Source organism: Candidatus Phycosocius spiralis, assembly GCF_030158815.1.
GTDB lineage: Bacteria > Pseudomonadota > Alphaproteobacteria > Caulobacterales > Aquidulcibacteraceae > Aquidulcibacter > Aquidulcibacter spiralis.
This window is the reverse complement of the sequence record NZ_BPFZ01000001.1, coordinates 288358-346028: the sequence shown is the minus strand read 5'-3', so window position 1 is coordinate 346028 and position 57671 is coordinate 288358. Positions and strand designations below refer to the sequence as shown.

The 57671-nt window shown below is 51.1% G+C and carries 56 protein-coding genes and 1 tRNA gene (2 of these 57 only partly in view); 43 read left to right on the top strand and 14 right to left on the bottom strand.

The genetic code is table 11. From position 1 onward, the window contains the following. Nucleotides 1–959, top strand: partial view of an ATP-dependent Clp protease ATP-binding subunit ClpA gene (clpA, locus tag PsB1_RS01655; protein WP_284358635.1) — the end only. Its footprint begins 1417 nt before the window's first position; 959 of the gene's 2376 nt are visible here — the last part of the coding sequence; the start codon falls outside the window, past its left edge; it ends in the stop codon at nt 957–959. A gap of 80 nt (nt 960–1039) precedes the next feature. Here clpA and PsB1_RS01650 read toward each other — a convergent pair whose 3' ends face one another. The 3 genes from PsB1_RS01650 to PsB1_RS01640 all read right to left on the bottom strand — a co-directional run bounded on the left by PsB1_RS01650 (nt 1040) and on the right by PsB1_RS01640 (nt 3372). Beyond that, entirely contained in the window at nt 1040–1555 is a 516-nt protein-coding gene (locus PsB1_RS01650; protein WP_284358654.1) for an HIT family protein, read from the bottom strand. Between the two features lie 310 nt (nt 1556–1865). Beyond that, complete coding sequence (locus tag PsB1_RS01645; RefSeq protein WP_284358634.1) at nt 1866–2084, bottom strand: YdeI/OmpD-associated family protein; 219 nt, start codon at nt 2082–2084, stop codon at nt 1866–1868. An 82-nt stretch (nt 2085–2166) separates the two neighbouring features. After that, entirely contained in the window at nt 2167–3372 is a 1206-nt protein-coding gene (locus tag PsB1_RS01640) for a GNAT family N-acetyltransferase (RefSeq protein WP_284358633.1), read from the bottom strand. 114 nt (nt 3373–3486) lie between these two features. Here PsB1_RS01640 and PsB1_RS01635 point away from each other — a divergent pair, with 114 nt between their 5' ends. Continuing rightward, nucleotides 3487–3957, top strand: a complete 471-nt coding sequence (locus PsB1_RS01635; RefSeq protein ID WP_284358632.1) for a DUF2721 domain-containing protein — start codon at nt 3487–3489, stop codon at nt 3955–3957. A gap of 23 nt (nt 3958–3980) precedes the next feature. On the opposite strand, the gene PsB1_RS01630 is transcribed toward PsB1_RS01635, so the two are convergent. The 7 genes from PsB1_RS01630 to PsB1_RS01600 all read right to left on the bottom strand — a co-directional run bounded on the left by PsB1_RS01630 (nt 3981) and on the right by PsB1_RS01600 (nt 10905). Further along, the gene (locus tag PsB1_RS01630; RefSeq protein WP_284358631.1) at nt 3981–4448 is read right to left on the bottom strand and encodes a RidA family protein; all 468 of its coding nucleotides are present in this window, start codon (nt 4446–4448) and stop codon (nt 3981–3983) included. Between the two features lie 14 nt (nt 4449–4462). Next, complete coding sequence (locus PsB1_RS01625) at nt 4463–4912, bottom strand: MaoC family dehydratase (RefSeq protein ID WP_284358630.1); 450 nt, start codon at nt 4910–4912, stop codon at nt 4463–4465. Nucleotides 4913–4980: 68 nt separating this feature from the next. Then, nucleotides 4981–5793 carry an indole-3-glycerol phosphate synthase TrpC gene (gene trpC / locus PsB1_RS01620; RefSeq protein ID WP_284358653.1) on the bottom strand — a complete coding sequence of 271 codons (813 nt, stop codon included), beginning with the start codon at nt 5791–5793 and terminating at the stop codon, nt 4981–4983. Beyond that, nucleotides 5790–6815: an anthranilate phosphoribosyltransferase gene (gene trpD, locus PsB1_RS01615; RefSeq protein WP_284358629.1), complete on the bottom strand. Its 1026-nt coding sequence runs from the start codon at nt 6813–6815 to the stop codon at nt 5790–5792. The genes trpC and trpD overlap by 4 nt, the downstream gene beginning before the upstream one ends. Beyond that, nucleotides 6812–7396, bottom strand: a complete 585-nt coding sequence (locus PsB1_RS01610) for an anthranilate synthase component II (RefSeq protein WP_284358628.1) — start codon at nt 7394–7396, stop codon at nt 6812–6814. The genes trpD and PsB1_RS01610 overlap by 4 nt, the downstream gene beginning before the upstream one ends. Beyond that, nucleotides 7393–8955 carry an anthranilate synthase component I gene (gene trpE, locus PsB1_RS01605; protein ID WP_284358627.1) on the bottom strand — a complete coding sequence of 521 codons (1563 nt, stop codon included), beginning with the start codon at nt 8953–8955 and terminating at the stop codon, nt 7393–7395. The genes PsB1_RS01610 and trpE overlap by 4 nt, the downstream gene beginning before the upstream one ends. A 6-nt stretch (nt 8956–8961) precedes the next feature. After that, the gene (locus PsB1_RS01600; RefSeq protein ID WP_284358626.1) at nt 8962–10905 is read right to left on the bottom strand and encodes a peptidylprolyl isomerase; all 1944 of its coding nucleotides are present in this window, start codon (nt 10903–10905) and stop codon (nt 8962–8964) included. 233 nt (nt 10906–11138) lie between these two features. Here PsB1_RS01600 and tpiA point away from each other — a divergent pair, with 233 nt between their 5' ends. The 5 genes from tpiA (at nt 11139) to PsB1_RS01575 (ending at nt 15946) form a co-directional block, all read left to right on the top strand. Next, nucleotides 11139–11882 carry a triose-phosphate isomerase gene (gene tpiA, locus PsB1_RS01595; protein ID WP_284358625.1) on the top strand — a complete coding sequence of 248 codons (744 nt, stop codon included), beginning with the start codon at nt 11139–11141 and terminating at the stop codon, nt 11880–11882. A 129-nt stretch (nt 11883–12011) separates the two neighbouring features. Beyond that, a complete protein-coding gene (locus tag PsB1_RS01590; RefSeq protein ID WP_284358624.1) occupies nt 12012–12932 on the top strand; it encodes a hypothetical protein in 921 nt (306 codons plus the stop codon). Nucleotides 12933–13007: 75 nt separating this feature from the next. Then, nucleotides 13008–13436 carry a preprotein translocase subunit SecG gene (gene secG, locus PsB1_RS01585; RefSeq protein WP_284358623.1) on the top strand — a complete coding sequence of 143 codons (429 nt, stop codon included), beginning with the start codon at nt 13008–13010 and terminating at the stop codon, nt 13434–13436. Nucleotides 13437–13556: 120 nt separating this feature from the next. After that, a complete protein-coding gene (pyrG, locus tag PsB1_RS01580) occupies nt 13557–15194 on the top strand; it encodes a CTP synthase (RefSeq protein WP_284358622.1) in 1638 nt (545 codons plus the stop codon). A 131-nt stretch (nt 15195–15325) separates the two neighbouring features. Then, nucleotides 15326–15946, top strand: coding sequence for a hypothetical protein (locus PsB1_RS01575; protein WP_284358621.1), 621 nt, complete (start codon nt 15326–15328; stop codon nt 15944–15946). Between the two features lie 417 nt (nt 15947–16363). On the opposite strand, the gene PsB1_RS01570 is transcribed toward PsB1_RS01575, so the two are convergent. Further along, nucleotides 16364–18574 carry a TonB-dependent receptor gene (locus PsB1_RS01570; protein ID WP_284358620.1) on the bottom strand — a complete coding sequence of 737 codons (2211 nt, stop codon included), beginning with the start codon at nt 18572–18574 and terminating at the stop codon, nt 16364–16366. 442 nt (nt 18575–19016) lie between these two features. On the opposite strand from PsB1_RS01570, the gene PsB1_RS01565 reads away from it, so the two are divergent. The 7 genes from PsB1_RS01565 (at nt 19017) to rplL (ending at nt 22485) form a co-directional block, all read left to right on the top strand. Further along, nucleotides 19017–19092: transfer RNA gene (locus PsB1_RS01565), tRNA-Trp, on the top strand. Between the two features lie 86 nt (nt 19093–19178). Continuing rightward, entirely contained in the window at nt 19179–19451 is a 273-nt protein-coding gene (gene secE / locus PsB1_RS01560) for a preprotein translocase subunit SecE (protein WP_284358619.1), read from the top strand. Between the two features lies 1 nt (nt 19452). Further along, nucleotides 19453–19992 (top strand): transcription termination/antitermination protein NusG, encoded by a 540-nt coding sequence (gene nusG / locus PsB1_RS01555; RefSeq protein WP_284358618.1) that lies wholly within the window; start codon nt 19453–19455, stop codon nt 19990–19992. A gap of 126 nt (nt 19993–20118) precedes the next feature. Beyond that, a complete protein-coding gene (rplK, locus tag PsB1_RS01550; RefSeq protein WP_284358617.1) occupies nt 20119–20547 on the top strand; it encodes a 50S ribosomal protein L11 in 429 nt (142 codons plus the stop codon). A 2-nt stretch (nt 20548–20549) separates the two neighbouring features. After that, nucleotides 20550–21254 carry a 50S ribosomal protein L1 gene (rplA, locus tag PsB1_RS01545; protein ID WP_284358616.1) on the top strand — a complete coding sequence of 235 codons (705 nt, stop codon included), beginning with the start codon at nt 20550–20552 and terminating at the stop codon, nt 21252–21254. Nucleotides 21255–21532: 278 nt separating this feature from the next. Further along, a complete protein-coding gene (rplJ, locus tag PsB1_RS01540) occupies nt 21533–22048 on the top strand; it encodes a 50S ribosomal protein L10 (protein ID WP_284358615.1) in 516 nt (171 codons plus the stop codon). A 50-nt stretch (nt 22049–22098) separates the two neighbouring features. After that, entirely contained in the window at nt 22099–22485 is a 387-nt protein-coding gene (gene rplL, locus PsB1_RS01535) for a 50S ribosomal protein L7/L12 (RefSeq protein WP_284358614.1), read from the top strand. A 91-nt stretch (nt 22486–22576) separates the two neighbouring features. On the opposite strand, the gene PsB1_RS01530 is transcribed toward rplL, so the two are convergent. After that, nucleotides 22577–22999 (bottom strand): type II toxin-antitoxin system VapC family toxin, encoded by a 423-nt coding sequence (locus tag PsB1_RS01530; RefSeq protein ID WP_284358613.1) that lies wholly within the window; start codon nt 22997–22999, stop codon nt 22577–22579. Nucleotides 23000–23424: 425 nt separating this feature from the next. Between PsB1_RS01530 and PsB1_RS01525 the strand changes: the two genes are divergently transcribed. The 6 genes from PsB1_RS01525 (at nt 23425) to PsB1_RS01500 (ending at nt 34852) form a co-directional block, all read left to right on the top strand. Beyond that, complete coding sequence (locus PsB1_RS01525) at nt 23425–23688, top strand: hypothetical protein (RefSeq protein WP_284358612.1); 264 nt, start codon at nt 23425–23427, stop codon at nt 23686–23688. Nucleotides 23689–23865: 177 nt separating this feature from the next. Next, on the top strand, nt 23866–27990 hold the full coding sequence (rpoB, locus tag PsB1_RS01520; protein WP_284358611.1) for a DNA-directed RNA polymerase subunit beta: 4125 nt from the start codon (nt 23866–23868) through the stop codon (nt 27988–27990). Between the two features lie 81 nt (nt 27991–28071). Beyond that, nucleotides 28072–32271 carry a DNA-directed RNA polymerase subunit beta' gene (rpoC, locus tag PsB1_RS01515; RefSeq protein ID WP_284358610.1) on the top strand — a complete coding sequence of 1400 codons (4200 nt, stop codon included), beginning with the start codon at nt 28072–28074 and terminating at the stop codon, nt 32269–32271. A gap of 158 nt (nt 32272–32429) precedes the next feature. Continuing rightward, entirely contained in the window at nt 32430–33299 is an 870-nt protein-coding gene (locus PsB1_RS01510) for a carbonic anhydrase (protein ID WP_284358609.1), read from the top strand. Between the two features lie 255 nt (nt 33300–33554). Then, the gene (locus tag PsB1_RS01505; RefSeq protein ID WP_284358608.1) at nt 33555–34142 is read left to right on the top strand and encodes a cell wall hydrolase; all 588 of its coding nucleotides are present in this window, start codon (nt 33555–33557) and stop codon (nt 34140–34142) included. A gap of 344 nt (nt 34143–34486) precedes the next feature. Next, entirely contained in the window at nt 34487–34852 is a 366-nt protein-coding gene (locus tag PsB1_RS01500; protein WP_284358607.1) for a hypothetical protein, read from the top strand. A gap of 556 nt (nt 34853–35408) precedes the next feature. Here PsB1_RS01500 and PsB1_RS01495 read toward each other — a convergent pair. Together PsB1_RS01495 and PsB1_RS01490 are read right to left on the bottom strand one after the other, a co-directional pair. Next, a complete protein-coding gene (locus PsB1_RS01495; protein ID WP_284358606.1) occupies nt 35409–36404 on the bottom strand; it encodes a hypothetical protein in 996 nt (331 codons plus the stop codon). Continuing rightward, nucleotides 36401–36721 (bottom strand): hypothetical protein, encoded by a 321-nt coding sequence (locus tag PsB1_RS01490; RefSeq protein ID WP_284358604.1) that lies wholly within the window; start codon nt 36719–36721, stop codon nt 36401–36403. Before PsB1_RS01490 ends, PsB1_RS01495 begins: the two co-directional genes overlap by 4 nt. A gap of 495 nt (nt 36722–37216) precedes the next feature. On the opposite strand from PsB1_RS01490, the gene PsB1_RS01485 reads away from it, so the two are divergent. The 23 genes from PsB1_RS01485 to lpxA form a co-directional block, all read left to right on the top strand. Then, nucleotides 37217–37507, top strand: a complete 291-nt coding sequence (locus PsB1_RS01485; RefSeq protein ID WP_284358603.1) for a type II toxin-antitoxin system RelE/ParE family toxin — start codon at nt 37217–37219, stop codon at nt 37505–37507. Between the two features lie 9 nt (nt 37508–37516). Next, a complete protein-coding gene (locus PsB1_RS01480) occupies nt 37517–37879 on the top strand; it encodes a HigA family addiction module antitoxin (RefSeq protein ID WP_284358602.1) in 363 nt (120 codons plus the stop codon). Beyond that, nucleotides 37876–38217 carry a GIY-YIG nuclease family protein gene (locus tag PsB1_RS01475; protein ID WP_284358601.1) on the top strand — a complete coding sequence of 114 codons (342 nt, stop codon included), beginning with the start codon at nt 37876–37878 and terminating at the stop codon, nt 38215–38217. Before PsB1_RS01480 ends, PsB1_RS01475 begins: the two co-directional genes overlap by 4 nt. Before the next feature lie 137 nt (nt 38218–38354). Then, nucleotides 38355–38561, top strand: a complete 207-nt coding sequence (locus tag PsB1_RS01470) for a hypothetical protein (protein ID WP_284358600.1) — start codon at nt 38355–38357, stop codon at nt 38559–38561. Further along, nucleotides 38562–38774 carry a DUF4357 domain-containing protein gene (locus tag PsB1_RS11885; protein ID WP_420887851.1) on the top strand — a complete coding sequence of 71 codons (213 nt, stop codon included), beginning with the start codon at nt 38562–38564 and terminating at the stop codon, nt 38772–38774. It begins immediately after the preceding gene. Between the two features lie 183 nt (nt 38775–38957). Then, complete coding sequence (locus tag PsB1_RS01465; RefSeq protein WP_284358599.1) at nt 38958–39389, top strand: MGMT family protein; 432 nt, start codon at nt 38958–38960, stop codon at nt 39387–39389. A gap of 91 nt (nt 39390–39480) precedes the next feature. Further along, nucleotides 39481–39768, top strand: coding sequence for a succinate dehydrogenase assembly factor 2 (locus PsB1_RS01460; RefSeq protein WP_284358598.1), 288 nt, complete (start codon nt 39481–39483; stop codon nt 39766–39768). A gap of 51 nt (nt 39769–39819) precedes the next feature. Next, complete coding sequence (trhA, locus tag PsB1_RS01455) at nt 39820–40473, top strand: PAQR family membrane homeostasis protein TrhA (RefSeq protein WP_284358597.1); 654 nt, start codon at nt 39820–39822, stop codon at nt 40471–40473. A 107-nt stretch (nt 40474–40580) separates the two neighbouring features. Next, nucleotides 40581–44048, top strand: coding sequence for a transcription-repair coupling factor (gene mfd, locus PsB1_RS01450; protein ID WP_284358596.1), 3468 nt, complete (start codon nt 40581–40583; stop codon nt 44046–44048). A gap of 113 nt (nt 44049–44161) precedes the next feature. After that, nucleotides 44162–44800, top strand: a complete 639-nt coding sequence (locus PsB1_RS01445) for a hypothetical protein (protein WP_284358595.1) — start codon at nt 44162–44164, stop codon at nt 44798–44800. 173 nt (nt 44801–44973) lie between these two features. Continuing rightward, a complete protein-coding gene (rpsB, locus tag PsB1_RS01440) occupies nt 44974–45804 on the top strand; it encodes a 30S ribosomal protein S2 (RefSeq protein ID WP_284358594.1) in 831 nt (276 codons plus the stop codon). Nucleotides 45805–45876: 72 nt separating this feature from the next. After that, nucleotides 45877–46800 (top strand): translation elongation factor Ts, encoded by a 924-nt coding sequence (gene tsf / locus PsB1_RS01435; protein WP_284358593.1) that lies wholly within the window; start codon nt 45877–45879, stop codon nt 46798–46800. 143 nt (nt 46801–46943) lie between these two features. Next, complete coding sequence (gene pyrH, locus PsB1_RS01430; RefSeq protein ID WP_284358592.1) at nt 46944–47681, top strand: UMP kinase; 738 nt, start codon at nt 46944–46946, stop codon at nt 47679–47681. 3 nt (nt 47682–47684) lie between these two features. Further along, nucleotides 47685–48242: a ribosome recycling factor gene (gene frr / locus PsB1_RS01425; protein ID WP_284358591.1), complete on the top strand. Its 558-nt coding sequence runs from the start codon at nt 47685–47687 to the stop codon at nt 48240–48242. Nucleotide 48243: 1 nt separating this feature from the next. Then, nucleotides 48244–49014 (top strand): isoprenyl transferase, encoded by a 771-nt coding sequence (locus tag PsB1_RS01420; protein ID WP_284358590.1) that lies wholly within the window; start codon nt 48244–48246, stop codon nt 49012–49014. 2 nt (nt 49015–49016) lie between these two features. Beyond that, nucleotides 49017–49868, top strand: coding sequence for a phosphatidate cytidylyltransferase (locus tag PsB1_RS01415; RefSeq protein WP_284358589.1), 852 nt, complete (start codon nt 49017–49019; stop codon nt 49866–49868). After that, nucleotides 49865–51073, top strand: a complete 1209-nt coding sequence (dxr, locus tag PsB1_RS01410) for a 1-deoxy-D-xylulose-5-phosphate reductoisomerase (protein WP_284358588.1) — start codon at nt 49865–49867, stop codon at nt 51071–51073. Before PsB1_RS01415 ends, dxr begins: the two co-directional genes overlap by 4 nt. A gap of 53 nt (nt 51074–51126) precedes the next feature. Beyond that, nucleotides 51127–52338 (top strand): M50 family metallopeptidase, encoded by a 1212-nt coding sequence (locus tag PsB1_RS01405; RefSeq protein ID WP_284358587.1) that lies wholly within the window; start codon nt 51127–51129, stop codon nt 52336–52338. Nucleotides 52339–52425: 87 nt separating this feature from the next. Next, entirely contained in the window at nt 52426–54861 is a 2436-nt protein-coding gene (gene bamA / locus PsB1_RS01400) for an outer membrane protein assembly factor BamA (protein WP_284358586.1), read from the top strand. Nucleotides 54862–54896: 35 nt separating this feature from the next. Further along, nucleotides 54897–55658 carry an OmpH family outer membrane protein gene (locus PsB1_RS01395; RefSeq protein WP_284358585.1) on the top strand — a complete coding sequence of 254 codons (762 nt, stop codon included), beginning with the start codon at nt 54897–54899 and terminating at the stop codon, nt 55656–55658. A 127-nt stretch (nt 55659–55785) separates the two neighbouring features. Further along, complete coding sequence (gene lpxD / locus PsB1_RS01390; RefSeq protein WP_284358584.1) at nt 55786–56826, top strand: UDP-3-O-(3-hydroxymyristoyl)glucosamine N-acyltransferase; 1041 nt, start codon at nt 55786–55788, stop codon at nt 56824–56826. Further along, a complete protein-coding gene (gene fabZ / locus PsB1_RS01385; protein ID WP_284358583.1) occupies nt 56823–57269 on the top strand; it encodes a 3-hydroxyacyl-ACP dehydratase FabZ in 447 nt (148 codons plus the stop codon). Before lpxD ends, fabZ begins: the two co-directional genes overlap by 4 nt. Further along, nucleotides 57266–57671, top strand: partial view of an acyl-ACP--UDP-N-acetylglucosamine O-acyltransferase gene (gene lpxA / locus PsB1_RS01380; protein ID WP_284358582.1) — the 5' portion only. The gene runs 389 nt beyond the window's last position; 406 of the gene's 795 nt are visible here — the first part of the coding sequence; its start codon is at nt 57266–57268; the stop codon falls past the right edge of the window. Before fabZ ends, lpxA begins: the two co-directional genes overlap by 4 nt.

The following is a 57671-nucleotide window of genomic DNA, read 5'->3' as shown; positions in this document are numbered from 1 at the left end:
AGGACACAGCCTTGGCGGCTTTGGCCGCTTCCATCAAGCTTGCACGTGCTGGCCTGCGCGATCCCAATAAGCCGATTGGTTCTTATCTATTCTCAGGTCCAACTGGGGTCGGTAAAACCGAAGCGGCCAAGCAATTGGCCAACACTTTGGGCGTGGAAATGATGCGCTTTGACATGTCTGAATATATGGAGCGGCATTCCGTTAGCCGTCTGATAGGGGCACCTCCTGGCTACGTCGGGTTTGATCAAGGCGGGCTTTTGACCGACGGAATTGATCAGCATCCCCATTGCGTCTTGTTACTCGATGAAATCGAAAAGGCTCATCCCGATCTCTATAATATCTTATTGCAAGTTATGGATCATGGTGCCTTAACCGATGCCAATGGCAAAAAAGTTGATTTTCGCAATGTTGTTTTGATCATGACCACGAATGCTGGGGCATCAGATGCTGCGAAGGACGGCATTGGCTTTGGTCGTGGTAAAAAGGATGATGAAGAAAGTGAAGCCGTTAAACGGCTCTTCACCCCTGAATTCCGTAATCGCTTGGATGCCGTCATTCGCTTTAAGGCGCTGACCCCTGAAATCGTAGCCAATGTTGTCGATAAATTTGTGCTCCAATTAGAAGCGCAATTGGCTGACCGTCAGGTTGAGATTGAATTGACCGATGCAGCACGCAGCTGGCTTGGCGCGCGCGGTTATGACCCGGCCATGGGTGCCCGCCCGCTCGGACGATTGATCCAAGAACATATCAAGAAGCCTTTGGCCGATGAGCTTTTGTTTGGAAAGCTCAAGAAGGGTGGATTGGTGCGGGTAGATGTCGCAGACGCTCAAGCTCAAGAGCTTACCTTTTATTTTGAACCTGCTTTGCCCAAACCTGGCAAGAAAGGCGCACATGGTGGAACTCAAGGTCCCAACAGTGTGGACGCGGTTGATGCGGACGCCGAAGAAGGCGAGAAGTAGATCAAATACTTAAAATCAAATAGTTAAAGATGTGCGCTTGGGGGCTTCTTTTAGGCGGGAATCTCATGTCCTATCTTGCTTCACAGGGATCGCACGGCCAACGTGATCGCGTCTGCATGCGCCTTTAGTTGAGCCTCGTCACCCCGGTGGGTTTGACCGTGACCCATAAGCGGTACGCCCTGCATCCGTGGAATGATATGAAAATGGAGATGGAAAACCGTTTGCCCACCCGCCTCGCCATTGAATTGAAAAATCGTCAGACCGTGAGCTTGGAATGCCTTTTGCACGCCGCGCGCCACTTTGTGAACCCTAAGCATGAAAGGTCCTAACGCGTCGCTTGGCAGGTCAAGAAGATTTGTGGCTGCCACTTTAGGAATAACAAGTGTATGACCTGGAGCTTGGGGGAAGATATCAAGAAACGCTAAAGCCACATCGTCTTCAAATACTGTGATACAGGGCATTTCGCCCTTAAGTATCTTCGCAAATATGTTTGTCGGGTCATAGGGTGCAGATAAGCTCATGATCGCGGCCTCGCTGAGTTTAGTTTGCCCGATACCACTTACACCAAAATCAAACCAAACAACCGCCCTGAGCACATGCAAGGGCGGTTCTGCAAGTCTTGCGTCGCATTATCATGAAGTCCGACCCACGCAAAACTTGGCTGCAAAGGCCAAATCCCTTACCGCGCTCAACACCACCACCAGCTAGGGCGAAGCGCTCAAACCTAAGCTACCCACCTAAGCCTTCGACAACACCATTAATGATCGATGAAAACCAAGCAAAGACACCCCATGTGGCTCTCATTCTCGCACGCAATGTGGGTGGTTGAGCAACAAGAGACTATCAGGGCACATGTGTGATGTGGATCTGTCAAAGATGAAACGACTTTTAGTGATGGGGAAAGATCTAGCGCCCAGCCAGTATATCAAGTGCTTCTTGAACGCGCATGAAGCGGTCATACTCTTGTTCAGCAGATTGTATCCAGCTTAAAATATCTAAGCGGTGGCTGGGTGCGAGCCAACTAAAGGTTCGATTGGCTAGATCGTCATGTACCAGTGCGGCGTGAAACGCCTGACAGGGCGGTGTTGAAGCTATTTCAATTCCCTTTTTTGTTTCGCTGCGCAAGCTTGGACTCGCTTTCATATATGTGTCTGATTTTAGACGCTAACACGACTTGGACTTTTGGGAAGCGCAAACAAATTCTGACTTATATCATGTCCATCTGATGGACGTTGTGCCGGAATGGCATGCGTTCAGCCAACCATTGACTATCGTCGGCTATGGCGGCGCGTTCTCGGGTCAAATAATCGCTGACCGCCGCGCGTAATAGAGGATCGCTAATCCAGCTGGCTTGCCAAGTTGACACCGGCACATAGCCTCTCGCTAATTTATGCCCGCCTTGCGCTCCAGCTTCAACGCGGGTTAGGCCGCGCGCAATGGCCTCATCAATGGCTTGATAATAGCATAATTCAAAATGGAGAAAAGGTCGATCTTCTAGTCGGCCCCACCATCGGCCATAGATAGCTTCAGAACCTAAAAAATTCAGTGCAGAGGCAATCCACCGATCGCCATCTTGGGCCATTATCAGTACCATTTTATCAGCCATCCTTTCAGCGAGCAGGGAAAAAAATCGGCGGTTTAGATAAGGATTTCCCCATTTACGCTCGCCAGTGTCTTGATAACAGGCAAAGAAATGATCCAGATGTTCTTCTTGGATTTGATCGCCCGTCAAACGCACGATCGTCAGCCCTTCTTGTGCTTTGGCCCGCTCTTTACGCAAGTTTTTGCGTTTGTCGGAGGAGAGCTCCGCAAGGAAATCGTCAAAAGAGCTATAATTTCGATTGAAGAAATGAAATTGCCGATCTTCTCGCAAGAGCCACCCAGCTGTTTCAAGGGCGATTAGATCTTCATCTTTAGGGAAATTGATTTGGATTGTCGCTAAACCACTTTGTTGCCCGATTTCTTCCAAAGCGCGGATCATTGCCCCACGCACCTGAGCTTGTGTTTCATTTGGTGCAATGAGGAAGCGACGCCCAGCCACAGGAGTAAACGGCACTGCACTGATCAGCTTGGGGTACCAATAACCTCCGGCGCGGTGCCAGGCTTCGGCAAAATTGTGGTCAAAAATATACTCACCTTGCGAATGGCTTTTCAGCCAGAGCGGCATGAGCCCAAGGATTTGATCGTTGCTATCTAGGCAGACCAAGTGCCGCCCTGACCAACCCGTACTGGTCGTGGCGCAACCGCACTCTTCAAGGGCTTGGACAAAATCCCATGACACAAACGGATCAAATGCCCGCTCTGGTGGGTTAGCTAAACGATCCCAATCCGCGCGCGCGATGTCAGCAAGTTTATCCATGCTAGAAAACTTCAACTCAAAACTTCCAAAGGGTGACGTTCCATCGTCGATCATGGGGGCCATCATTCATTTTGCTATGAGGGTATATTGATGAAAATAGCTGCTCTTTTGGAGCCTGAAACAGGTTGAACTATCGACCTGAAAGCTAGCAAAGGCTAGGCTATCTCCATGCAAACACCTTCATCCCATGACATAGTGCAGATAATTCAACTATCCATCGCGCCAGTGTTTCTAATCGCAGGGATCGGAACACTTCTCAATGTCCTCACTTCGCGTTTGGCGCGCGTTGTGGACCGCGGTCGGGTGATTGAACATATGCTTGCGGCCTCTTCAGATCAGCATGATCATGCCAATCGGCATTTGAATGAGTTGCGCATCCTCGATAAACGTATGACTTGGATCCATAATGCTATTATGCTGTCAACTTTAGCTATCTTGTTGGTTTGTTTGCTCATTGTGACTTTGTTTTCGGTTGAGTTGATTGCGATTGACCTGTCACGCATCGTTGCTATTTTGTTCATTGCCACCATGGCATCTTTGATAGGCGGTTTAACTTGTTTCTTGATTGAGATCTCTTATGCCCGAAAATCATTACGCGTTCGGGCTGAGTTGTTGGTTAGCAAATCCCCTAAATTCTGATTATGACCCTCACTCATCCCTAGTTAGAACGATGTGATCTGGAATATCCCATCAACTTCAACCGCAAACCCCATAGGTAGATTGGCCACCCCGACGGCTGAGCGTGCGTGTTTGCCTGCTTCCCCCAACACCTCAACCATGAGGTCCGAGCAGCCGTTCATGACTTGGGGAATGGAATCAAAATCAGCCATGACATTAACAAACCCATTTAATTTAATGACTTGGACCAATCGATCCAGATTGCCATCACATGCTACCTTGAGCTGTGCCAACAGATTGAGACCACAGACGCGCGCCGCAGCTTGACCTTGTTCCAGCGAAAGGTCACCCCCAAGCTTGCCCAATTGATCCCCAGTTGCTCCCCGTGAGACTTGACCTGAGATATGGATCATGTCCCCAATACGGATGAAGGGCACATAACTGGCAACAGGAGCGGGAGGATTGGGCAGCACAATACCCATTCGATTTATGCGGGCTTCAATCTCTGACACAGCTTATGCTCCAATCAGGCAAAAAGGATGGTGAGGGTTTCAGCTACACACGCAGGGCGTACTTCACCCTCAATTTCAATGGTGATTTCATTAGTCAGCATCACGCCACCAGATTTGGGTTCGACGCTCAGCAATTTTTGCACGGCGCGTACTTTCGCGCCCACTTTAACCATATTTGTAAAGCGAACTTTATTGAGGCCGTAATTAATTGCCCGTTTCACACCTTCAATCTTGAGAATGTCTTTGCTCAAGAAAGGTATCATCGACAATGTTAGGAAACCATGCGCAATCGGCCCCCCCATTTCAGCGGTTGCGCGGGGCACATCGACATGGATCCATTGATGATCGCCGGTTGCGTCTGCGAAAAGATTGACGCGGTCTTGACTAATAACCAACCAGTCAGAAGCCCCAATCATTTGGCCTGAAAGTTCGCCTATCGCGCTTAAATTGATTGCCTTGCTCATTTTGTGCTCTCCCAGAGTTGATTTTGCGCTTTGCTCTAACGTGGCGGCGACGCGGTGTCGAGGTGATGTTAAGCAGTCCTAACATGACATGAGGTTCCACATATTAGTTTACGCGTTGCCTCTTTAACATCACTTTGGCGCATCAAGCTTTCACCTACCAGAAAGGCACCCGCGCCAGCTGCCGTTAGGATGTTGATATCAGCTGACGAGTATATTCCGCTTTCAGCCACCAATAGCCTGTCCTTTGGCAGAAGTGGGGCCAGGCGGAGGGTTGTTGAGAGGTCGGTGACGAAGGTTTCAAGACTTCGATTATTGACCCCAATCATTCTTGCGTTGAGTTTGAGAGCACGCTCTATTTCGAATGCATTATGGGTTTCAACCAAAGCATCCATACCAAGCCCGGTTGCGGTGGCCAAGAGGTCAGCGGCCAAAGCATCCTCTACTGCAGCCATAATGATCAAAATGGCATCGGCACCATATGCCCGAGATTCATAGATTTGCCAGGTGTCGATCATGAAATCCTTACGCAAGCAGGGCAAGGCACAAGCCTGGCGGGCGGCGATCAGATAAGCCTCATGCCCTTGAAAGCTGGGTGCATCGGTTAGTACGGATAAACACGCAGCCCCGCCGGCCTCATAGGCTTGAGCTAAAGCGGCGGGGTCAAAATCGGCCCTAATCAATCCCTTGGAGGGGCTTGCTCTTTTAACTTCAGCAATCAATGCAGGCTGGGTTTTTGCCGCAACGTTAAGGGCATTATTAAATCCGCGTGGTGGGGTCTGTTCAGCGGTCAGCTGTTCTAAGTCCAAAAGCGACTTCATTGTTTTGCGTAAGGCTACTTCATCGCGTTTATAAGCCAAAATGCGCGAAAGCGTGTTCATTATGCGCGGTTCTTGGTTGTAAAGGAGATCAGTGCATCAAGCTTTGCAAGAGCATGGCCCTGATCCAAGCTAGTCCTAGCCATGTCATAGCCCACTTTAAGTTCACTAGTGGCACCTACAGCACAAAGGGCTGCGGCTGCGTTCAACAAAACAATGTCACGATAAGGCCCCACTTGACCCTTCAATAAATCAAGCAATTGAACCGCGTTTTCGTGGGCATTCCCGCCACGTAGCGCCGCAACCGGCACGGTCGCAAGACCCAAATCATTTGGATGAACTTCAAAGGTTTCGATGGCACCATCATTTAACGCTGTTACCAAACTGGCTCCAGATAAGGAAACCTCATCCAAACCGCCAGCACCATGCACGATCCATGCGCTCTGACTGCCCATTTCCCTCAAAGCCTCCGCCATGGGTAATGACATATGGGGGCTATAGACACCAATCAACTGGCGCTGAGCGCCCGCAGGGTTTGAAAGGGGGCCTAAAAGATTAAAAATGGTCTTAAAGCCTAATTCTTTCCGCGCACTACTTACATAAACCATGGCTGGGTGATGGACCTGTGCAAACAAAAAGGCGATACCAATCTCATTTAATGCTTGGGCGCAGGCGATGGGACTTAGCGCTAGATTAACGCCGAGCGCCTCAAGAACATCAGCCGCCCCTGATTGTGAGCTCATCGCCCGGTTGCCGTGCTTGGCCACCACCTGTCCGCCACCTGCTAGAACAAAAGCAACAGCCGTAGATATATTCAAACTATGCGCGCCATCGCCACCGGTTCCGCATACATCAATGCAGGGTCTATTGGCCTTGACTGGGGTCATAGCTGCTCGCATGGCGCGCGCACCGGCTGTAATTATGGCTTGATCCACAGTTTGGCGCTCTAGACCCATTAAGAAAGCGCCAATCTGGGCTGCGCTGGCTTCACCATTTAAGAGCGTGCGAAAGGCTGCCTCTAACTGGTTAGGTCTAAGTTTGCGGCCTTCATGCATGATGGCCAAAAGAGCCCGTAATGGATCGCTCATGATTTGGCAGCTCTTGCTCGGGTCAAAAAACGGTCAATAATGGCGTGACCCTGTTCTGAAGCAATGCTTTCAGGGTGAAATAATACACCATAAACCGGCTTTTCACGGTGGCTTATACCCATGATTTCGCCATCATCGGTCCAAGCGTCCTGTCTGAGAACTGGCGGCAAGCTTTCAGGTTCAATGGCAAGTGAGTGGTAGCGTGCTACCACAAATTGGTCAGGCAGGCCAGCAAATAGGCCAGTATTGGCATGATGTATGGTGGAGGTTTTGCCATGCATAATTGACTTCGCGCGAACGATTTTACCACCATAGGCTTGACCGATGGCTTGGTAGCCAAGGCATACGCCCATTAAGGGCAGATGATGTGGTGCTGCTTTGATCAGCGCTAAGCAGATTCCGGCTTCGTTGGGTGTACAGGGGCCGGGAGATAAAATTATGCCATCGCCAGCTTGAGCGAGCGCCTCTTCAACGCTGAGTACATCATTGCGCACCACCGTGGTTGAGGCACCTAATTCCTCTACATAATGCACAAGATTGTAAGTGAAGCTATCGTAATTATCGATTAAAAGGATTTTCATGTTTGGAAATCCCCTTGGTCATAACGCCCCGCATCTTCGGCCGCACGCAACAAGGCTTGCGCCTTGTGCACACATTCTTGGTGCTCATTGAAGGGAATGGAATCCAATACGACCCCGGCTCCAGCTTGCGCATGCAGGATTCCGTCTTTGAGAACTCCGGTACGCAACCCAATGCAAAGATCCATATCGCCGCCTGCTGAAAAATAGCCAATTCCACCCCCATAAACGCCGCGACCATGGGGTTCTAATTCGGCGATAATCTCCATAGCCCTAATCTTTGGTGCCCCTGAAACCGTACCCGCTGGAAATCCTGCTAAGAGAGCATCAAGTGCATCAAGGCCAGGTTTTAGGCAACCCTCAACATTGGAAACTATATGCATAACATGACTATAGCGCTCAATCTTAAAGTTTTCTGTTACTTGTACACCAGCTTGGTTGCGCCCCATATCGGCTTTATAGGTGCGTCGTTTGCTGCGTGAGACCCGTCCAACATCATTGCGTCCAAGATCAAGTAGCATCAGATGCTCTGCGCGCTCTTTGGGGTCGTTCAATAATTCTTCGGCCATGACTTGATCGAGTTCAAAGGTTTGCCCACGCGGTCTAGTTCCTGCAATCGGTCGCATGGTCACAATTCCATCGCGCAGTCGCACCAGAATTTCTGGGCTTGAGCCAATGAGTTCAAACCCGTCCATGCGCAATAAAAATAAAAAGGGTGACGGATTGGTACGCCGGAGCGATCGGTAAAGCGAAACGGCAGTACCCGCATAAGGCGCTGAGAACCGCTGACTTGGAACTACCTGAAATACATCACCTGCTCGGATATATTCTTTGGCCGTCTGCACCTTCTCCATAAAGGCTTCGGGTGTCATATTCGCAGTTGGCGAACCCAACGGACTTGGCTTTGCTTGAGGTGATGGGACTTTAAGGGGGCTTGGCCCATCTAAAATGTGCCAAGTTTTCTCCAAACGTTCGCGCCCTTTTTCATAGGCCGCCCTTGCATCAAGGCCATTATGGGGGCGTACCGGTGTCACCAAGTATAATTCTTGGCAGACTCCATCAAACACAATCACCAATCGGGGTCGAACCAGCATGGCTTCGGGAATGTCGATGGGATCAGGTTTGGTTGCCGGTATCCGTTCAACATGGCGCACCGTCTCATAGGCTAAATAGCCAAAAATGCCGGCTGCTGGTGGGGGAAGGTCAGCTGGAAAATCAAGAGCGCTTTGCGTCAACAATTGCCTTAGGGCGTCAATGGGTGCAGCTGTCAAGGTTTGATAAGCACCTATCCTACCGGCCTCGTCAACAGGCGCAATCGCCGCCCCATTGGTGCCTACCTTATAGATCAAATCGGGGTCGCAAGCTACAATGGAATAGCGTCCTCGTGTTTCTCCGCCTTCAACACTTTCAAACAAGCAAGAACCCAGTCGATCTGCCCCAAGCTTTGCTAAGGCCGAGACCGGTGTTTCAAGGTCATCGATCCGCTTGGCATATAGGGGTAGACCGCGACCTTGATCATAGGCTGCTTTGAAAGTTTCAAAACCTGGTATAATCTCAAGCACAATAATCTACGGTGTCTTGTTTGACACAGGCGCTGGTGGTTTGGTTTTTTCCGAGGTGGGTGTAGCATCGGCTGATTCACCCAGCGCCCGGCCAACCATTTTAGGATAGAGTTCAGCTTTCGCACGCTCGCGCGCCACGCGTTCGAGTGAAGCGATCACATCACGCTGGATACTGGCCTGAACGGCAGTTTCAGCCTCACGCATACGCCCTGGAACAGTTGCATCTTCATCACGAAGGATTTCATCTATGCGCACCAAAACAAATTCAACATTGTTTCCCGCTGGTGCGATGATGATGTCGCCTTTTTTGGCACTAAAGACTGCTTGCGAAAGGCTTGCACCACCTTGACCTCGCAACAAGGGCTCATTTTGCCGGGCTAGTGGAAGTTTAAACTTGGCAGCAACAGATTCTAATGAGGTTTTTTTCGCTTCATTTAATAGCTCATCGGCTTTAATTTGTGCACGCTGGCGCATATCACGGCGCATCCATTCAGACACTAACCCAACTCGTATGGCCTCAAAAGGGGGTGGGGCAGCTGGTGTAATTGTGTCGATACGCAAAGCCGCATATTTTTCGCCCGGGATTGAGACCAAATCTGTAGTATCGCCTTGTGCACCACTAAAACTATCGCGCAACAGACTGGGGGCTTCGACAAATTCTGGAACAGGTTGTCCAGTCAAGATTGAGCGACCATCAGCAACAAAGTCTTTGATTTTGACAATCTTAAAGCCCGATTTGGCGGCGGCGGCTTCAAGATTTCCACCCTGAGAAAGGACTTTATCAAAAGCTTCAGTCGCGTCGGTCATCAATTCCCCTGCCGCCGCTCGGCGCAATTTGGCACGAATCTCAACTGCCGCTTCGGCAAAACTGACTTCTTTACCAGGTATAATCTCTGTTACTTTAACCGCGGCAAAAGGTTGAAGCTTTGCTTGGATCACTTGGACCTCACCGGAGGACATTGCGAATGCGGCCTGGCCAACATTAACGTCAGTTACACCGGTTTGGGACACTTTGACCATATTGATGGGTGCAGGCAGGGCAAGACTTTTCGCAATGATTGCAGGATCTTCCCCAGTACGCAGACGCGCGGCTGCTTGATCGGCCTTCCCACGATCAGGTGCAACCAATTGAACTATGGTTCGTTTAGCCGGGGTAGATAGACGGTCTTTAGTGCGGTTGAACTGTGCCAATACTTCGGCTTCATCGACTTTTGCCTTAGCTTCAAAGTCGCCAAGACTTGCAAGTGCCAAAGTCACACTGCGCATTTCTGGTCTAGTCAATTGGGGGCGCATCTCGTTATACAAGGAAGTGAGCTGCGCGTCAGTTGGGTGGTGAGGTTCACCAACTAATGAAGCAGGCATAGGCACTAAGGTCACCAATCGCCGCTCAGTTCCAAAGGCCAAGGTTTGGCTGGCAAAAACGCGCGGTGCCTTCAAAGCAGAGCTCGCGGCCAAAAACAGGCTCTGACGCGCCAAATCGGTACGGGCTTTTTGTTCAAACTCGATAGCTGTGAAGCCAATTTCACTTAAAGTGGTTTGATAGCTTTCCGGACTAAAGCGGCGGGTAATCGGGTTTTGAAAGGCAGGAATACGCGAAATTTCTTTTTGAATAACCGAAGTCGCGGGCATAAGTCCTAAGTTTTTAGTCCAAGCAGCAAAAGCGCGTTCGTCGACCATGCGCTCCAATACTGCTTTATCCAACCCTTCTTTGCGCGCATCTTCAAGAGTGATATCGCGTTTAGATTCTGCTTTGGCCTGTTTGAGCAAGCGGTCAAATTCGGCACGATAATCAGCTTGAGAAATCGTTTCACCTGCAACTTTTGCTACTCCATCTGTAGGGCCAGATTTGAATATATCATTCATACCCCAAATGCCAAAAGAGATGACCAAAAGGCCTATCAGAACGGCAGACACCCAAGAACGGGCAAATTTTCTAAACGCATTAAGCATGGGTGATCCTGAAACGATGTGGGTCAGTGAAACTCTAGCATAAGGATCGTTGAGAAGCTGAGCAAGGTAAGCCCTGCATCAGCCACGGGCAGCGCCGCATTGGACGATCAGCCAAGCATGGTTTTTAGACAATGTGAACGTGGGAATTGCTTTCTTGTTTGCCCACTTCTAATCCCAAACCAAGGTGAGTTATGTAACTTGGCCTGAGCAATGTATCGAAGGAGCATGGGTGAGTGTTATTGATTGGCAATTGGAAGATGAATGGTCTCGCTACGGCCTTAGGGGAGGCTGAAACCATTGCAGCAGCCGCCGAAGCTGCTTTACAACAAGGCATCCAATTGGCGCTATGCCCCCCCGCTACTTTATTACGTACATTGTCGCATCATGTGGCCGGCACACCCCTGTTGACAGGCGGCCAAGACTGTCATGTCGAACACTTTGGGGCCTATACTGGCGATATATCCGCGGCCATGATCAAGGACGCAGGCGCACATTATGTCATAGTTGGTCATTCGGAACGTAGACAAAATCATCATGAAACCAGCATGCTTGTTCAACGGAAAGCCCAAACGGCCATAGAGGTCGGTTTGGTTCCAATCCTTTGTATTGGGGAACATAGATCCCAACGCGATGTGGGCCAAGCTGAATCCTATGTATTGGGGCAACTTCAAGCTTCGTTACCTGAATTAGGGTCAAATGCTCAAATCATTATCGCTTATGAACCCATATGGGCCGTTGGCACGGGTCTTGTGCCCAGCCTTGCCGACTTATCATCCATGTATCAAGCCATTTTTTCTTTTCTTGAAACACGATTGGGAAACAAGGTTAACTCAGTGCGCTTACTCTATGGTGGCTCGGTAACCCAAAACAACATAAGCGATTTAGTAAAACTTAACCATATTGATGGTGCTTTGGTGGGGGGGGCTAGTCTCACAGCTGCGAGTTTTCTTAGTATTTTGAATGAAGTATGCAATTAAACCTAACTCTGTAACCCATTGGAAACTCGCAGTCATCTACCTTCACCCTAGTTGGGGGGGTGAAATCGATTGGACAGGCAGAAATTTGCATTAGCGCCCGTGGTTATTTATGATCCAATCCGCGGAAACATGTTGCTTACCCGCTCAGTTATGCACGGGATCGGGTTTCGCAGCATTGAGGGCATGACTTGTCAGTTTGAGCTTACACGCAGACTTAAGGACGTTGATGTTGCTTTGCTTATGGTGGATGCAACTGATCCAAACGACGCAATTGTCAAAATGTTACGCGCACAAAGATTAGGGGAACTTGGGGTCAATCCTTTTGTCCCGATTATCGCAACCCTTTGGGCAGGATCAGCCAATCTAGTTGCAGACTTGATGAATGTCGGGTGTGATGATGTATTGTTGCGTCCCTTTTCCACAAGTCAGGCTTTAGATCGCATCCGTGCCCTCATTATTGGACGCAAGCAATTTGTGGTTACATCTGACTATGTCGGGCCAGACCGTGGGTTATCCTCACGCAATCAAATGAATCCAGACAGGTTTCATCCGCCAAATTTCTTGCGAGATCGAATTGTTTTGCCCATTTATGATACTGTTGAACAGGCAAAGCGGCTTTCGGCTTCGCGGCTTAAGGTTGACCAAGAACGACTATCCAAATTGGCAAGACGTATTGCCATGGCTGCTGAAGTCGTTATTCAGTCCCAAGGACGCGGCGATCCAAATTCTGGATTTGTCGTTGACCTTTTGGAGAGTGCCGCTGAATTAGTTCGCGCTGCCAAACGTCTTGATAAAGAAGAAGTCCATGAGATTGCGGTGATTTTGGAAAATGTTGCGGCACGAACCAGCACACCAAGTGTCGATCGGGTTGAAAATGCTAAATTAACGCGGCAATTGGCCATGGCCTTGTTTGTGGCTTATGCTGCAGAAGGCGGAGAAGCGTTTAGGGCTGAACTCGACAGGACTTTGGTCAAAGTCCGCGATCGGTTAAATAATGCCACCGATAAGGTGAAACGTCGACAGGCATTGGCGCTGTCGATCGCGTCTTGATGTTTAGGTTCAAAAGAGCAACATAGCCATCACGGCATCCTTGTGGGGCCGCTTCCTTCACTTTGGTTAAATCACATGTTCATCCAATCTGTTCTCATCGTGCACCTTCTCCTTTGTATTGGCTTGATCGGGGCTATCTTGTTGCAACGTTCAGAGGGCGGTGGTGCGCTTGGCATGGGTGGGGGCCCATCCAGCATGTTATCTGGTCGCTCTGCAACCAATTTTATGACCCGTACCACCACTTTGTTGGGTCTGGCATTCTTTGTGACCAGTATAACTTTGACCATGATGAACAAATCTGACGCAAAGCCAACCCAATCCTTAATGCAAGAAGGGCGTACGAAAGACGGACTGCCGACAAAAAGCATCGACTTATCCTTACCGGCGATCGCTACCAATACGATCGCACCGACATCCAGTGGTATCCCAGCTTCCAGCGCTGTAGCGCCCAGCATTCCTACGGCCCCAGCTGAGCCCAGCCCCGTACCCCCAGAAAAAAAATAAGCACACAAAAAAATAAGCACACAAAAAAATAAGCACACAAAAAAATAAGCACACACTGGGCTATTCTTTCCAGTTCAGCCTCTTCCCTTTGGCGTGGGTTGCGGCTTAGAACGACCACCCATGACCCGTTATGTGTTCATCACTGGGGGCGTGGTTTCCTCGCTCGGAAAAGGCATTGCTTCCGCCGCGTTAGGCGCGCTGTTGCAGGCACGTGGCTATCAAGTGAGGCTGCGCAAACTCGATCCTTATTTGAATGTCGATCCTGGTACGATGAGCCCTTACCAGCATGGGGAAGTGTTTGTCACCGATGATGGCGCTGAAACCGACCTTGATCTTGGTCATTATGAACGATTCACCGGGGTTTCAGCGGCGAAAGGAGATAATATAACCACTGGGCGCATTTATCAGGAGATCATCGCCAAAGAGCGCAAGGGTGAGTTTTTAGGCGCAACAATTCAAGTGATCCCCCATGTGACCAATGCGATAAAAGACTTTGTGCTCTCAGATGCTGGCGATGCTGACTTTGTATTGTGCGAGATTGGGGGAACTGTTGGCGATATCGAGGGGCTACCATTTTTTGAAGCCATCCGCCAATTGGGCCAACAATTAGAGCCGCAACAGGCGGTTTATATTCATTTGACCTTGATGCCTTACATTCAAACTGCTGGCGAAATGAAAACCAAACCAACCCAGCATAGTGTCAAGGAATTACGTTCTATTGGCATCCAGCCAGATATTCTGATTTGTCGCTGTGACCGCCCTATTCCAGAAGAAGAAAAGAGCAAAATTGCTTTATTTACCAATGTACGTGCCAGCTCAGTAATTCAAGCACTTGATTCTATTCATATTTATGAAGTACCTTTGGATTATCATTCCGAAGGCCTTGATCGCGAAGTCTTGGCCCAATTTGGTATAAATGACGCGCCAGAACCTGATCTCACTAAATGGAAGGCGATCTCAAAACAGCTTCGGAACCCAGATGGCGACGTGACGATAGCGGTAGTTGGTAAATATACCGCGATGAAGGACGCCTATAAGTCTCTTATAGAAGCCTTACACCACGGTGGTCTGGCCAATGGGGTTAAAGTCAATATTCATTGGATCGATGCGCGCGCCTTTGATGCCAATGACGAGACCCTCAAGGCAGAGCTGGAGGGGGTGCATGCTATTTTAGTGCCGGGCGCTTTCGGCGATTCTGGTGCTGAGGGTAAGATAAAGGCGGTTCAATTTGCGCGTGAACGCCAGATACCCTTTTTTGGCATTTGTTTTGGCATGCAAATGGCTTGTGTTGAGGCGGCACGCCATCAGGTCGGCATTGCTGATGCATCATCAAGTGAATTTGGCCCCACGGCCAATGCGGTAGTTGGCCTGATGACTGAGTGGGTTAAGGGCAATGAACGCCAAATTCGCGGCGAAGAGACCGATCTTGGCGGGACCATGCGGCTTGGTTCCTATCCGGCTCTATTACAAAGTGATTCTGTTGTATCCCGTGTCTATGGCGGCGCACGAATCATTCAAGAGCGCCACAGACATCGCTACGAAGTTAATATGGCTTATCGCGCACAATTGGAGTCCCATGGCCTGATTTTTTCGGGCGTATCCCCCGATGGGATTTTACCAGAAATTGTAGAGCGGGTGGATCATCCTTGGTTTGTTGGTGTGCAATTTCATCCTGAGCTCAAGTCACGCCCGTTTGATCCTCATCCCTTGTTTGCCGACTTCGTTCGAGCAGCTCTGGTGCAAAGCCGTTTGGTTTGATGGCTAAATTGCATTGACTTTTGGGTTAGGGAATGATCTTAAAATTGGGGTCTAACTTATTTTTTTAGGAATAAACAATCTCAAAAGCGCGCCGTTTTATTCCATTGTCTGTTGTGATGGCCTTGTGGTTAATGGTTCCATCTTTCGTCAAGGCGCGGGAAATTGTGGTATCACCTCAAACGGAACTTATACCATTACCAGCTGATGGCCAAAGTCGCCACATTGCTTTTTCCAAGTTCACTTTTTCGATCCCCAAAGGTCAAGTGTGGGGCAAGATCAAGGCCGGTCTATTGTGTGGCCCGTTTCAGCCACTTGTCTGGGATGAAGGCAAGATCAGGATGGATAAGGACTCATTTACCACTGTGTTTCAAACCGAACTAGAAAAAGCTGGTTTCAGCGTCATTGCACGCAATGATCGCCTGTTTGACGAACCTGATCGTGTAGCAGCAGACTATCTAATCGGTGCGACGATTGTTGAAGCCAGTGCCAAATTATGCGCAGCTTGGGCTTCATTTGGTGATTTTGACCAGATTAAGGGTGATATTGAACTGGCTATGGAGTGGCAAATTTATTCACGCCAGCAGCGTCGTGTTGTGGTGGCCATAGTAAGCCGAGGCGGGATCGAGCAAGCACATTTTACCAAAGGTGGGGCAGGAGGTTTGTTCAACGAAGTATTCAAAACCCATATTCACCAATTTGCCAACAGCCCACAATTCCGTAACTTGATCGTGGTTGGAAAAGAGGGAGATTGACGAGGCAAATCTCTAGTACGTTTGGGGCTGATTAACCAAGATCTGGACCAAGTTCGTATGAATGGATGACTGAAGTGCGGGCAGCAATTTTTCTTTTACTCTCAACCCAACCCCATGCAGAATGAGCGAACATGCGCATATCGATGGAATGGACCCCAATTGGTGAACAGGGTTGAATTCTAAAGACAAGTAGTTTGCCCTCTAGGTTGAGTACACCAAACCTGATTTATTGGTGTGTTGGTGAAATGAGCCATAACCAACTGCCAAGCTGGCTTATACCTATTTGGCCTGTATAGGCTAGTGTCATTTTACCTTGGGCCTGACTCGGATTTTGTACAAACCCAGCTAGGCCAATAAATTTAGACCGTGAACCATAGATTAAAACATAAACTGCATCATGCAAACACTGCCGTTGGTTTAGAACTTAACCCTAACCTCAATGCCCCAAACGCGGGGTGCATTGGTGAAGCCGGTCAGATTGTTGAAATCAATCCCGCCCACGAGACGCTCTTCATCGGTGATATTACGGCCATAGGCGGCGATCTCATACTTGTTGTCAAACAAGGTGGCACCGACCCGCAAACCGCCTTCCCAATAGCCATCTTCAGAATATTCAATCGACTTATACAAGGTGAAATAGGTTTCACCCTTATAGGCCCAATCGGTTAAAACGAAGAATTCATGGCCATTGCCGAACGGCTTCGTATATTTGGCCGAGACATTGGCAATCCATTCGGGCGCATTGGGGAAGGAATTACCGTCAATCTTAGCATTGCCACCTACTAGGGGGTTTTGAATAGTACAGGGGGCCCCACAAGCCCCTACGGTCAAATTAGCGTCATTGATCTCAGTCTTATTGTAGGACAGTGAACCCGCGAAGGATAAATTGGGGGTGGGCAACCATTGCACTTCGGCCTCAAAGCCTGAAGCCTTACCTTCCTTGGCATTCAACAATTGGTTAAAGTTACCAGCCCCACCAATCGCGGTGAATTGCTGGTCTTCAATATTCATGGTGAAGACGTTGAAGTCTGCCCGCAAGGTGCGCTCGAAGGCAAAGGCTTTTACGCCTGCTTCATAGGAAGTTACAAACTCGGATTTAGCGGTGGTGACTGCTGACCCAAATAAAATGCGGCCTTGAATGGAAGGCGCCCGATAGCCACGGGCGGCACGCGTGTAGAAATTGACAGCTTCATTGGCTTCATAGGTGGCCGAAAGGTCCCACGACCAAGCCTCGTCGGAGACGGACTTTGAAATCGGGGCAATATCGGCGATACCACCCCTAGCAACCAAATCCTTGCTGTCGTCCGTGTAGCGAAGTCCGCCCGTCAAAGCCAAACGATCGGTCGGTTTATAGGTGAGTGAGCCAAACAAAGCCCATGAATCGGTGTTTTGGGTCTGGCGCGCATCGCTAAAGACGCCGGTTGGTGAGAAGAAGGCGAGTGAATAGATCGACAGGTCTTCTTGGAAGAGATAGGTCCCAATTTGCCAGCTCAATTGGGTGTCACCATTAGAGGACAGCCGCACTTCTTGGCTAAACTGCTCATGATCATCAACGCCATCGGCTGTATCGGAGCTAAAAGGGATAAAACCCGGACCAACTTCTGCTACACCGCCGTCAATATCGCCGCGGCCATAGAAGCTTAGGGTCTCATAGCCTGTCACCGAGGTTAAGGTAAGATAGCCAAAATCATAAGAAATGTGAGCCGTTACGCCTTTAGTTTCCAACTCCTGGCGGTTGCCTGCACCTTGATCATAGCTGACGCGGTCGGCAACATAATTGGCGTTCAGGCCACGTTGACCCTTGGTGATGACATTGGCGCGGAAGATTTGCGAGCTGCCATCGAGCTTGCGGGCATGAGCGTTGAGCAGCACGTCCAATTGGTCGTTAGGCTGGATGCGAAGTTGTGCGCGGATGGCGCTATCATCTAATCCACCTAATTTCTTTTGCGCCAATGGACCGGTATTGGTGATCCAATCATCCTGACCCGTCAAAAGGGCGGACACTCGGAACGAAACGGTGTCCGAAATCGCGCCGCCAACAGCGCCCTCAGCGTCGTAGCCGCCGTAGGAGCGTAAACCACCTTTTGCATAGCCGCTTGATTTTTGGCTGGGCTTTACGCTGTCAAACTTGACGATACCCGCTGGCGTGTTGCGGCCAAACAATGTGCCTTGTGGGCCGCGCAAAACTTCAATACGCGCCACGTCAAAAACCGGGAAGCCCTTTAAAACAGGGTTTTCATAGACCACGTCGTCATAAATTAAGGAAACTGGCTGGGAGGCATTCAAGTCAAAATCCGAATTGCCAAGGCCGCGCAAGTAAAAACGGGGGAAGGTGCGCCCAAACGAGCTTTCAACAACCAAAGACGGAACCCGCGCTGAAAACGCGTTCATATCTGCGCCACCCGATGTCAAAGTCGTCAGCGCATCACCACGCACAGTAGAAAGCGAAGCCGGTACATCTTGGCTGCTTTCTTCGCGCTTACGCGCCGTAACAATGATGGTTTCGATTCCAGTTGGTTCGGTGGCGGCTGGCGCTGCCTGCGCCAAAGCAAGACCGGGCGCACCAATAAAGCTACCCAAAGCGATCGCACTAACCGAAGCCATGGCAAAATAACGTTTAAAAATCATAAGCTCCATCCTGTAGAACAAAGATGCGGGTCTGGGTGATCGTTTCGCTGTGGCCTGACTGGCCAAGGAGAGGAACAAAATGACGCAACTTTATGCAACCCAACTTGCAGAACCAAAGCGCTACCCGCACGCTTGATTGGAATCTACTGCTAAACCCTTCATTTCCGCGATTTTAACGTTTCTATTCGGTCGGTGTTGCTGCGATGCAACAATTTTGTGACACATTCGTGCTGTTGATGTGAATGGCGCGGATAAGGGGCACATATTTACTGAGCGAATTACCATACAGGGCCAAGTGAGTCGCCCTTTGCACTGCTGTGGCTTATAACGGGTAAGCGATTTGTTGACTTGTTTCACTTCACCCTCTTGCAACTGGAAGGGTGATCGGGCATATGCGGCGGTCCGCGCCCAGGGTCTAACGCCTTCGGGCGCGGCGCGCTTTAGGGGTTTAGCTCAGCTGGTAGAGCATCGGTCTCCAAAACCGAGGGTCGTGGGTTCGAGTCCCTCAGCCCCTGCCAAGTGTGCTAAATAAAACAATTTGGTTATCCCGTTAGGGCTAACTGCAACGGATTGAAAACAAGGAAGTTCAGGTCTGGCGCTTTTCATGCACCAGTACCAGATTATCATGATGGCACAAGCACCAACCACGCCAACTCCGGCTTCCAAGCCTGCGGTGAAAAAGACTGGTTTGATCCAGTACTTTAAAGAAGTGCGTTCTGAAATCCGCAAGGTTTCTTGGGCGTCTCGTAATGAGACTTTGGTTTCAACTGTTTTCGTGTTTTTGATGGTCGTGGTTGCCGCGATATTCTTCTTCTTGGTCGACTTGGCGCTGCGCAGCGTCGTTGGCTTCATACTCGGCATTGGCGGGGGACAATAAGTTGAGCGCCAAATGGTATATCGTGCATGCCTACTCAAACTTTGAGAAAAAGGTAGCAGAGCACATCAAAGAGACCGCTAGCCAAAAGGGCCTGGCCGATAAGGTTGAGCAAGTTCTGGTGCCGTCTGAAGAAATCACAGAGACTGTGCGTGGGCGCAAGCGCGTCAGTGAGCGCCGTTTCTTTCCAGGCTATGTTCTGGTCAAGATGGAATTGGATGACGCAACTTATCATTTGGTCAAAGACACGCCAAAAGTAACAGGTTTTTTGGGTGCCGATGCAGGTAAACGTCCAACTCCAGTGTCAGAACGCGAAGTCCAGCGCATATTGGGCGTTGTTGAAGAGGGCGCTGAGCGGCCAAAACAATTCATCTCCTTTGATCTGGGTGAGAAAGTACGGGTCACCGACGGCCCGTTTGCTTCCTTTGAAGGCCTGGTCGAAGAAGTCGATGAGACGCGTCAGCGCCTCAAAGTAGCAGTTTCAATCTTCGGCCGGGCAACCCCGGTTGAGCTTGAATATAATCAGGTCGAAAAGCTCAGCTAATCGATCTGGTTTTCATGTGGGAGGTTCGTGCAAATAAGCCAGCACGACCGCACCACGTAACCCACCGTCCATTACGGGCGGTCAAACCCGGCTATCCTGAATAGGGGTGGTCAACAGGAGTGGGATATGGCGAAGAAGATTCTCGGGCAGATCAAGCTCGAGGTGATGGCAGGCGAAGCAAAGCCTGCTCCACCAATCGGGCCAGCGTTGGGTCAACGCGGCTTGAACATCATGGAATTCTGCAAAGGCTTTAACGCCAAGACGCAGGAAGTTGAAAAGGGCACCCCATGCCCAACTGTGATCACCTATTATCAAGACAAAAGCTTCACTTTTGAGATTAAGACCCCACCCGCGTCGCATTATCTCAAAAAGGCGGCGGGTCTGTCCAAGGGCTCGTTGAAGCCAGGGCGTGAACGGGCTGGTTCTGTGACTATGGCGCAATGCCGCGAGATCGCAGAAAAGAAGATGAAGGACTTAAACGCCATGGACCTTGATGCCGCGACCAAGATTATTGCAGGCTCTGCCCGGTCTATGGGCTTGGAAGTGGTAGCTTAATCATGGCAAAAGTTGGAAAAAGACTGGCGGCAGCCCGCGTAGGTATTGATGCTGAAAAGCTTTACACTTTGGAAGAAGCCGTTGCTTTGGTTAAATCCAAAGCCAAAGCGAAATTCGATGAAGGCATCGATATTGCTGTCAATTTGGGTGTTGAACCCAAATACGCGGACCAAATGGTGCGCGGCGTGTGTAACCTACCTAATGGCTCTGGCCGTTCTGTACGGGTGGCTGTGTTCGCACGCGGTCCAAAGGCAGATGAAGCTCGCGCTGCTGGCGCTGAAATCGTTGGTGCAGAGGATTTGCTTGAAGAAGTCCAAGGTGGTCGGATGGACTTTGACCGCGTGATCGCAACCCCAGACATGATGGCCTTGGTTGGTCGATTGGGTAAGGTTTTAGGGCCACGCGGCTTAATGCCAAACCCCAAAGTCGGCACAGTGACCATGGACATCAAGAAGGCTGTTGAAGATTCCAAAGGCGGCGCAGTTGAATTCCGTGTTGAAAAGTCCGGAATCATTCATGCTGGTATCGGCAAAGCAAGCTTCACCGAAGCGGCTTTGGCTGAAAATGCGCGCGCCTTGGTAGATGCTTTGGTCAAAGCCAAGCCAGCAGGCGCAAAGGGTACTTATGTGCGGCGCGTTTCGATGTCGTCCACCATGGGCCCAGGCGTTAAAGTTGATACGGCTTCGGCCATCAACGCACCCGCCTAAAAGTTTTGGTGGGCAGGCCTAAACCCTGCCTACCCCAATCGTTCAAACGGGGCTTGCCCCGCGCGAATGTTCTTTGATGTGCGTTTATCGTCAAAGAACAACCTGTCCGAGATCGTGGACGCCAGGACTGGCTTAATCAGGGGGAGACCTCTGGTCCACGTGAGACGGGAGCGAGCGAACCTAGGATAAGTTTGGCAACAAACCGATCAAGGTCCGTCGTCCCCGGGCAGTCACTGATAGATGGGATGGTCCCATCTATGTAACCTGAGGAGACCGCGATGGATCGGACCGAAAAGGCCGAAGTCGTAGAGACACTGAAAAGCGTCTTCAACGAGAATACCGTTGTTGTGTTTGCGCACTACACCGGCATGACCGTCGCGGAATTGACGGACCTCCGCATCAAGGCATCAGCCGTAGGTGCGGGCGTAAAAGTGGTAAAGAACCGCCTAGCTCGGTTGGCTCTGGAAGGACATGCGGGCGAAGGTGCCCATGTGCTCTTAAAAGGCCCAACCGCAGTCGCATTTTCAGATGACCCAACAGTGGCTCCGAAATTGATGGCAGATTTCGCCAAGACGAATGACAAGCTCGTTCTGACTGGCGGGTTCATGGGTTCAACAGTCCTTGACGCTGCTGGCGTTAAGTCGCTGGCCACCTTGCCGTCTTTGGATGAGCTGCGTTCGAAGATCATTGGCGTTATTCAGGCACCTGCCCAGAAAATCGCCGCTGTGGTCCAAGCACCTGCCGCCCAATTGGCGCGCGTTCTCAAGGCCTATGCCGACAAGAATGCTGCGTGACGTCCGTCGTCCGCGATACCTGAAACAAACTTATCACGTTAGGAAACAACATGTCTAAACTCGAAAAATTGGTCGATGACCTGTCCGCTTTGACCGTGCTTGAAGCGGCTGACCTTGCAAAGCTTTTGGAAGAAAAGTGGGGCGTAACCGCTGCTGCTCCTGTTGCCGTTGCGGCTTCGGGCGGTGGGGGCGGTGCTGCTCCAACTTCTGAAGCAACCGAAGAGCAATCGGAATTTACAGTAGTTTTGGCCTCGTTTGGTGACAAAAAGATCGAGGTCATCAAAGAAGTCCGCGGCATCACCGGTCTTGGCTTGAAAGAAGCCAAGGATTTGGTCGAAGCAGCTCCAAAGCCAGTCAAAGAAGGCGTGTCCAAGGACGAAGCCAACAAGATCAAAGCTCAGCTCGAAGCAGCTGGCGCAAAGGTCGAATTGAAGTAAGCTTTCGCCGCAACCGAAACATAAGTTCGGGCGTCTCTTCGGAGGCGCCCGTTTTTGTTTGGGGGGGCCTAAACTTTCAGGCCGAAGCGTTTCATCGTGTCTCGATGAGCGTGACCTCAATACCTTCTTGTATAGCTATTTGAGCTTGTTTCATGTCCGCGGTCAGGAGGGCCATTTCTAATCGACGCGCAAGCGCGACAAAATGACAATCTGCGATGCGGTGTTCGTAAGAAATTGCTAATGCAACGGCTTCTTCAAAGTCATCTTCATCCGCGTAAAGGATCATGTTTTTGGGATCTAAGAAGGCTGATATCAGCGCTATATTTTGACCGATCCGAAGTTTTTCTAGGCCTCGAAGCCGCCATTGCGCAACGCAAGCACTTGTGAGCTCAATTTTGAACAGGGCTGGTGCCGCGATCATTTGTGCGCTTGAAACGAATGAGCGAACATTCCACCACCCTGCTTCGTCTATGAATAGCTTAGTTGCCGCTGATGTATCGATGACAAAAGTCAATCGCGCTGTCCGGCCATTGCTTGGCGAATAGCCTCCAGGGTTTCTGTACTATTTGGTGCCTCAGATGAAGCAGGTGGCAGTGCCAAGCGTAACTTATCTAGGTTTTGTAAAAGGGCCTCGCGGCTTTGAACAAGTTGATCGTTCAAGGCCAAGCGAAGCTCGGCTTCTAAAGAATGACCTGCGGCTTTAGCCCGACCTTTTTAGGCCTCCACCACTTTTTGGTCTAAATTTCGGATTTTTACGTCAGCCATGACCCCTGAATATCATTTTGGGGGCATGGGGTCAATTTCTGAGTGATTTCGACCTTACGTTAGTGATGGAACGCCATCGACGGTTATGGCATGAGAGAAAAAGTTAAACAGAGACGATAAGCGTTTTGGTGCCCATATTGGCACAAAACCGCTTTACGAGCATGACCGGGCGTTTTGTCGCGTCAAGTCCAGATTTCTTTCAGAAATCTGCCGAACCGGCGCAGCGATGCTGCGGACTTGACTCGTCAAATCGCCCACAAACAATCCAATGAGGCCTTTGGGGTAGGCAAAGCCTGCACCAAAGCCTTCCCAGACAAAAAGACCGAGATCGCGGGCTGGATTCGCGAGAAAAGTAGCCCCCAAATCAACCAAGCGTTACCCCATCCCCATGCGCTGAAAGTTCTTGCAATCACCACTGCGCCTAACCCCTTTACTTAAAGAGCGAGCTAGGGCACACCCAACAAGCACCTTCATATATCCACGCTATGGTCCCTCATGCCTGCGGGGCCTTTATTGCGTTTGAGGGGGGCTTTTCCCCGAGCAGGCAATCATTCGGCAGCCACTGCGCCCAGCCTCCGCTGGATGATCGCGCGGCACCACAAGAAGGGAAGAGCGATGGCTCAATCGTTCACAGGCAAGAAGCGTATTCGTAAATCATTCGGCAAAATTGCCGAGGCAGTGACGATGCCGAATCTGATTGAGGTTCAAAAAAGTTCTTACGATCATTTCCTTCAAAAAGACGTGCCGCAGGAATTGCGCCGAGACGATGGCATTGAGGCGGTGTTTAAGTCGGTGTTTCCGATCAAGGATTTTCAAGAGCGCGCTGTGCTCGAATATGTGTCTTTTGAGTTTGAGCCCCCCAAGTTTGATGTGGATGAATGTATTCAGCGCGATCTAACTTATTCGGCTCCTTTGAAGGTCAAGCTGCGTCTGATAACATTTGAATTGGATGAAGATACGGGGGCTAAGTCTGTTAAAGATATAAAGGAACAAGACGTCTATATGGGCGACATTCCTTTGATGACTGACAAAGGTACCTTTGTGGTCAATGGGACAGAGCGGGTAATCGTTTCCCAGATGCACCGTTCACCGGGCGTGTTCTTCGACCATGACAAGGGCAAGACCCATTCGTCGGGCAAGCTGTTATTTGCAGCGCGCGTGATCCCATATCGCGGCTCCTGGCTCGACTTTGAGTTTGACGCCAAGGATGTTGTCTATGTGCGGATCGACCGCAAACGTAAATTGCCAGCCACCACCATTTTGTATGCCTTGGGCATGGATGCAGAAGAAATTCTATCTACCTTTTATAAAACCATTACCTACACCGCAGCCGAAGGCGGCTGGAACATTCCTTTTGTGCCAGAACGTTGGCGCGGCCAAAAGCCCGCTTATGATCTAATCGATGCGGCAACCGGCAAGGTCGTCGCTGAAGGTGGGAAGAAATTGTCGGCGCGCGGGGCTAATAAACTGGCTGAAGAGGGGGTGAAGACCCTTTTGGTGCCTGATGATCAATTAATAGGTCGGTTTGCCGCTTTTGATATTGCTAATGCAGAAAATGGTGAAATCTATGCCGAGGCTGGCCAAGAGCTCAGCCATGTGCAAATCGTTGAAATGCGTCAGGCGGGTGTAACAGAAATCGACGTGTTGGACATTGATAATGTGACCGTCGGCCCCTGGATCCGCAATACCATCGTGCTCGATAAGAATGATGGCCGTGATAGTGCATTGACCGATATCTACCGCGTCATGCGTCCAGGTGAGCCACCAACACAAGAAACCGCGCAAGCCATGTTCCAATCCTTGTTCTTCGACAAGGAGCGCTATGATCTCTCGGCCGTTGGCCGCGTTAAAATGAACATGCGTCTTGATCTTGATGTTGACGACGAAATGCGGGTGTTGCGCAAGGAAGACATTATCGAAGTATTGAAGGTTTTGGTCGGTCTGCGAGATGGCCGCGGTGACATAGACGACATCGACAATCTGGGTAACCGCCGCGTTCGCTCGGTCGGTGAATTGATGGAAAATCAATATCGCGTCGGTTTGTTGCGGATGGAACGTGCAATCAAAGAACGTATGGGCTCGATCGATATCGACACGGTGATGCCGCATGATTTGATCAATGCGAAGCCCGCAGCCGCTGCGGTACGCGAATTTTTTGGTTCCTCGCAATTGTCGCAATTTATGGATCAAACCAATCCATTGTCGGAAATCACCCATAAGCGCCGTCTATCGGCTTTAGGCCCAGGTGGATTGACCCGTGAGCGCGCAGGCTTTGAAGTCCGTGATGTGCACCCAACCCATTATGGCCGTATCTGCCCTATTGAAACACCAGAAGGACCCAATATTGGCTTGATTAATTCTTTGGCGACCTTTGCGCGCGTCAATAAATATGGCTTCATCGAAAGCCCCTATCGTCGGGTAATCGAAGGTAAGATGCAAGAAGAAGTGATTTATCTTTCTGCCGTCGAAGAAGCCAAATATGCCATTGCGCAGGCCAACTCACCTGTGGATGCAACCGGGTTTATCACTGAAGAATTGGTGGAAGCACGACAGAATGGCGATGCCACGATACTGCACCGTGATCTTATTGAGTTTATTGACGTTTCGCCCAAACAAGTTGTCTCGGTTGCAGCTGCGTTGATACCATTCTTAGAAAATGATGATGCAAATCGGGCTTTGATGGGCTCTAACATGCAACGTCAGGCTGTTCCTTTAGTTCGTTCAGAAGCTCCTTTGGTTGGCACCGGTATGGAAGGTGTGGTGGCACGTGATTCTGGAGCCACCATTGTAGCGCGTCGTCCAGGCATTGTGGAGCAGATTGACGGGACGCGGATTGTCGTACGTGCCACCGAAGAGATGGATCCAACTAAGCCAGGTGTTGATATTTATCGCTTGATCAAATTCCAACGCTCCAACCAAAACACCTGTATTAACCAGAGGCCGCTGGTTCGGGTTGGCGATTATGTCCGCGATGGCGATATCATTGCCGATGGCCCCTCCACTGATTTGGGGGAATTGGCTTTGGGTAGGAATGTTCTGGTCGCCTTCATGCCTTGGAACGGATACAATTTTGAGGATTCAATCCTGATATCAGAACGCATTGTACGCGATGATGTTTTTACCTCCATTCATTTGGAAGAGTTTGAGATTTCAGCTCGCGATACCAAATTGGGCCCAGAAGAAATCACGCGCGATATTCCAAATGTTGGCGAAGAAAGCCTACGTAATTTGGATGAAGCTGGCATTGTGGCCATTGGAGCTGAAGTCCATCCTGGCGACATTCTTGTCGGTAAAGTCACGCCCAAGGGCGAGACACCGATGACACCAGAAGAAAAGCTCTTGCGCGCCATCTTTGGTGAAAAGGCTTCTGACGTGCGCGATACCTCCTTGAAAGTGCCACCTGGCGTTCAAGGTACTGTCGTTGAAGTGCGCGTCTTTAACCGCCACGGGGTGGATAAAGACCAGCGCGCGATGCAGATTGAGCGCGAAGAAATTGAGCGTTTGGCTAAGGACCGTGACGATGAGCTGGCTATTCTTGAACGCAATATTTATGGCCGCTTGAAGGAATTATTGATCGGGAGAGAAGGTCTTTCCGGCCCCAAAGGTTTCAACAAAGGCCAAATCAGCGAAGAAACCCTCGCCGACTTCTCCAAGGGTCAATGGTGGCAGATAGCCCTTGGCGATGAAGCGGCCATGGGCGAAATCGAAGCCATTCAAAAGCTGTTCCAAGATGCAAAACGCAGCCTCGATACCCGCTTTGAAGATAAGGTAGAAAAGTTACGTCGTGGCGATGAATTGCCTCCAGGCGTGATGAAAGTGGTCAAAGTCTTCGTTGCGGTGAAGCGCAAGCTGCAACCGGGCGACAAAATGGCTGGTCGTCACGGCAATAAGGGTGTGATTTCGCGTATTACGCCGATTGAAGACATGCCCTTTTTGGAAGATGGTACCCATGTGGATATCGTGTTGAACCCACTGGGCGTGCCTTCGCGGATGAATGTCGGCCAAATTCTTGAAACCCACTTGGGTTGGGCCTGTGCAGGCCTTGGCAAGCAAGTCAAGGATGCGCTTGAAGCCTATGAGCGGGCAGGGGATCAAGCGCGGTTTGTAGAAACATTGAAGGGTATTTACGGCCCGGATGAGGAATTGCCATCCAGCGACGAAGACCTGAAAATTCTGGGTCGTAACCTCTCGTTTGGTGTACCCATCGCCACCCCAGTGTTTGACGGTGCGCGTGAAAGCGATATACGTGAGTTGTTGCGCCGGACAGGTAATGATGAAACCGGGCAAAGCACCTTGTATGACGGGCGCACCGGGGAAGCCTTTAAGCGCAAAGTCACGGTGGGCTATATCTACATGCTCAAGCTGCACCACTTGGTAGATGATAAGATCCACGCACGCTCGATTGGGCCATACTCGCTTGTGACCCAGCAGCCGCTAGGTGGTAAAGCCCAGTTTGGTGGTCAGCGCTTCGGGGAAATGGAAGTTTGGGCTCTTGAAGCCTATGGTGCGGCCTATACCTTGCAAGAAATGCTCACGGTTAAATCCGATGACGTGGCTGGGCGGACGAAAGTCTATGAAAGCATCGTGCGCGGGGATGATACATTTGAAGTCGGCATCCCTGAATCGTTCAATGTTTTGATCAAGGAAATGCGTTCTTTAGGTCTCAATGTTGAGCTCGTTGAGGGGCAAGGTGCTGCGGTCGGCGATGGAGCCGGCGGTCAACTGCCTCCGAAAAAATAAGCCACATTTTTGAATGAGTTTGCGGGGCGTGGTTTGCACGCTCCGCTTTGTTCTCTTCGCGAGAACGGGAGACTGGGTTCTATGAATCAAGACGTGATGAACATTTTTGGCCCACAAGCCATTGCCCCGCAATTTGACAATATCCGCATTGCCTTAGCCAGCCCTGATCAAATCAAGGCATGGTCCTATGGCGAAGTCAAAAAGCCTGAAACCATCAATTATCGAACATTTAAGCCAGAGCGCGACGGCCTGTTTTGCGCGCGCATCTTCGGGCCGATCAAGGATTATGAATGCTTATGTGGTAAGTATAAGCGCATCAAATATAAGGGCGTCACTTGCGAAAAGTGCGGCGTCGAAGTTACGCTGCAACGGGTGCGCCGTGAGCGCATGGGCCATATCGAATTAGCCGCTCCTGTTGCTCACATCTGGTTTTTGAAATCCTTGCCATCGCGCATTTCCTTAATGCTCGATATGGCCCTAAAGGACGTTGAAAAGGTACTTTATTTTGAACGCCACATCGTCATCGAGCCCGGTATTACACCCTTCACTGAGCGACAATTAATCGATGAAAATGAGCTTTATGAAGCCCAAGACACCTATGGTGAAGACAGCTTCACAGTTGGCATTGGCGCAGAAGCCGTGCGGACCATGTTGGAAGCCATCGATTTGGAAGAAACTGCAAAGCAAATTCGCATTGAAATCTCTGAATGCACGACGGAGCTCAAGCCAAAGAAGCTCGCCAAACGTTTGAAGTTAATCGAAGCCTTTATCCATTCAGGCAATCGCCCTGAATGGATGATTATGACCAATATACCGGTCATACCACCAGAATTGCGTCCATTGGTGCCTTTGGATGGAGGCCGCTTTGCTACGTCGGATCTCAACGACCTCTACCGTCGCGTGATCAACCGTAACAACCGTTTGAAGCGCCTAATTGAGCTTCGTGCACCTGATATCATCGTGCGCAATGAAAAGCGCATGTTGCAAGAATCCGTTGACGCACTGTTCGACAATGGCCGTCGCGGTCGCGTGATCACTGGCGCAAATAAGCGTCCTTTAAAGTCACTCGCCGACATGTTGAAGGGCAAGCAAGGCCGTTTCCGTCAAAACCTTCTCGGCAAGCGCGTTGATTATTCGGGTCGTTCGGTGATCACCGTGGGTCCAGAGTTGAAGCTCCATGAGTGTGGTTTGCCTAAAAAGATGGCTTTGGAACTGTTCAAACCCTTTATCTATCAGCGCTTGGACGCTAAGGGTCTTTCTAGCACAGTCAAGCAATCCAAAAAATTGGTCGAAAAAGAGCGTCCAGAAGTTTGGGATATTCTCGACGAGGTAATTCGTGAGCACCCAGTTATGCTCAACCGTGCGCCAACCTTGCACCGTTTGGGCATTCAAGCGTTTGAACCCAAGCTGATCGAAGGCAAGGCGATCCAGCTGCACCCTTTAGTGTGTACGGCATTTAACGCTGACTTTGATGGCGATCAAATGGCTGTTCACGTGCCTTTGTCGATAGAGTCGCAGCTTGAAGCCCGCGTGCTGATGATGTCGACTAATAACATCTTAAGCCCTGCCAGCGGCAAGCCTATCATCGTGCCAAGCCAGGATATCGTGTTGGGTCTTTACTTTTTGTCGATTGAGCGGGATGGCGAAATCGGTGAAGGCAAAGCCTTTGGCGATTTGGGTGAAATCGAAACCGCTTTAGATGAAGGTATTATTACCCTGCATAGCAAGATAAAGGCGCGATATGTTGGCGTAGATGAAGATGGAAAACCTCTGACAAAAACCATCAACACCACGCCAGGGCGCTTTATGATCGCTGATTTGTTACCACGTCACCCTAAAGTGCCACCAACCATTGTCAGCCAATTAATGACCAAAAAAGAGGTATCCAACATCATCGACCAAGTCTACCGCTTCTGCGGTCAGAAAGCTACGGTCATTTTCGCTGATAAGATGATGCAATTGGGTTTCAAGGAAGCATGTAAGGCAGGAATTTCGTTCGGGATGGCCGATATGGTTGTACCGCCAGAAAAAGAAGCCATGGTCGAAGCCACCCGCTCCAGTGTCGAGGAATATGAGCAACAATATTCCGATGGTCTGATCACAAAAGGTGAAAAATACAATAAGGTTGTGGATGCTTGGTCAAAATGTACCGACCGCGTGGCAGATGCTATGATGGAGGAAGTTTCACGACTACGTCCAGGCCGTGATGGCAAAACCTTAGAAATGAACTCCGTCTTTATGATGGCCCATTCTGGGGCGCGTGGTTCTAAAAACCAAATGAAGCAATTGGCCGGAATGCGCGGATTAATGGCTAAGCCATCGGGTGAAATCATCGAAACACCGATCATCTCTAACTTTAAAGAAGGCTTGACTGTTCAAGAATATTTCAACTCCACCCATGGTGCGCGTAAAGGCTTGGCCGATACCGCGCTTAAAACCGCTAACTCTGGTTATCTAACCCGTCGTTTGGTTGATGTAGCGCAAGATTGCATCATCACCGAAGAAGATTGCGGCACCTCTTTGGGTATTGAGTTGCGCGCTGTGACTGAGGGTGCTGAAACCATCGTGTCGCTGGAACAGCGCATTTTGGGTCGTACCTTGGCCCAAGACGCTTTTGATCCACAAACTGGCGAAATCCTTTTCCCACAAGACACTTATGTAGATGAAGATATTGCAATCGCCATTGATAAAGCGGGTGTTCAATCTATAAAAGTGCGCTCACCGCTGACCTGCGAAACCCGAAATGGTGTATGTGCGACCTGCTATGGGCGTGATCTCGCCCGCGGAACGCGCGTCAACCATGGCGAAGCAGTTGGTGTTATTGCTGCCCAGTCCATCGGTGAGCCTGGCACCCAGTTGACCATGCGGACCTTCCATATTGGTGGGGCGGCGCAAGTGGCTGATACCAGCTTTATGGAAGCAGGCCTTGATGGAAAGGTGCGTTTCTTGAACCGCGCAACGGTCAAGCGCGACGATGGCGATCTTGTTTGCCTCAGCCGCAACATGGTGATTTCTGTTTTGGATGGTGAAGGTAAAGAGCGTCAATCCTTTAAGCTGCCTTTTGGTGCGCGCATTCGTGCAGAAGACAAAGCAAAAGTCTCACGTGGCCAACGCCTGGCCGATTGGGACCCGTTCGCAACCCCCATCGTGACCGAAGTTGGCGGCAAAGTTCGCTTGCAAGATCTGGTTGACGGTATCTCGGCCCGCGATGAATTAGACGATGCCACAGGCATATCTTCTAAGCGCGTGATCGACTGGCGGGGGTCTAAGGCCAATAATGACTTAAAGCCTGCGATTGCTATTTTAGCAGCTGACGGCTCGATCGCTAAATTGGCTAATGGGGCAGATGCTGTCTACACTTTGCCAATCGATGCCATTTTGTCGGTGGTGGACGGTGAAGAAGTGGGACCTGGGGCTACCTTGTCGCGTGTTGCGACTGGGGGCGCTAAGACCCGCGATATCACCGGTGGTCTGCCACGGGTTGCTGAATTGTTTGAAGCGCGCCGTCCAAAGGATCATGCCATCATCGCTGAAATCGATGGTAAGGTTGAGTTTGGTAAGGACTATAAGAACAAGCGCAAAGTGCTGATCATCCCCGATGATGAGACCTTAGAACCTGCAACCTATCTGATCGCCAAAGGCAAGCATTTGTCGGTCCAAGATGGCGACCGGATCAAGCGCGGTGAGTATCTATTGGATGGCAACCCTGCACCACAAGATATTCTGGCGGTTCTGGGAGTTGAAGCATTGGCCGAATATCTGGTTGAAGAAATACAAAAAGTCTATCGTCTACAAGGCGTTGGTATCAATGACAAGCATATTGAAACCATCGTCCGCCAGATGTTGCAGAAAGTGGAAGTCACCGATCCAGGCGATACGGACATGATCAAGGGCGATGCGATTGATGAAATCGATCTGCTTGATGAAAATGCCCGCATGAAGGAATTAGGTCTGCGCGAAGCAACAGCAGAACCCGTCCTGTTGGGTATCACCAAAGCTTCTTTGCAGACGCGTTCGTTCATCTCAGCGGCTTCGTTCCAAGAAACCACCCGCGTTCTTACCGATGCGGCGGTTAATGGAAAGCATGATACACTGGAAGGCTTGAAGGAAAATGTGATTGTGGGTCGCTTGATCCCTGCGGGTACGGGTGGTGCGTTGCGTCGTTTGAAGGCGATCGCCGCCTATCAGGATGCGGATGCCGAGATTGAGCAAGAAGTTGCACTCGAACCCTTGCCAACCGATGTCGCCGGCATGGATGTTGTAGATCTCGGTGCGGAATAATTTCCAGCCTTTTTGACCTCTATAACGGCTCCAAGCCAACTTGGGGCCGTTTTTGTTTGTGCACATCGCTAGAACCTTGGCCATGCAAACTAAGTGACGAAAACTTAAGGACTATCGTCTAGGCTGATCGAGACCATAATGTGCGTGAGGGTTGTGTCATGAAGCGTATCTTAGCCGGTATCGGAATTATTGCCATTGTTGGCGTCGCAGGACTGGGCACAGCAAAAGCCTTGATGAGCGAGGCACCAACCAAGCCAGAAACCGCGCACGGCGCTAAAGATAGCCATAGTGAGCCGCAATCCAATAAGCCCGCAGGTGCAGGCGTCAAAGCGGCCGTTACGGCGCTGATACCCGGCAAAGAAGGCGCCCATTGGGGTTATGAAGGGGCAGGGGGGCCGCAAGCCTGGGGCAGTCTGAATGAAGCCAATAAGGTATGTGCTTCAGGCCAAGAACAATCCCCGATTGATCTAACTGGCGGGGTGGACGCTGAAATCTCCAATATTGCGTTGCATTGGAAGCCTGGTGCTTGGAACGTCGTCAATAATGGCCATACGATCCAGGTTGAGGGCAAGGACGGCGGCTACGCCACCATTGATGGGGAACGTTACGACCTCTTGCAATTTCACTTCCACACCCCATCCGAACACACCATTGATGGCCATAATTACCCGATGGAAGTCCACTTCGTGCACAAAAATGCAGAAGGCAAGCTGGCCGTAATCGGCGTTTTGATGATGCCCGGCGGCGAAAACCTCCTATTCACCACGATCATGGACAAAGCCCCCAAGGAAGAAGGTTCTGTCAGTGCTGGTACGGTGGAGCAAAGGGGCCTGATCGCACCAATCAATGGGATGTATCGCTATCAAGGGTCACTTACGACGCCACCTTGCTCTGAAACCGTTCTGTGGACCGTGCTCTCAACGCCCATCCTCGTATCGCAAGAAGATGTCGCCCGCTTCAAAGCCCTATTCCCTGCCAATGCCCGGCCAGTTCAGCCGATTAACAGGCGCTATGTTTTGCGGGATTAGTCTACCTCTGATTCGGGTTATCCGCCGAAATAATCATGAGTTTTGCGGGAAAGAACGCGCCTCTATTCCCCCAAAAACAGGCCTATTTTGGCCATTGCATGGGCGTTATGCTTAATTGCAAGGACTTTTTAAGCTACTAAAATTGTTAGCAAATTTTCTCCTTGGACGGATGTTTCCGCCTCAATCACGAAAATGTGGCTATGCGGACAAGGCAGAAAATTTGCGGTTGAGGCTGTTTGGCTATATGTTAACTTCATGAAGTCGGGACAGACCGGCCTCCTTAAGACCTTCGCGCGTGATGCTGCGACCGTTTTAGGGACTGTGTGTTTGATCGTATGCCTCAGCACGGTCGCTCACGCAGAATCTGAGGTGACCAATGCCCAGGTTGATGCCGACATAACCACGACCCAATCCCAGGGTACATCGAATCTCAAACACAACACGGTCGAGCTTGATCGTGCGCGTCAGGTTCGTTGTCTGGCTGAGGCAGTGTATTATGAAGCGAAGGGTGAGCCCCGTCGCGGCCAAGAAGCAGTAGCTGAAGTGGTTGCAACGCGGGTGGCTTCAAAAGGATATCCAAAGAGCTTTTGCGGCGTTGTCTATCAGCGTCGTGGGCAATCTTGTCAGTTTTCATGGGCCTGCGGCACTAAACGTACGCCAAAGGGGCTTCAGTGGCAGCGCGCCAATGAAATTGCAGAGCGCGTCGTGGATGGCTGGCGGCCAGGGATTGCACCCGGTGCAACCCATTTTCACGCTTTAATGGTGTCTCCCAACTGGTCACGGGTATATTTGCGTGTCAATGCGATAGGGGGGCATGTGTTTTACCGCCAGATCGTGCGCTAAATTTCCCTGCGGCCTTAAGGGTCGCAGGGACGCACGTTTCTGACTTATAATCGCGCGATGACGAAAGATTTGGCTCAAATGGATAAAGAAAGCATCCCGTCGCCCTATACCAAAAGCTAGGGGTGGATAATCTTTGAGCTGGTATGCTTAGCTGCGAATGACCTTCATAAGGCCCACTTGAACTATCTCGAAGCGCGCCTGGTCTAGATCGCGCGGTCCATTGGAAAAGTGAAACTGGAAAAGGGAATACGCCTGCGCGATCGAGTCTGTCCGAGGTTTGGCAAGCGAACATGGAGGCTTTTCTCGAGTACCTCTTGATGGTCCTTCCGGCCCTCAGGATCGACATGTTCCTGAACAGCCGCAGGATGTTGCGCGCCGCTATAGCTAATTCCTCGGACGAAAGCTCCAGCGTGAGCTTCGAGCTCAATCTTCGCAAACATGGCATCACTGCGCAGGCACTTCTACGTGATGGTGAGTTTGTTGTCCAAGCCGGATCAACTGCCCGGCGCGAATGGGCTGGGATCGGTACAGAAGCCTCTGGTTATGCCAGCTGCACGGCGAGCTTTGCCGGACGGGTGTTCTGGTTCCGCAAGGAGAAGCCAGCAACTTCACCACCAATTATGGCTTCGCCAGCACGGGTGCAGCTACCTCCTTTTTATCGGTTGTCCTTCTTAAAACGTTGGAATGGCGCGTCACGAGATGAGCCATGACCTATAAAGCATGGGAAGCGAAAAAGCATTCTGACACTTCAATTCCATGATCCCATTCGAACTACCGCAGAACGGCCATACATCGCAGAAGTTGACAACCCGTGACAGTTGTCAAGGCAGGTACAATTGACAAAGGATTAGCCAGACGATCCGATCCTGACTTCACTTCAAGGCGTGCATAGTGAAATTGTGCTCTTCTTAGAACTAGATAGTTGCGTTTGAGCTCAGTACTCGATCTAGTGCGAGTTAAGGTTCTTGCCGCTACTGCGTTTGACGCAGATGAAAGTTGGTTTAGAGCGCGCTTGGATGTTGAATAGATCAGTGTATTTGAGATGTCGATGAAAGGCAATTGGATAGCAAAAGATGAATAAGTTCTTGGCCGAAATTCAGTTGAGGAATGGGCCTTCTTTATCTTGAAGTCTATGATGGTCAGCATGTCGTTGTGACGCATGATTAGCACAGTTCAGGGCGGCACCGCCCTTTGCCTAGTTTTGGCACAAGCAAAGCACAAAGGATGCATGATGAGCGGGCAGAAATGAATAAACCTAAAAAGTGCCTATTTAAGGCTCTTTTTGGCCTTTGACCCCCATTCGTAGTCTTCGAGAAAAGGGGCACCTGGAAACTCAATGGCATAAATGGATACGCCGCCCAAGCAATTGGCCGTGGAGCCATTAACATAGGATGCTGGCTGAACTCTGTCTGCAAATGGGCTTCCCACCAAAAGCGTTTGTACCGGCTCCATGGACAAGTCAGGACCCATCGCTGTTGCAGATAAGTCGAACGTGCCAGCATATAGGATCTGGCCTTTCTCTAACTTGAAGACAGGAGAACCCAAGCAAAAATTAAGCGGGATAACGTCCATTTGGCTTAGTCGATATTCGCCCGGCGGTACTGCACGGATCAGCCAAGAGCCATCTTTTCCAACCCCTTTACTTAGAGGGCCGCGCCGGAAATCAATTTCATTGACAATGACACCTTTTTTTGATCGCAGCTTGGGCCCCCTGAAGGGACCAAACCCAAGACTAAGCCCATTTTTGAGGCTCCATCCATCGATTCGTATCACGATCAAGCCCCAACCGTCGGGTATGTTGGCAAAATCTGCGACCGCAAGATTACGACCAATCTTTTTTTCAAAAGTTTCTGGAACCTCGATATTTTCGGTTGTCTGCAAGGGCCGCGCGAGTACCGCATCGGATCGTTGAGCAGACTTTAAACGTTCGGCCATGCTTGCCGTGTGGTCGAGCGTTTCTAAGGTTGACTTACCACCATAATTGACCATAACCGAATTTGTGGGCGGATAGAGCAAATCGGTGATTTTGCCCAAGTATAAAAGCGACAATTGCCCATTATTTGTGGATCTTGGCACGAGTTCCGAGCGCTTGTGGGTTGCGTTAAGCGCTTCGTTTCCCCAGATGCGAACAATCTGACCTTGGGGCTTCTCGGCCCCAACCTGTCCTAACAAAAATGACCTCAGCTTATCTTGCGGTCCCACGGATAGGGCTTTTCCTTCTTCGGTTTGAAGCCCGACCACCCGCCAACCGCGGACAATCATGCAATTTTTAAGGCTGAGAGGCGCGCTGATTTGGTCCGTTCAGACGTCATTATAAATACCACCAGCGATTGATTGTTACCGATAAATTCATCGAATGAAACGACGACTTTGGCGTCAAGCAAGCATGAACGAACTTCTGCTTCGTGGTCATCGATATTCGCACCGGGCTTGTTAAAATAGGTATAGCCTTCACTTGGGTTGGCAATGCGAACTACGCCGCTCTCGGAAGGAGCTGTGGCTTCGCTTTGGGCGGCAGTGCTCCATCCACCCAAAAATATAAAAATCTGTGCTACAATTACACGCTTCAACTTTGTCATGCGTCCAAGCTCCAAAATAAATTACACGTGATAAATCGCTTAGGTAGTAGTGGTTGCAGATTTCTGAAGACAGTAGAATGGCAAATCCACCCACTGCGCCAGTTTCAAGATTTTGAATGCGTACGTCGAAAACATATCTGCCCCGTTTCGCAACAGCTTCATGAACCATCTCGATTTTGTCAACCGAGATGGTCGCTGTTAGCCTTTTCTTGAAATATCATTGCGCTTTGCGCAGTAGGGTGCATTCCGTGCGGAATGCACCATTTTAGATCGATTGCGAGGTGTATCGAAATCATCCATCCGCTTCACATACCCCCGTGATAAAAGCTGGAAAACAGCCAATCCTCAATTGATTTCACCATGCCATGCCGCCCAGGTTTCCGCGGATCTATCAAGAGTAGGGTGCACCTCAAGGTGCACAACAAGCCATTGCCATCGCCATAAGACTGTATCGTGTCGCTTGACACCATACGGTCCTTTTTGGTAGCTTGAGGCATGAAAATCAGGAACGTGATCCATAAGGGATTGCACCGTTTCATTGAAAGCGACGACGCTAGCGGGCTTCAGCCTGCTGTGGTGTCCAAGATCCGGCGCATGGTGACCTTCCTCCAAGACATGGAGCGGGAGGACGAGCTTCGGACTGTGCCGAGTTGGAAGGCGCATCTATTGACTGGCGATCGAAAGGGCACTTGGAGCCTTTTTGTGACCAAGAACTGGCGGATGACGTTTTGGATCGATCAAGACGAGATTGAGATCATCGATCTGGACTATGAGGATTACCACTAGGAGGTGGCTATGAATGCGATTTCTGGGACTGCGATTTCTGGTTTCCGCTTAAAGAACCCTGCCCATCCGGGCGGCTTTGTGAAGCACGAGATCATTGAGCCTCTGGGCCTGTCGGTCACTGCGGCTGCCGAAGCGCTGGGCGTGACGCGAGCGGCGCTGTCAGCGCTATTGAATGAGCGCGCTAATCTGTCCCCGGAAATGGCATTGCGGATCGAAAAGGCCTTTGGCGTGTCGATGGATACCTTGATGCGGATGCAAAACAGCTTCGACATTGCCCAGACCCGTAGCCGGGAAGGGACGATCCAAGTTGCGCCGTTTGTGGGCAAGCTAGGTGATCCCCAGCGGGCTTTGGTTTTAGGGAGGGGCGAATGACGGGGCGCTCACTGGAACTTTATTTCGTAGACGGCAAGCCCGACGGGATGCTGACGGCTGAGGTCTTTAACTGGACTGGTCATGTCATAATGTCACCTAGGACCCAAATTGCCGAGGCACTTGCCCGGAAAGAGGCCCGCTATACGGGCGTCTATCTGCTTTTGGGTGACAAAGACGGAGAGCCCTGCGCCTATATCGGCGAGGCGGAAGATATCAGCGACCGGATTAAGTCTCATGATGCCAAACGTGAGTGGTGGACAACCGCTGTGCTCGTAACGTCAGCCGCGAATAATCTGAACAAGGCTCATGTAAAATATCTCGAAGCGCGCCTGGTCTAAATCGCGCGGTCCATTGGAAAAGTGAAACTGGAAAAGGGAATACGCCTGCGCGATCGAGTCTGTCCGAGGTTTGGCAAGCGAACATGGAGGCTTTTCTCGACTACCTCTTGATGGTCCTTCCGGCCCTCAGGATCAACATGTTCCTGAACAGCCGCAGGATGTTGCGCGCCGCTATAGCTAATTCCTCGGACGAAAGCTCCAGCGTGAGCTTCGAGCTCAATCTTCGCAAACATGGCATCACTGCGCAGGCGCTTCTACGTGATGGTGAGTTTGTTGTCCAAGCCGGATCAACTGCCCGGCGCGAATGGGCTGGGATCGGTACAGAAGCCTCTGGTTATGCCTAGCTGCACGGCGAGCTTTGCCGGACGGGCGTTCTGGTTCCGCAAGGAGAAGCCAGCACCTTCACCACCGACTATGCCTTCGCCAGCGCAAGTGCAGCCGCGGCCGTCGTCTGCGGCCGTCCTTCTAACGGCACTTTGGAATGGCGAGTCAAAGGGAAAGCTATGACCTACAGAGAATGGGAAGCGACCAAGCTATCTGACACTTCGACGCCTTGAGCTAGATAGGGCAATCGTGGAATAGCCGAAACCCGCAGAAGTTGACCCCACCAGACACCAAACCTCCTAACCCATTGCCCACACTCATAAAAACACGGGATAATTGTGCCCGCGATCCCCGGCCACTATCTTTACGCCTTGGTTGATGACAGCAGCCATGCGTCACACAAATGGAGGGTTAGAATGGCGGTTAAGGCGAAGCGGCCAACGGATTGGCGCAAGCGGTTTGATGGCGCAAAGCCACCAAAGAATGTGGTGTTGCATACTGATTTTGCGGGCATCAAAACCGGCACGACGATGCATATTGCGTCCCCCGGCACGATTGCCAATTTTATCGCGCGTATTCCTGTGGGGGAGACCTGCAGTATCGAGCGGATGCGCAATGAATTGGCGCGCAAGCATGACGCCCAAGCGGCCTGTCCCGTCACAACCGCAATCTACCTCAAAGTGGTGGCCGAAGTCGCTCTTATGGATTTGGCTGAGGGTAAGGTACCAAGCGACGTGGTGCCCTTCTGGCGCGTGATTGCGCCCGATAGCAAGATCGCGAAAAGGCTTAGTTGTGACAGCCAAATCATCGAACATTACCGCCTGCTGGAGCAGTCAAGCGGGGGCTAGACCTTCACCTCTCGGCGCCCCCCAACTGCACCCCACCATGTGGTCATTGTCGCGGCGCGCTATATGATTATGTGGCTCAAGGAGAGGCGACATGAAGGATCGAGATATCTGGATCAAGCAATTGCGCTACCGTGCATGGCGGCGCGGCTTTCGTGAGCATGATTTTTTGATGGGCACCTTTGCCGATCAAAGCTTGGCGCAGTGTGATGAGGCTGACTTAGGGGTGTTTGAAGCCTTATTGGATCAGGCCGATTGGGATGTTTATAATTGGATCGTTGGCCAAGTTCATGTACCCCCAGTGTTTCAAGGCCCAGTTATGGATAGATTGCAATCATTAAGTTTTACTGTCGAAACCATAGCGCGAACACCTAATTCTTAACCAATCTATGTGATCTTATGTCTGCCACATTGTTTGTTTATGGGGGTTAGTATGCAGTTTTGTGATCATTATCCCAGCCTATGGGCGCGCCGCGCGGACTTGATTGTCCATGTTGCAGGTCTAACTTTGGCTTTGTTTGGTGGTGGCTTGGCTTTGGGTTTGGCGGTTAGTCATGGCATGATTGGCAAAGTGGCTGCCGTATGCGTCTATGCGTTGGGACTGATCGCGATGTTGGCATTTTCGACCGCCTATAATTTTGCTAAGCCCAACTGGCAGCCGTTTCTGCGGCGCCTTGACCATGCGGGCATCTTCTTGATGATTGCCGCAAGCTATACCCCCTTTACCACCCAAGCCCTGACTGGGGCATGGGCGACGTGGATGACAGTGGCGGTTTGGACCTTGGCGGGGCTTGGGATTGCTGGCAAAATGCTGTTACCTGGGCTTGGTAAAGCCATCTGGGTTGGCCTATATCTGGCTTTGGGCTGGATGGTGGTGATTGCGATCAAGCCAATGATTGACGGGGTGCCTGTGGCTGCGATGTGGCTATTGGTGGCTGGCGGTATTGTTTATTCAGTCGGTACCTTATTTTACGCAGCTAAGGGCTTGAAGTTTCGCCGCGCAATCTGGCATGGACATGTGGTGGCAGCAGCCGGGCTTCATTACGCTGCAATCTTGGTTGGTGTGATCCTTGTCGGGGTGAATTAAAGCCTGCTTGATGCCACCCAATGGGCTAGGTACTGAGCTCACTCCCTCGCCAAGCGGGTAGGGGGCCGCTATAGCCTGGGTCCATCAACTCAAAAGCTCGCTGACCCATGTCGATTACAACTGTCGAAACCCTCGTCAACGCCGTTGGCCCTCTACGTGTGTCGGGTGCTATCGAAGGCTATGATGCCAACCTAATGGCGCGCGCGGCTTTGTTGCGTGGCGGGGTAACCCTGCATGTAGCGCGAGATGACGCACAAGCGTCTGCCTTTATCGCCGTTGCCCAGTTTTTTGCCCCCGGCCTTTCGATGCTGCGGCTGCCCGCTTGGGATTGTCTGCCTTATGACCGGGTCGGGCCAGCGCCAGAAATCAGCGCGACAAGGCTTTCCACACTGACCCAATTGATCCGCCGTAAAGCCGGTGATCCTGCCGTCATGGTGGTCACAACCGGGGCTGCTTTGATCCAGCGCATGGCACCACGTGATCGCTTGGCGGCTGCCTCTTTCTCTGCCAAGCCCGGCCAAATCCTTGATATGGGCATTGTGACCGCTTATTTTGCCGCCAATGGCTATGTGCGCACCGCCACGGTGCGTGAGCGCGGGGAATTTGCGATCCGTGGCGGCGTTATCGATCTTTTTCCTCCTGAATTGCCAGAGCCTGTGCGCTTGGATCTCTTTGGTGACACCTTAGAAAGTATTCGCAGCTTTAATCCTGAAACCCAGCGCTCAACCCATCAATTGGCAGGCGTGGTGCTGGCCCCGGTTTCAGAAGCGATTTTGGATGATGTGGCGGCCAGTCGCTTTCGCTTGGCCTATCTTGAGCTTTTTGGAGCGGCCCAAGGCGATCCCCTCTATGAAGCGGTGACCAAGCGCATGCGGCGCAACGGTATGGAGCATTGGTTGCCCTTGTTCCATGACCATATGGAGACGGTGTTTGATTATGTGGGGCCGGGGGCTTTGATCAGCCTTGATCCCCACGCCTTGGACGCGGCGGAAGAACGCTTGGCGCAAGTCACGGATTATTATGAAGCGCGCCTGATCCCGCCACCTAAAGGCTCTTCGCCGTATAATCCCATTCCACCTGATCGTCTTTATGTGGCTAAAGGTGAGCTTGACGCTCTATTGGCACGCCAAGATATCCGACGTCTGAGCGCCTATCAAGAGGCAGAAGGCGGGCAGGCCTTATTGGAAGCAGGCGCCAAAGCCGGGCGCAGTTTTGCCGCCGAGCGGGCTAGCGAAGGCGTGAATGTTTGGGACGCAGCGCGCCAACATGTTGAGGCGTTAATTGCCCAAGGCCTCAAACCCATTCTTGCGGCCTGGAGTGAAGGTTCGGCCGAACGTATGGGTCATGTATTGCAAGAACATGGTATGGAGGCTTTGTTTCCATTACCTAACGCCCAAACGATAAGCCTCATGCCCAAGGGCGCGATTGGCTTGGCGGTTTTGCCGCTGGAGCATGGCTTTGTGGCCGAAAATTATGCCATTTTGTCCGAGCAAGACATTTTGGGTGAGCGCTTGGGCCGCGCGCGCAAGCGCCGCAAGGCCGCCAGCATTATCCTTGAAGCGGGCAGCCTGTCGGCAGGCGATTTGGTGGTTCATATTGATCACGGTATTGGCCGCTATGAGGGTTTGCGCACCTTGGACGTTCAAGGTGCACCCCATGATTGCTTGGAATTGATATATGCTGGCGGGGACAAGCTTTTTCTGCCTGTTGAAAATATCGAACTTGTTTCCCGCTATGGCTCAGAAGACGCCACAGCCATACTCGATAAATTGGGCGGGGTTGCCTGGCAGGGCCGTAAAGCCAAGGCCAAGCAGCGTCTTAAAGATATGGCCGAGGCGCTGATTAAGATCGCCGCCGCACGCGCCGCCAAAGTCTGCGAACCCATTGATGGCGCATCGGGTGATTATGATGAGTTCTGCGCACGCTTTCCTTGGGATGAGACCGAAGATCAATTGAGCGCGATTGAAGACGTGTTCCAAGATTTGGCGGCAGGCCATCCGATGGACCGCTTGATCTGCGGCGATGTCGGCTTTGGTAAAACAGAAGTGGCTTTGCGCGCAGCCTTTGTGGTTGCGATGACGGGTCGCCAGGTCGCGGTTGTGTGCCCCACCACCTTATTGTCGCGCCAACATTTTAAGACCTTTACTGAACGCTTCCGGGGCTGGCCGGTGCGAGTGCGTCAATTGTCCCGCATGGTTGGCAGTAAAGAGACGGCCGATACCAAGCGCGATGTCGCCAATGGTAAAATCGATATAGTCGTGGGCACCCATGCCATCTTTGCCAAGGACCTCTCCATCCGCGATCTGGGGCTCGTGATCGTCGATGAAGAACAGCATTTTGGCGTTAAGCATAAAGAGCGCTTGAAGGAATTGCGCACCGATACCCATGTCTTGACCCTATCGGCCACGCCAATCCCGCGGACCTTGCAATTATCACTGGCGGGCATTCGCGATATGTCGATCATCGCCACCCCGCCCGTCGACCGCTTAGCGGTGCGCACCTATGTCACGCCGTGGGATCCCGTGACCATTCGCGAGGCCCTGTTGCGGGAAAAATACCGAGGCGGGCAGGCTTTTTTTGTGGCGCCACGCGTGGAACACATCAGCGATATCGAACGCTTTATGCGCGAAATGGTGCCGGAAATGACCTTTGCCATTGCCCATGGCCAAATGTCGCCCACCCAGATGGAACCGATTGTGACCGCCTTTTATGAGGGCGCTTATGACGTTTTGGTCTCCACCACGATTGTGGAAAGCGGCCTGGATATTCCCCGCGCCAATACGTTGATTGCGTGGCGGGCCGATATGTTTGGCTTGGCTCAAATGTATCAATTACGTGGGCGGGTTGGCCGCTCCAAAACCCGCGCTTATGCCTATCTGACCATTCCGGCGGAAAGAGCAATTACGACAAGCGCTGAAAAGCGGCTGAAAATCCTCCAATCACTCGATAGTTTAGGCGCGGGTTTCCAACTGGCCAGCCATGACCTTGATATGCGTGGCGGGGGCAATTTGTTGGGTGAGGAGCAATCGGGCAATATTCGCGAAGTCGGCGTTGAGCTTTATCAGCAAATGCTCGAAGAAGCGGTTTTAAGCCTTCAAGATGGCGGCGAAGTCATCTCCGCGCGGTCCTGGTCGCCCGCCATCAATTTAGGTGTGGCGGTGTTGATCCCAGAAGATTACGTGCCAGACCTCAATGTGCGCCTATCGCTTTATCGACGTTTGAGTGAGCTCGAGAGCGATGCAGACCGCGATAGCTATGCCGCAGAATTGGCCGACCGGTTTGGCCCCTTGCCCGAAGAAGCCCGCCAACTCATTCAAATTGCAGGCGTTAAAGCGCTCTGCCGCCAAGCCCATATCGCCAAGCTCGACGCTGGGCCTAAGGGTGCTGTTTTGACCTTTAGACCTGAATCAGCCCCCGATCCGATGAAGCTGGTCGCGGCCGTGCAAAAGCAACCAGCCCTCTTTCGTTTGCGGCCAGATGGCAAAATGGTTGTGAATGGCGATTGGTCTACCCCGGAACAGCGCCTCAAAGGGGCCAAGCGGGCTGCGGCATTTTTGGCTGCGGAAATGGCTTGAGGGGCGAGGGTCTAGCGGTGGCTTGTACAAGAGGGTGTGCTGATACAAGATTTGAATTTAGTCAGAACGCGCTATCCAGTTCTTCCAAATTAAAATGATTTTGGAACTTTGTGATGAAATATATCGGATTGCTGGTCATTGTCGCTTTGGTTTCTGGTTGCCAAGCAATTGGTAATGCGCCTGCATGCGGGCTGTCGCATCCGCGAGCCGATGAACTTCTCTCGCTCAGTTTCGAACAATTTGATCAAGACTTTCAGGGCGGTTGGCGCGCAGTTGCAGAGCAGGAGGGCTGCGAAGCAAGCGCTGCAGAGCTTATTGGTGCTTACGTTCACAAGAACCGAGAAAAAGTTCCAACCGGGCGATTGTCCACACTTAAGTGGCATCAAGGGCAATTACTAGCTGCTTCTGGTAAAAACCGCGAAGCGATTAAAGCGTTTAAGGCTACAAAGCCGCAGGGCGATGACGCGCAAAACTATTATGCTGATGCGACCATAGCCTTCCTTCGACGCGATAGAGCGGCCTTTGATCAAGCGCGCGCCGGATTGGCTGCTTTGCCGCCTCCTAAAAATTGGGAAAAGGCAGCAGCAGACTTTGAAAAACGCTTTAATCGACCAAGGCCAGTCTGGCCGATGAATTTAGATGTCGTTGATCGCCTTGGTACTTGCTTTGATCAACCTTATTCAAAGGCCTATGCCGGTCATTGTGCAAATGGCGCACCGCCGCACACACCCCCAACTGCCCACAAGCCTTGAGTTTTGGGAGACTTAAGCTTAGACCCGCCGCCATCACGCACGCGGGCTCGCGGCGCGCGAACCCTTTTTTATTCCTTCAGGGATAGGGCAGGGGTCGTTCGTCCATCCGGCGCGGTTCTCATGTGAGGCCGCTCCTGCCTGCGGAGGCTAGCCGGAAAAAGGATTGAAACACTATGGCAGTGCCAGAATTTACTATGCGCCAATTGCTCGAAGTGGGCGCACACTTTGGTCACCAGACCCACCGTTGGAACCCAAAGATGAAGCGTTTCATCTTTGGAGAGCGCGCCAACATCCACATTCTTGACCTCAGCCAAACCGTGCCTTTGTTGCACCAGGCTTTGTTGCGCGTCCGCGACGTTACAGCCAAGGGCGGCCGGGTCTTGTTTGTTGGGACCAAGCGTCAGGCTTCTGATCCTGTTGCTGCAGCGGCCAAGCGCTGCGCCCAATATTATGTCAACAGCCGTTGGCTGGGTGGCACGCTGACCAATTGGCAGACGATTTCTAAGTCGATCGCGCGCATGCGCGAAGTTGAAGCCATCGTTCAAGGGGATGCGCCAGCTGGCCTCACCAAGAAAGAAATCTTGAACCTCACCCGCGAATACGAAAAGCTGGAGCGCTCCTTGGGCGGGATCCGCGACATGGGCGGTATCCCCGACCTGATGTTCGTCATCGACACCAATAAAGAAGCCATTGCGATCAAAGAAGCCAAAAAGCTTGGCATTCCAGTTGCCGCGATGATCGACAGCAATTGCGATCCCGACGAAGTCGATTTCCCAATTCCAGGCAATGACGACGCTGCGCGCTCCATTCAATTATTCTGTGACTTGATTGCAGATGCGGCTTTGGATGGCTTGGCAGAAGGTCAATCGGCATCTGGGGTTGATTTGGGTGCGATGGAAAACCCAACTGAGCCCGTGTTGAGCCAAATCACAGAAGAAGCGGTGGCTGAAGAAGTTGTCGCAGAATCGGTTGAAGGCGACCTCGAAGCTCCTGTTGAAGCTTAATTCGATCATGCCTTGGCTTGTGTAGACATAGGCCAGGGCAAACTTTAAAAACACTTGAGCCTGGAGGCGATTATGGCCGAAATTACGGCTGCCCTCGTTAAGGATCTTCGCGAGAAGACCGGCGTTGGCATGATGGACTGCAAAAAAGCGCTAACTGAAAACAATGGCAATATTGAAGCCTCAATCGATTGGCTGCGTGCCAAGGGTCTGTCCAAGGCTGCCAAGAAGGCAGACCGTGCGGCAGCTGAAGGCTTGGTTGGCGTCTATGTCAGCGGCAATACGGGCGTTTTGGTTGAGTTGAACGCTGAAACCGACTTTGTGTCGCGCAATGAACAGTTTCAAGCTGCGGTCCGTGGCATCACTAAATTGGCCCATGGCGTTGATGGACTTGAAGCACTCGCAGCGGCTCCTTCACCAGCAGGCGAAGGCAGCGTAACCGATTATGTCACCAATCTGATTGCAACAATTGGCGAAAACATGACCTTGCGCCGCATGGCTAAAGTATCGGTCAAGCAGGGTGTTGTGGCGTCCTATATCCATACCGCAACCGGTGAAGGCCTTGGCCGCATCGGTGTTTTGGTTGGCGTTGAAACCGCGGGCGATCAAGCCATTGCAGCCGACATTGGCCGGAAAGTTGCGATGCATATCGCAGCCACCGCACCTTTATCGCTCAAAACCGATGATTTAGACCCTGCCGTCGTTGAACGTGAACGTCAGGTCTTGACCGAGCAAGCGCGTGAAAGCGGCAAGTCTGACGACGTGATTGCCCGCATGATCGAAGGCCGCATCCGTAAATTCTATGAAGAAGTGGTGCTGCTGCAACAACCGTTCGTGATGAACCCAGATCAAACAGTTGCAGCTTTTGTGGCTGAAGCGGCTAAAGCGGCGGGCTTAGCTGCTGAAATCACCGGCTTTGCCATGTTTAAGCTGGGTGAAGGCGTTGAGAAAAAAGAAGATGACTTCGCAGCGGAAGTGGCCGCCCTCAGCGGTACCTAAAGGGCGACCTATTTTGCTGTCACAAAGCTGACAAGAAACAGGGCGGCATGCTTGGCGTGCCGCTCTGGGTCTGTCAGAAGACCATTCTGCACGGGTGCGGACGAGTCATGGTAGGCCTTCGCTGAGCTTGGAGACGCAGCATAATGGATGATCTCATCAAACCCTTTGGTCCAAAACCACGCCGGATTTTATTGAAGATCTCGGGGGAAGCCTTGATGGGGGATGGCCAGTTCGGGATTGATCAAGAGACTTGTTTGGGCTTTGCGCGCGATGTGAAGGCCGCCCGCGATTCTGGCATTGAACTGTGTTTGGTGATCGGTGGGGGTAACATTTTCCGCGGCATTTCTGGTGCTGCCAAGGGTATGGAGCGCGCCACCGCGGATTATATGGGTATGCTTGCCACCATTATGAACGCTTTGGCTCTCCAAGGCGCTTTGGAGAGCATTGGCGTGCATACCCGCGTGCAATCGGCGATCCCGATGCAAACCGTGTGTGAGCCTTATATCCGCCGACGTGCTATGCGCCATATGGAAAAAGGCCGGATCGTTATTTTTGCTGCTGGTGTTGGCAGCCCGTTTTTTACCACCGATTCAGGGGCGGCCTTGCGCGCCGCCGAAATGGGTTGTGACGCCCTTTTAAAGGGCACTGGGGTTGATGGGGTTTATACCGCTGACCCCAAATGCTATCCAAAGGCGACGCGCTATGATCGCTTGACCTATACTGAGGTTTTGGCCAAGGATTTAAAAGTCATGGACGCTTCTGCGGTTTCCATGATGCGCGATAGTGCAATCCCCATCATAGTCTTTAATATTCGCCAACCCGGGCGCTTGGCCGAGGTGCTTGCGGGCACCGGGGTCTGCACCGTCATAACGGATTTCTAACCCATGACGACATTTGACATTCAAGATATCAAGCGCCGAATGGAAGGCGCAATCACCGCCCTGAAAAGTGACTTTCAAGGCTTGCGTACTGGCCGGGCCAATGTGAATTTGCTTGAGCCTGTGATGGTAGAGGCTTATGGCGCGTTGGTGCCGCTAAACCAAGTGGGTGCGATTTCTTCCCCCGAAGCACGAATGCTGACCGTGACGGTGTGGGAAAAATCTATGGTTGCCGTGGTGGATAAGGCTATTCGCAATGTTGGTATTGGCCTTAATCCCGTGGTTGACGGTATGACATTACGTGTGCCTATTCCTCCTTTAAATGAGGAGCGTCGTCGCGAATTGGTTAAATTATCAGGAAAATATGCTGAAGCCGCGCGGGTTGCCATCCGCAATGTCCGCCGTGATGCCATGGAGCAGCTGAAAAAATCCGAAAAAGATGGTTATCTCAGCGAAGATCAGCACAAGAAACTCTCAGTCCAAGTTCAAGAAGCCACGGATTCCTTTGTCAAACAGGTAGATTCAACCTTAAAGACCAAGGAAGACGAGATCATGCAAGTTTAGAATGGCCGGGGCACTCGTCGACTGGGCTCAACAAGCCTCTCCAGATGCCGCGCCACACCAAGATGGGCGGGCTGTAATTCGACCGCGCCATATTGCGATTATTATGGATGGCAATGGTCGATGGGCCACTGCGCGGGGGATGCCACGGGCGTTTGGCCATTCGGCGGGAGTGCAAGCTTTACGGCAGACAGTCGAAGCAGCGGGTGATCTGGGACTTGAAGTCCTTACGGTCTATGCGTTTTCCACTGAGAATTGGCGCCGCCCACCCGATGAGGTTGAAGCTTTGTTTGGCCTGTTGCGCGGCTTTATCCGCTCAGACCTCGCGCGGCTAGACAGGGCTGGGGTGCGTGTGCGTGTGTTAGGTGAGCGCGAGGGTGTGCCTGATGATATCTTAGCCTTGATGGATCAAGCTGAAGCCCAAACCCAAACAAATGCGACCATGACCCTTGTGATCGCCTTTAATTATGGTGGGCAGGCCGAGATCGCGCGCGCAACCCAAGAAATTGCACGTGAAGTTGCCGCTGGTCGCATGGATCCTGAGACCATTGGTCCAGATACGATTGCGCGCTTTTTACCGAGCCACGCATGGCCTGATCCTGATTTGGTTATTCGCACCAGTGGTGAGCAGCGCTTATCCAACTTTCTGATCTGGCAATCAGCCTACGCGGAATTCTTGGTGTTTGACATTTTGTGGCCAGATTTTGGGCGCGCCCATTTGGAAGAAGCCTTGCGCCACTATGCCCAGCGTAACCGTCGCTTTGGGGGCGTGTGACCTTGACGACACCCCCCCAACCTGACCCGAAGCAATCTGTGTTTTTGATTGGCTTGGCTGCTGGTAAATTAGGCGGTGATTTGCGGGTTAGGCTGGTTTCAGCCCTCGTGATGGTGACGCTCAGCTTGGCCAGTGCTTGGTATGGTGGTTTGGGGTGGGCTCTCATGGCTGCAACAGTGATGGCGGCTTTGGCCTTTGAGTGGGGGCGGATGATCGCGCCTAAGGCCGATGATTTGACTGTGCGTGCACTCATTGCCGCTCTATGTGGATTTTGCTTTGCACTTTTGCCGCGTGCCTATGAAATCATTGCGGCTTTAGGTTTTTTCCTTACTTTGGCGCGATCCCCTCGACACTATGGATTTTTGGGTTTGGCAGGTTCGGTCTATCTGGCTTTGTCAGGATGGGCTTTGGCAGGGCTTCGCGGACAAGATGATGGAGGAAGAGCCTTGATGTTTGGTTTGTTTGCCATCGTCTGGTCCACTGATTCAATGGCTTATGTTGTAGGGCGCGTGTTTGGCGGACCTAAACTATTTCCCGCCATCAGCCCTAATAAAACCTGGTCAGGGTCGGTTGGGGGAACGCTAGCTGGTATTGGAGCTGGGGTAATTTATGGTTTGATATCCGGCGGTCATTGGATGGCTTGGGCGTTGATTGGATGGCTGTTGGCCGTCACGGCGCAAGCAGGCGATTTTTTGGAATCACTGGCTAAACGCCATTATGGGGTTAAAGACGCCTCTGGGGTTATTCCTGGCCATGGTGGGTTCTTGGACCGGTTAGACGGTCATCTGGCGGCTGCACTGGCCTTTGTCGCGCTCCTTTTAATGACCCCGGGTTTAAAGGCGATGTTGACATGAGTTCCCCCAAATCTTTGACCATATTAGGTGCCACGGGGTCAGTTGGACGCGCGACACTTGATGTGGTCCAAGAAGCCAATGATCGGGCACGGCAAGCTGGCAAGGAACCAGTGTTTGAGATCATCAGTTTGACCGCCCATAGCGATTGGGTCTTGTTGGCCGCGCTAGCCATCAAATCGGGTGCCCGCCACGTTGCTCTTTCTGATTCGCGCTATGGCGATCAACTTAAAGCCGCCTTAGCTGATCATCGCATCGCCATTGATCTTGGTCCGCAAGCACTGATTGAGGCTGCGGCTCGGCCTTCGGATCTGGTTATGGCTGCGATTGTAGGTGCAGCAGGCCTTGCCCCTACTTTAGCTGCCGCACGCCGTGGGGCCACGATTGCTCTGGCGAATAAGGAATGCTTAGTTTGTGCGGGTGGTGTCTTTTTGCAAGCTGTTGCGCAAGGGGGTGGCGCAATCCTGCCAGTGGATAGTGAACACAATGCGATTTTCCAAGTGCTCGATCAATCCGACCAGGTAGAGAAGCTCATACTGACTGCATCTGGGGGTCCATTTAGGACCTGGTCTGCAAGCGCCATTGCTGCCGCAACACCTGAACAAGCGATCAACCACCCTAATTGGTCTATGGGGCAGAAAATCTCGGTTGATAGCGCCACTTTAATGAATAAGGGTCTTGAGCTGATCGAAGCGGCACTTTTGTTTGCAATGCCTGAGCATCAAATTGATATCTTAGTTCATCCCCAATCGGTGATCCATAGTTTGGTAGCCTATCAAGATGGCAGTGTTTTAGCACAATTAGGTGCAGCAGATATGCGCATCCCAATTGCCCATACCCTAGCTTGGCCGGCACGTTTGGTGACATCGGCGCCGCGATTGGACTTAACAATTATTGGTAGACTTGAGTTTGAAGTTCCTGATTTAGATAGATTTCCTGCTTTAAAACTTGCAAGAGCAGCCTTGAAAAAAAACGGGGCCGCGCCAACAATTTTAAACGCGGCCAATGAAATCGCGGTGCAATCCTTTCTGCATCGATCTATTTCCTTTCCACAAATTGCCGCAATCGTATCAGAAACAATGGATGAAGCCTGTCGTCTTGGCTTGGATGCTGCATTGGGAGATTTGGACGATGTTTATGCTGCTGACCAAGCGGGCCGTAGCATTGCCACGCAATATCGTGACAAACGCAGGTTTGTCTCTGTTTAGTTTGTCACCGTTTAGAAGCTGCAATGGGTTACATTTTTGGAGTACGCACGATCATGATTGAACCTATTGGTGGGCTTGCGGCAAGCTTTGTCTCTTTTCTTGTGGTTTTGGGCGTTGTTGTTTTCGTCCATGAGTTTGGCCATTATCAGGTGGCGCGCTGGTTTAAGGTGAAGATTGAATCGTTTTCGATCGGGTTTGGCCCTGAATTATGTGCTTGGACTTCAAAAGCAGGTGTGCGCTGGCGTATCGCAGCACTGCCTCTGGGCGGCTATGTTAAATTTGAAGGCGATAAGGATGTTAGTTCTCAATCCGTTAGCTCACCCACATTCAAAGACGGTATAGCCGATCGTAATTCAGGTTTGTTTCATGCCCAACCCGTGCATGTTCGTGCGGCTGTAACAGCGGCAGGACCTTTGTTTAACTTTGGCTTTTCCATCGCGGTATTTGCGATATTTTTTGCAATTTTTGGTGAGATGGTGCAGCGGCCTATCATTTCACATGTCCTGCCTGATGGGGCAGCCGCAGCGGCCGGCATGAAAGCTGGTGATGAGGTTGTTGCGATTAATGGCCGTAAAATCGATGACTTTGTAGACCTTCAAACCGCGATCATGGTTTCAGGGGGCAAGGAAATGGCCTTGGATATCAGGCGGGCTGATGGGGCGGTTCACATTCGGGTTACCCCTAAAATCGTTGAACGCCAAACCCCGTTTGGCGATAAGGAAACTCAAGGTCTGTTGGGCATCGAGACCCGTTTTACCCGTGAAACGGTTGAAAAACGGAGCTATAACCCTATTCAAGCACTGGTGCGGGGGGGAGAGCAGACTGCTAATATCATTGCAACCCAGTTTAATTTCATACTGGCTGTGTTGCGTGGCGGCATGTCTGCGGGGCATATCAATGGGCCTTTGGGGATTTTCCAGATCGCAGGTAAAGTGACGGAAAACTCAGTTGCTGAGGCAGGCCCACAAGCAAGTGCCGCTCAAGTCGCAGAATCTGTTGGGATCGGCCTCGTACGCTTGGCAGCGGTTTTATCGGTTGCTGTTGGTTTTATGAACCTTTTGCCTTTGCCCGTGCTCGATGGCGGACACTTGGTTTTTTATGCGGCAGAAGCCGTTCGCGGCAAACCAATCCCAGAAAAAGTGCAGGCCATAAGCTTTCAAATTGGTTTGGCCTGCATTTTAAGTTTGTTCGTATTTGCGACATTCCAAGATTTAGAGCGATCTGGTTTGTTCAATCTGCTGAAAGGCTTTGTCGCTGCAGGCTAGGATTGGCGCGCCAAATTGTTTATCCACCCCCCTCTACACTAGAAATGTGTTCCAGACACATGTTCAACAAGGTTTAAAGGCCCATTCATGGCATCATTCAAACGTTTGCTCATTGGCGGCGCGGCTGCGCTGGTAGCCAATTCCTGCTATGGTCCTTGCGTGTTCGCTCAAGCGCCTGTGACGCCGGATGCTCCGGTGGCTGTTCCTCAAGTGATCAATAATGTGGTTGTTGAAGGCAATCAGCGCATTGAGACGGCAACGGTCCTAGCTTATGTCGCAATCCAGCCTAACGAAACCTTTAATGCTGAGCGCATCGATATCGCCCTTAAAACGCTTTTTGCGACCGGCTTTTTTGCGAATGTCGAATTTGAACAGCGTGACCAGACTTTGGTAATCAAAGTGGTCGAAAATCCTACCGTCAACCAAGTCTTGTTTGAAGGTAATAGTGCGGTCACCAAGGACAAGCTGGAAAAAGAAGTTCAAATCAAACCGCGCTCTTGGTTTACCCAAAACAGGGTGCAAGCCGATATTCGTCGGATGCAGGAAGTCTATCGCCGCTCTGGTAAATTTGCTGCAACCATTGTGCCTAAGATCAAAATCCTACCTTCCAACCGGGTCGATCTGATTTTTGAGATTAATGAAGGCCGAACGACTGGCATACGCAAAGTCGATTTTATTGGCAATCAAGCTTTCTCAGATGATCGGTTAAAGGGTGTGGTTGTTACCCAAGAATCTGAATGGTGGCGGTTTTTCTCAAGTAAAGACAATTATGATCCAGATAAACTCGATTATGACCGCGAGCAATTGCGGAAATTTTATCTCAATGAGGGTTATTATGATTTCAGGGTGAAATCGGCTGTGGCTGAATTAACCCCAGATCAAAAAGATTTTTTTGTCACCTATGCCATAGAAGAAGGGGCGAAATACACATTTGGTGACATTAGTGTGAATACCAAAAACTCTAAGCTCAGCGGTGATGTTCTGCGCGCTTTCGTGCCAATTCGAAGTGGGGCTGTGTTTGAGCGTGACTTGGTTGAAAAGGCCATAGAAGCCATAACTTTTGCAGCTGGGTCGTCGGGTTATGCTTTTGTTGATGTACGCCCACGTGAATCGGCCGACCGAGATAAGCGCAAAGTCAATATTGTGTTTGATGTTGATGAAGGCCCGCGCGTTTATGTGGAGCGCATCGACATTATTGGTAATTCTGCTACGTTAGATCAGGTCATCCGGCGAGAGTTACGTTTAGCGGAAGGTGATGCCTTTAACCGTGTCTTGATTGATCGTTCGAAAAACCGGGTCAAGGCTCTTGGTTTCTTTAAAGAGGTTGAGATCGAGGAAAAGCCAGGATCATTACCCGACCGCACCGTGGTCGAAGTTAAGGTTGAAGAGCAACCAACCGGTGAATTGGCCTTTAGTGTAGGCTATTCATCACAAGAAGCTTATAATTTTGCAATCTCAATCTCGCAACGTAACTTGCGCGGTCGGGGGCAATTCCTTCGTTTTCGGGTTGAGGCGAGTTCACGCACCAAAAATATCGATATTCGCTTTACAGAACCTCGTTTTATGGGACGCAATATTGCAGCCGGGGTTGATATATTCTCTGTCGAGCAGGATTATATACGTGAAGCTGGGTTTTTAACCAACTCAACCGGTATTGGTTTGCGTGGCGGTTTCCCATTGGCAGAAGATCGAAGCTTGGGTTTACGATATACTTATCGCAACGACACGAATAAAATTCCTTCAATCTCCTGTTTCAACCCGGATGGTACCCCAGTCTTTAATGCTAGCAGCTTATGTCGCAATCTGGGCAAAACCACCACCTCTTCGGTGGGTTATGAGTTTAATTGGGATCGACGCAATGATCCACGTCAGCCGACACGTGGATTTGATCTTTCCCTAAGTCAGGATTTTGCAGGTGTCGGAACTGGGATCAAATATCATCGCACCGAATTATCAGCTGGAATCTATCGTGGCTTATTTCCGGGCTGGCGGGCTAGTGCGCGGTTGTCTGCAGGCAATATAAATGGGTGGGACGGCGATAATATTCGGGTTAATGACCGATTTTTCAAGGGTGGGCAGTCGTTCCGCGGCTTTGAAATTGCTGGGATTGGGCCACGTACTGTTTTTTCTGTCCGCGCGCCTGATAATAGCCAGCCAGACAAATTATCTAAAAATGTTCAGATAACTTATGGTGATGCTTTGGGTGGCAAAATCTATGGTATTGCAACTTTTGAATTGACTGTTCCGACGCCCTTACCTGAATCCTATGGAATTACAGCGGCTTTGTTCTTAGATACAGGAACTTTGGGCAAGCTTGACCCCATTGATAAGGTGAGTTTTAACATCAATTATGGCACTTATCAAAATACACGCGATGGATTGGCGCTACGCGCCTCTGCTGGATTGTCAATTAACTGGATTTCCCCGTTTGGGCCTGTCCGGTTTGACTTTTCCAATCCCTTCCTGAAAGAGGTGTATGACAAGACTGAAACGTTCAGATTTTCAACCGCTACAAATTTTTAAGGCGATTAGCCAATCATCACTCTAGGAGACTTCAAATGACAAACAAAGCCATTCTGGCAGGCCTTATGGCTGCACTCTTGGCAGGAGCCGCACAAGCACAAGCACCAATTCCAGTTCCTGCACCAGCGCCAACAAGCTCACCACCCACGACCCCAGCAGCAGCCCCTCCAAATGCTGCACGTCCAACCTCTGCACCGGCGGTGTTAAGCCCTGTCGTCATCTATGATTTGGGCCGTTTAATTCAAGATAGCACTGCGGGCCAAGATATGCGCACGAAGTTGCAAGCTATTCGCGATCAAATCAACCGCGAGTTAGAGCCCGATCAGCGCCAGTTGCAATCGGAGTTAAATGCCATTCGTGCGACCTCTGTCGCCGACGCTCAAACACCTGCCGCGCAAGCCCGCCAAGAAGCCTTTCAGCGCCTTTATGCGCAATTCCAACAAAAGCAAGAACGCTTAGGTCAAGTGATGCAATTAACTGAGCGGAACGCATTGGAAGCTTTCAGCAACGCTTTTTCGCCTGCGATGCAACAAGCTATGGTAACGCGCAATGCTTTGGTCGCCATGCAAGCTCAGCAAGTTGAAGCCTTTGTGCCTGGTGTTGACATGACGGGGGATCTAATTACCCGCTTGAATGCGACAACCAAGACCATCAATGTTGTTCGCGCTACTTTGCCAACCCCACCGGCTGCTGGGACAGCACCTGCCGCAGCTGCGCCTCGTCCGGTTCCCCCAACAACACCTGCGCCTGGGGCACCTTTGCCTCGTCAACCCGCGTCGGTTCCACCGCGCTCATAAATTTGGGTTCATACAAGCAAGGCCTATTTTTGGGTTGGGCCTTGCTTGGCTGGGTGTAAGAAGCGCTTGCGCGTCAAGACCTATGTTCGCTTAAACATGGAGGTTGAACCTTATAGGAGCGTTAAAGATGATCGATCCGCGTTTTTATACGCTCCTCGGCCCAAAAAGCTTGATGGAAGTGGCTCTTAGTGTAGGCGCTACATGCCCGCAAGGCTATGATCCCTTGCTTGATTTACATAGTTGTGCACCATTGGAAGCGGCTTATCCTGGGCAATTGGTGTTTTGTCATGGCCCTCAGAAGGGGGAAGCGGCCATACAGACAAGTGCGTCTGCTTGTCTCATCCGTGCTGAGGACGCTCTGCGATTGCCAAAACATGTGGCACCTTTGATAGTAAATGAGCCGCGCGCATCATTTGCTTTGGCGGCAGCTTCCTTAGTGCAGCGGCGGGATTTTGAGAGCGGTGCCCCAGCGATTCCTACTTCAGTTAGTCTCAACAGCGATGTTATCTTGGGCCATGGGGTGGTGTTGGGTGAGGATGTCGAAATTGGCCAAGCAACGACAATTGGCCCCAACACGGTGATTGGTCCAGGGGTAGTGATCGGGCGTCACTGTCGGATTGGCGCGAATGTCACGATTTATTGCGCTTTGATCGGAGATCGGGTGACCATTGCTTCTGGTAGTGTGATTGGCGAAACAGGCTTTGGGGTAGCCCCAACACCCGATGGTCCAGAGGATGTACCCCAATTAGGGCGTGCGATTTTACAAGATGATGTCTCAATTGGATCACTATGTGCTGTTGATCGGGGTGCGTTTGGCGATACCGTGGTTGGTATGGGCTGTAAGATCGATAATTTCACCCAGATCGCGCATAATTGCCAATTAGGCTTAGGCGTGGTGATAGCAGCCTTTGGCGGGATATCAGGTTCGTGCGAGATAGGTGATCAAGTGCTGATGGGTGGTCGTGTTGGTATTGCAGACCATGTCAAAATTGGTGCCAAAGTGACTGTGGCGGCTGGGAGTGGGGTTTTAAATTCTATACCAGCTGGGGAATCTTGGGGTGGTTATCCTGCAAAGCCAATGCGACAATGGATGCGCGAAACGGTTGCTCTCAAGCGATTGGTGACAACCACACCAACCAAAGCCGAAACAGCAGGGGAAGAGCGATGAGTGACCTGATTGAAAGTGATGAAATCGAAAGTCTTATTCCACATCGTTTCCCGTTTTTATTGGTTGACCGCTGCTTGGAATATGTAGAGGGGCAAAGCATACGTGGCGTAAAATGTGTGACTTCCAATGAACCTTTCTTTCAGGGCCATTTTCCAGGCCGACCCTTAATGCCTGGTGTTCTGCAAATTGAAGCCATGGCTCAGGCCAGTGCTGTATTGATGTCTAAGACACTGAAAATTGACGCTAAAACAGCTGGGATCATGTTCATGTCGGTGGAAGCTGCCAAGTTTCGCCGCCCGGTACGCCCAGGGGATGTGTTGGACATGAAAGTCGAAGTGGTGATGGGGCGACGCAATGTCTATAAATTTGCAGGCATTGCCACGGTTGAAGGCCAAATGGCCTGTGAAGCCCAATGGGCCGCGATGAAAGTTGACTTGGGATGAGTGGGCACATACACCCCACCGCCGTTGTTGAAGCAGGGGCTACTATTCATGCGGAGGCCTTCATCGGGCCATTTTGTTTTATTTCTAGCAAGACAATCCTAGGCGCAGGCGCAAACCTGATGTCCAATGTAACGACTTATGGCCATGTTGAAATCGGCGCTAATACCCAAGTTTGGCCATTCGCAGTTCTGGGTGGTCCACCACAAATCCATCCTTATCAAGATAGTGATACCCGATTGGTGATTGGTACAGATTGTGTGATCCGTGAGCATGTGACAATGCATAGGGGCTCAACACGCGATCAAGGCCTGACCCAAATTGGCAATGGCTGTTACTTTATGGACAATTCCCATGTTGCCCATGATTGTTTTGTCGACGATCAGTGCATTTTGGCACGCAGTG

Bases quoted from the DNA above. Each gene is read 5' to 3' on its own strand.
- secG (WP_284358623.1), top strand. From the start codon at position 13,008: ATGTTCATCCAATCTGTTCTCATCGTGCACCTTCTCCTTTGTATTGGC.
- bamA (WP_284358586.1), top strand. From the start codon at position 52,426: ATGGCATCATTCAAACGTTTGCTCATTGGCGGCGCGGCTGCGCTGGTA.
- PsB1_RS01445 (WP_284358595.1), top strand. From the start codon at position 44,162: ATGAAATATATCGGATTGCTGGTCATTGTCGCTTTGGTTTCTGGTTGC.
- lpxD (WP_284358584.1), top strand. From the start codon at position 55,786: ATGATCGATCCGCGTTTTTATACGCTCCTCGGCCCAAAAAGCTTGATG.
- rpoC (WP_284358610.1), top strand. From the start codon at position 28,072: ATGAATCAAGACGTGATGAACATTTTTGGCCCACAAGCCATTGCCCCG.
- PsB1_RS01510 (WP_284358609.1), top strand. From the start codon at position 32,430: ATGAAGCGTATCTTAGCCGGTATCGGAATTATTGCCATTGTTGGCGTC.
- PsB1_RS01635 (WP_284358632.1), top strand. From the start codon at position 3,487: ATGCAAACACCTTCATCCCATGACATAGTGCAGATAATTCAACTATCC.
- rplK (WP_284358617.1), top strand. From the start codon at position 20,119: ATGGCGAAGAAGATTCTCGGGCAGATCAAGCTCGAGGTGATGGCAGGC.
- pyrH (WP_284358592.1), top strand. From the start codon at position 46,944: ATGGATGATCTCATCAAACCCTTTGGTCCAAAACCACGCCGGATTTTA.
- PsB1_RS01460 (WP_284358598.1), top strand. From the start codon at position 39,481: ATGAAGGATCGAGATATCTGGATCAAGCAATTGCGCTACCGTGCATGG.
- PsB1_RS01505 (WP_284358608.1), top strand. From the start codon at position 33,555: ATGAAGTCGGGACAGACCGGCCTCCTTAAGACCTTCGCGCGTGATGCT.
- PsB1_RS01570 (WP_284358620.1), bottom strand. From the start codon at position 18,574: ATGATTTTTAAACGTTATTTTGCCATGGCTTCGGTTAGTGCGATCGCT.
- PsB1_RS01480 (WP_284358602.1), top strand. From the start codon at position 37,517: ATGAATGCGATTTCTGGGACTGCGATTTCTGGTTTCCGCTTAAAGAAC.
- PsB1_RS01590 (WP_284358624.1), top strand. From the start codon at position 12,012: ATGTTGCTTACCCGCTCAGTTATGCACGGGATCGGGTTTCGCAGCATT.
- rplL (WP_284358614.1), top strand. From the start codon at position 22,099: ATGTCTAAACTCGAAAAATTGGTCGATGACCTGTCCGCTTTGACCGTG.
- PsB1_RS01475 (WP_284358601.1), top strand. From the start codon at position 37,876: ATGACGGGGCGCTCACTGGAACTTTATTTCGTAGACGGCAAGCCCGAC.
- PsB1_RS01490 (WP_284358604.1), bottom strand. From the start codon at position 36,721: ATGACAAAGTTGAAGCGTGTAATTGTAGCACAGATTTTTATATTTTTG.
- pyrG (WP_284358622.1), top strand. From the start codon at position 13,557: ATGACCCGTTATGTGTTCATCACTGGGGGCGTGGTTTCCTCGCTCGGA.
- PsB1_RS01600 (WP_284358626.1), bottom strand. From the start codon at position 10,905: ATGCTTAATGCGTTTAGAAAATTTGCCCGTTCTTGGGTGTCTGCCGTT.
- frr (WP_284358591.1), top strand. From the start codon at position 47,685: ATGACGACATTTGACATTCAAGATATCAAGCGCCGAATGGAAGGCGCA.
- PsB1_RS01500 (WP_284358607.1), top strand. From the start codon at position 34,487: ATGTTCCTGAACAGCCGCAGGATGTTGCGCGCCGCTATAGCTAATTCC.
- PsB1_RS01575 (WP_284358621.1), top strand. From the start codon at position 15,326: ATGGTTCCATCTTTCGTCAAGGCGCGGGAAATTGTGGTATCACCTCAA.
- secE (WP_284358619.1), top strand. From the start codon at position 19,179: ATGCACCAGTACCAGATTATCATGATGGCACAAGCACCAACCACGCCA.
- PsB1_RS01485 (WP_284358603.1), top strand. From the start codon at position 37,217: ATGAAAATCAGGAACGTGATCCATAAGGGATTGCACCGTTTCATTGAA.
- trhA (WP_284358597.1), top strand. From the start codon at position 39,820: ATGCAGTTTTGTGATCATTATCCCAGCCTATGGGCGCGCCGCGCGGAC.
- PsB1_RS01405 (WP_284358587.1), top strand. From the start codon at position 51,127: ATGATTGAACCTATTGGTGGGCTTGCGGCAAGCTTTGTCTCTTTTCTT.
- trpD (WP_284358629.1), bottom strand. From the start codon at position 6,815: ATGAGCGATCCATTACGGGCTCTTTTGGCCATCATGCATGAAGGCCGC.
- PsB1_RS01610 (WP_284358628.1), bottom strand. From the start codon at position 7,396: ATGAAAATCCTTTTAATCGATAATTACGATAGCTTCACTTACAATCTT.
- PsB1_RS01470 (WP_284358600.1), top strand. From the start codon at position 38,355: ATGTTCCTGAACAGCCGCAGGATGTTGCGCGCCGCTATAGCTAATTCC.
- PsB1_RS01420 (WP_284358590.1), top strand. From the start codon at position 48,244: ATGGCCGGGGCACTCGTCGACTGGGCTCAACAAGCCTCTCCAGATGCC.
- PsB1_RS01495 (WP_284358606.1), bottom strand. From the start codon at position 36,404: ATGATTGTCCGCGGTTGGCGGGTGGTCGGGCTTCAAACCGAAGAAGGA.
- dxr (WP_284358588.1), top strand. From the start codon at position 49,865: ATGAGTTCCCCCAAATCTTTGACCATATTAGGTGCCACGGGGTCAGTT.
- PsB1_RS01465 (WP_284358599.1), top strand. From the start codon at position 38,958: ATGGCGGTTAAGGCGAAGCGGCCAACGGATTGGCGCAAGCGGTTTGAT.
- PsB1_RS01625 (WP_284358630.1), bottom strand. From the start codon at position 4,912: ATGAGCAAGGCAATCAATTTAAGCGCGATAGGCGAACTTTCAGGCCAA.
- PsB1_RS01640 (WP_284358633.1), bottom strand. From the start codon at position 3,372: ATGATCGACGATGGAACGTCACCCTTTGGAAGTTTTGAGTTGAAGTTT.
- mfd (WP_284358596.1), top strand. From the start codon at position 40,581: ATGTCGATTACAACTGTCGAAACCCTCGTCAACGCCGTTGGCCCTCTA.
- rplA (WP_284358616.1), top strand. From the start codon at position 20,550: ATGGCAAAAGTTGGAAAAAGACTGGCGGCAGCCCGCGTAGGTATTGAT.
- fabZ (WP_284358583.1), top strand. From the start codon at position 56,823: ATGAGTGACCTGATTGAAAGTGATGAAATCGAAAGTCTTATTCCACAT.
- PsB1_RS01395 (WP_284358585.1), top strand. From the start codon at position 54,897: ATGACAAACAAAGCCATTCTGGCAGGCCTTATGGCTGCACTCTTGGCA.
- rpsB (WP_284358594.1), top strand. From the start codon at position 44,974: ATGGCAGTGCCAGAATTTACTATGCGCCAATTGCTCGAAGTGGGCGCA.
- tsf (WP_284358593.1), top strand. From the start codon at position 45,877: ATGGCCGAAATTACGGCTGCCCTCGTTAAGGATCTTCGCGAGAAGACC.
- rplJ (WP_284358615.1), top strand. From the start codon at position 21,533: ATGGATCGGACCGAAAAGGCCGAAGTCGTAGAGACACTGAAAAGCGTC.
- rpoB (WP_284358611.1), top strand. From the start codon at position 23,866: ATGGCTCAATCGTTCACAGGCAAGAAGCGTATTCGTAAATCATTCGGC.